Origin of the sequence: Vibrio alginolyticus NBRC 15630 = ATCC 17749 (assembly GCF_000354175.2) — a bacterium.
Lineage (GTDB): Bacteria > Pseudomonadota > Gammaproteobacteria > Enterobacterales > Vibrionaceae > Vibrio > Vibrio alginolyticus.
In genome coordinates, this window is sequence record NC_022349.1 from 1326447 (window position 1) to 1384117 (window position 57671).

Annotated in this window: 53 protein-coding genes and 1 tRNA gene (2 of these 54 cut by a window edge); 27 read left to right on the forward strand and 27 right to left on the reverse strand. The window is 44.3% G+C overall.

Annotated features, from left to right (window positions below):
* Positions 1-305, forward strand: partial view of an SDR family oxidoreductase gene (locus N646_RS05935; RefSeq protein ID WP_005380732.1) — the end only. It extends 439 nt beyond the left edge of the window; 305 of the gene's 744 nt are visible here — the last part of the coding sequence; its start codon lies beyond the left edge, outside the window; it ends in the stop codon at positions 303-305.
* Between the two features lie 143 nt (positions 306-448).
* Here the strand turns inward: N646_RS05935 and adhE are convergent, their stop codons facing one another.
* On the reverse strand, positions 449-3151 hold the full coding sequence (gene adhE, locus N646_RS05940; protein ID WP_005380731.1) for a bifunctional acetaldehyde-CoA/alcohol dehydrogenase: 2703 nt from the start codon (positions 3149-3151) through the stop codon (positions 449-451).
* A gap of 650 nt (positions 3152-3801) precedes the next feature.
* On the opposite strand from adhE, the gene N646_RS05945 reads away from it, so the two are divergent.
* Positions 3802-4440 carry a YchE family NAAT transporter gene (locus N646_RS05945; protein ID WP_005380729.1) on the forward strand — a complete coding sequence of 213 codons (639 nt, stop codon included), beginning with the start codon at positions 3802-3804 and terminating at the stop codon, positions 4438-4440.
* Positions 4441-4475: 35 nt separating this feature from the next.
* Positions 4476-5339 carry an ion transporter gene (locus N646_RS05950; protein ID WP_005380728.1) on the forward strand — a complete coding sequence of 288 codons (864 nt, stop codon included), beginning with the start codon at positions 4476-4478 and terminating at the stop codon, positions 5337-5339.
* A gap of 57 nt (positions 5340-5396) precedes the next feature.
* Here N646_RS05950 and asd read toward each other — a convergent pair whose 3' ends face one another.
* Entirely contained in the window at positions 5397-6512 is a 1116-nt protein-coding gene (gene asd / locus N646_RS05955) for an aspartate-semialdehyde dehydrogenase (RefSeq protein ID WP_005380727.1), read from the reverse strand.
* Positions 6513-6943: 431 nt separating this feature from the next.
* Between asd and nhaC the strand changes: the two genes are divergently transcribed.
* Entirely contained in the window at positions 6944-8377 is a 1434-nt protein-coding gene (gene nhaC, locus N646_RS05960) for a Na+/H+ antiporter NhaC (protein WP_005380726.1), read from the forward strand.
* Between the two features lie 90 nt (positions 8378-8467).
* Here the strand turns inward: nhaC and N646_RS05965 are convergent, their stop codons facing one another.
* From N646_RS05965 to yejK, 3 genes are all read right to left on the reverse strand, one after another.
* Positions 8468-9631, reverse strand: a complete 1164-nt coding sequence (locus N646_RS05965) for a hypothetical protein (protein ID WP_017821147.1) — start codon at positions 9629-9631, stop codon at positions 8468-8470.
* Between the two features lie 104 nt (positions 9632-9735).
* Positions 9736-11064 carry an Hpt domain-containing protein gene (locus tag N646_RS05970; protein WP_031777231.1) on the reverse strand — a complete coding sequence of 443 codons (1329 nt, stop codon included), beginning with the start codon at positions 11062-11064 and terminating at the stop codon, positions 9736-9738.
* A gap of 82 nt (positions 11065-11146) precedes the next feature.
* The gene (yejK, locus tag N646_RS05975; RefSeq protein ID WP_005380723.1) at positions 11147-12145 is read right to left on the reverse strand and encodes a nucleoid-associated protein YejK; all 999 of its coding nucleotides are present in this window, start codon (positions 12143-12145) and stop codon (positions 11147-11149) included.
* 85 nt (positions 12146-12230) lie between these two features.
* Between yejK and N646_RS05980 the strand changes: the two genes are divergently transcribed.
* The 3 genes from N646_RS05980 to N646_RS05990 all read left to right on the forward strand — a co-directional run bounded on the left by N646_RS05980 (position 12231) and on the right by N646_RS05990 (position 14535).
* Entirely contained in the window at positions 12231-12458 is a 228-nt protein-coding gene (locus N646_RS05980) for a YejL family protein (protein WP_005380722.1), read from the forward strand.
* A gap of 22 nt (positions 12459-12480) precedes the next feature.
* Positions 12481-14289, forward strand: a complete 1809-nt coding sequence (locus tag N646_RS05985) for a DUF3413 domain-containing protein (protein WP_005380721.1) — start codon at positions 12481-12483, stop codon at positions 14287-14289.
* 155 nt (positions 14290-14444) lie between these two features.
* A tRNA-Ser gene (locus N646_RS05990) sits at positions 14445-14535 on the forward strand.
* 193 nt (positions 14536-14728) lie between these two features.
* On the opposite strand, the gene N646_RS05995 is transcribed toward N646_RS05990, so the two are convergent.
* A complete protein-coding gene (locus N646_RS05995; protein ID WP_017821145.1) occupies positions 14729-15652 on the reverse strand; it encodes a histone deacetylase family protein in 924 nt (307 codons plus the stop codon).
* Positions 15653-15923: 271 nt separating this feature from the next.
* On the opposite strand from N646_RS05995, the gene N646_RS06000 reads away from it, so the two are divergent.
* Positions 15924-16613, forward strand: a complete 690-nt coding sequence (locus N646_RS06000; RefSeq protein ID WP_017821144.1) for an SDR family oxidoreductase — start codon at positions 15924-15926, stop codon at positions 16611-16613.
* A gap of 183 nt (positions 16614-16796) precedes the next feature.
* Positions 16797-17003 (forward strand): hypothetical protein, encoded by a 207-nt coding sequence (locus tag N646_RS06005; RefSeq protein WP_005380717.1) that lies wholly within the window; start codon positions 16797-16799, stop codon positions 17001-17003.
* 44 nt (positions 17004-17047) lie between these two features.
* On the opposite strand, the gene N646_RS06010 is transcribed toward N646_RS06005, so the two are convergent.
* Both N646_RS06010 and N646_RS06015 read right to left on the reverse strand, forming a co-directional pair.
* Positions 17048-19015 (reverse strand): DNA topoisomerase III, encoded by a 1968-nt coding sequence (locus N646_RS06010; protein WP_017821143.1) that lies wholly within the window; start codon positions 19013-19015, stop codon positions 17048-17050.
* A 103-nt stretch (positions 19016-19118) separates the two neighbouring features.
* The gene (locus tag N646_RS06015; RefSeq protein ID WP_005380711.1) at positions 19119-19667 is read right to left on the reverse strand and encodes an NAD(P)H nitroreductase; all 549 of its coding nucleotides are present in this window, start codon (positions 19665-19667) and stop codon (positions 19119-19121) included.
* A 173-nt stretch (positions 19668-19840) separates the two neighbouring features.
* Between N646_RS06015 and N646_RS06020 the strand changes: the two genes are divergently transcribed.
* On the forward strand, positions 19841-21157 hold the full coding sequence (locus N646_RS06020; RefSeq protein ID WP_017821142.1) for an MFS transporter: 1317 nt from the start codon (positions 19841-19843) through the stop codon (positions 21155-21157).
* Between the two features lie 60 nt (positions 21158-21217).
* On the opposite strand, the gene N646_RS06025 is transcribed toward N646_RS06020, so the two are convergent.
* The gene (locus N646_RS06025; protein WP_017821141.1) at positions 21218-23230 is read right to left on the reverse strand and encodes an NADPH-dependent 2,4-dienoyl-CoA reductase; all 2013 of its coding nucleotides are present in this window, start codon (positions 23228-23230) and stop codon (positions 21218-21220) included.
* Positions 23231-23454: 224 nt separating this feature from the next.
* On the opposite strand from N646_RS06025, the gene sppA reads away from it, so the two are divergent.
* Positions 23455-25305, forward strand: coding sequence for a signal peptide peptidase SppA (gene sppA / locus N646_RS06030; protein ID WP_017821140.1), 1851 nt, complete (start codon positions 23455-23457; stop codon positions 25303-25305).
* Between the two features lie 164 nt (positions 25306-25469).
* Positions 25470-26483: an asparaginase gene (gene ansA / locus N646_RS06035; protein WP_017635822.1), complete on the forward strand. Its 1014-nt coding sequence runs from the start codon at positions 25470-25472 to the stop codon at positions 26481-26483.
* 95 nt (positions 26484-26578) lie between these two features.
* On the opposite strand, the gene N646_RS06040 is transcribed toward ansA, so the two are convergent.
* Entirely contained in the window at positions 26579-26863 is a 285-nt protein-coding gene (locus N646_RS06040) for a YeaC family protein (RefSeq protein WP_005380700.1), read from the reverse strand.
* A 101-nt stretch (positions 26864-26964) separates the two neighbouring features.
* Between N646_RS06040 and N646_RS06045 the strand changes: the two genes are divergently transcribed.
* A complete protein-coding gene (locus N646_RS06045; RefSeq protein ID WP_017821139.1) occupies positions 26965-27786 on the forward strand; it encodes a DUF2989 domain-containing protein in 822 nt (273 codons plus the stop codon).
* 117 nt (positions 27787-27903) lie between these two features.
* Here the strand turns inward: N646_RS06045 and msrB are convergent, their stop codons facing one another.
* Positions 27904-28311 carry a peptide-methionine (R)-S-oxide reductase MsrB gene (gene msrB, locus N646_RS06050; RefSeq protein ID WP_005380698.1) on the reverse strand — a complete coding sequence of 136 codons (408 nt, stop codon included), beginning with the start codon at positions 28309-28311 and terminating at the stop codon, positions 27904-27906.
* A gap of 337 nt (positions 28312-28648) precedes the next feature.
* Here msrB and gap point away from each other — a divergent pair, with 337 nt between their 5' ends.
* The 10 genes from gap to N646_RS06100 all read left to right on the forward strand — a co-directional run bounded on the left by gap (position 28649) and on the right by N646_RS06100 (position 38754).
* On the forward strand, positions 28649-29644 hold the full coding sequence (gene gap, locus N646_RS06055) for a type I glyceraldehyde-3-phosphate dehydrogenase (RefSeq protein WP_005380697.1): 996 nt from the start codon (positions 28649-28651) through the stop codon (positions 29642-29644).
* A gap of 156 nt (positions 29645-29800) precedes the next feature.
* On the forward strand, positions 29801-30685 hold the full coding sequence (locus N646_RS06060; RefSeq protein ID WP_017820788.1) for a D-hexose-6-phosphate mutarotase: 885 nt from the start codon (positions 29801-29803) through the stop codon (positions 30683-30685).
* A 199-nt stretch (positions 30686-30884) separates the two neighbouring features.
* A complete protein-coding gene (locus N646_RS06065; protein ID WP_017820789.1) occupies positions 30885-32921 on the forward strand; it encodes a methyl-accepting chemotaxis protein in 2037 nt (678 codons plus the stop codon).
* 96 nt (positions 32922-33017) lie between these two features.
* The gene (gene rlmA / locus N646_RS06070) at positions 33018-33845 is read left to right on the forward strand and encodes a 23S rRNA (guanine(745)-N(1))-methyltransferase (RefSeq protein ID WP_005380691.1); all 828 of its coding nucleotides are present in this window, start codon (positions 33018-33020) and stop codon (positions 33843-33845) included.
* Positions 33846-33942: 97 nt separating this feature from the next.
* Positions 33943-34893, forward strand: a complete 951-nt coding sequence (locus tag N646_RS06075) for a ChaN family lipoprotein (RefSeq protein WP_017820790.1) — start codon at positions 33943-33945, stop codon at positions 34891-34893.
* 251 nt (positions 34894-35144) lie between these two features.
* A complete protein-coding gene (locus tag N646_RS06080) occupies positions 35145-35504 on the forward strand; it encodes a hypothetical protein (protein ID WP_005380688.1) in 360 nt (119 codons plus the stop codon).
* Positions 35505-35902: 398 nt separating this feature from the next.
* Positions 35903-37480, forward strand: coding sequence for an alkaline phosphatase (locus N646_RS06085; protein WP_017820791.1), 1578 nt, complete (start codon positions 35903-35905; stop codon positions 37478-37480).
* A 136-nt stretch (positions 37481-37616) separates the two neighbouring features.
* Positions 37617-37916, forward strand: coding sequence for a ribbon-helix-helix domain-containing protein (locus N646_RS06090; protein ID WP_005384938.1), 300 nt, complete (start codon positions 37617-37619; stop codon positions 37914-37916).
* 140 nt (positions 37917-38056) lie between these two features.
* Positions 38057-38452: a VOC family protein gene (locus N646_RS06095; RefSeq protein ID WP_005380685.1), complete on the forward strand. Its 396-nt coding sequence runs from the start codon at positions 38057-38059 to the stop codon at positions 38450-38452.
* 17 nt (positions 38453-38469) lie between these two features.
* Positions 38470-38754 carry a putative quinol monooxygenase gene (locus N646_RS06100; RefSeq protein ID WP_005384942.1) on the forward strand — a complete coding sequence of 95 codons (285 nt, stop codon included), beginning with the start codon at positions 38470-38472 and terminating at the stop codon, positions 38752-38754.
* Between the two features lie 69 nt (positions 38755-38823).
* On the opposite strand, the gene N646_RS06105 is transcribed toward N646_RS06100, so the two are convergent.
* Positions 38824-40503, reverse strand: a complete 1680-nt coding sequence (locus N646_RS06105) for a mechanosensitive ion channel family protein (protein WP_005380681.1) — start codon at positions 40501-40503, stop codon at positions 38824-38826.
* 191 nt (positions 40504-40694) lie between these two features.
* Entirely contained in the window at positions 40695-41135 is a 441-nt protein-coding gene (locus N646_RS06110) for a YcgN family cysteine cluster protein (RefSeq protein ID WP_005384948.1), read from the reverse strand.
* A 188-nt stretch (positions 41136-41323) separates the two neighbouring features.
* Here N646_RS06110 and N646_RS06115 point away from each other — a divergent pair, with 188 nt between their 5' ends.
* From N646_RS06115 to aqpZ, 3 genes are all read left to right on the forward strand, one after another.
* Complete coding sequence (locus N646_RS06115) at positions 41324-41572, forward strand: GlsB/YeaQ/YmgE family stress response membrane protein (RefSeq protein ID WP_005380625.1); 249 nt, start codon at positions 41324-41326, stop codon at positions 41570-41572.
* 136 nt (positions 41573-41708) lie between these two features.
* Positions 41709-41957 (forward strand): YkgJ family cysteine cluster protein, encoded by a 249-nt coding sequence (locus tag N646_RS06120; RefSeq protein WP_017820793.1) that lies wholly within the window; start codon positions 41709-41711, stop codon positions 41955-41957.
* A 229-nt stretch (positions 41958-42186) separates the two neighbouring features.
* The gene (gene aqpZ / locus N646_RS06125) at positions 42187-42885 is read left to right on the forward strand and encodes an aquaporin Z (RefSeq protein ID WP_017820794.1); all 699 of its coding nucleotides are present in this window, start codon (positions 42187-42189) and stop codon (positions 42883-42885) included.
* Positions 42886-42936: 51 nt separating this feature from the next.
* On the opposite strand, the gene recR is transcribed toward aqpZ, so the two are convergent.
* From recR to N646_RS06160, 7 genes are all read right to left on the reverse strand, one after another.
* Positions 42937-43536, reverse strand: coding sequence for a recombination mediator RecR (recR, locus tag N646_RS06130; RefSeq protein ID WP_017820795.1), 600 nt, complete (start codon positions 43534-43536; stop codon positions 42937-42939).
* Positions 43537-43566: 30 nt separating this feature from the next.
* Positions 43567-43896 carry a YbaB/EbfC family nucleoid-associated protein gene (locus N646_RS06135; RefSeq protein ID WP_005380618.1) on the reverse strand — a complete coding sequence of 110 codons (330 nt, stop codon included), beginning with the start codon at positions 43894-43896 and terminating at the stop codon, positions 43567-43569.
* An 82-nt stretch (positions 43897-43978) separates the two neighbouring features.
* A complete protein-coding gene (gene dnaX / locus N646_RS06140) occupies positions 43979-46084 on the reverse strand; it encodes a DNA polymerase III subunit gamma/tau (protein ID WP_017820796.1) in 2106 nt (701 codons plus the stop codon).
* 8 nt (positions 46085-46092) lie between these two features.
* Complete coding sequence (gene apt / locus N646_RS06145; RefSeq protein WP_005380615.1) at positions 46093-46638, reverse strand: adenine phosphoribosyltransferase; 546 nt, start codon at positions 46636-46638, stop codon at positions 46093-46095.
* Between the two features lie 162 nt (positions 46639-46800).
* Entirely contained in the window at positions 46801-47148 is a 348-nt protein-coding gene (locus tag N646_RS06150; RefSeq protein ID WP_025767186.1) for a YbaN family protein, read from the reverse strand.
* Positions 47149-47220: 72 nt separating this feature from the next.
* The gene (locus N646_RS25055) at positions 47221-47352 is read right to left on the reverse strand and encodes a hypothetical protein (RefSeq protein ID WP_005380608.1); all 132 of its coding nucleotides are present in this window, start codon (positions 47350-47352) and stop codon (positions 47221-47223) included.
* 223 nt (positions 47353-47575) lie between these two features.
* Positions 47576-48682, reverse strand: a complete 1107-nt coding sequence (locus tag N646_RS06160; RefSeq protein WP_005380606.1) for a response regulator — start codon at positions 48680-48682, stop codon at positions 47576-47578.
* A gap of 289 nt (positions 48683-48971) precedes the next feature.
* Between N646_RS06160 and N646_RS06165 the strand changes: the two genes are divergently transcribed.
* A complete protein-coding gene (locus N646_RS06165) occupies positions 48972-49847 on the forward strand; it encodes a LysR family transcriptional regulator (RefSeq protein ID WP_005384959.1) in 876 nt (291 codons plus the stop codon).
* 66 nt (positions 49848-49913) lie between these two features.
* Here the strand turns inward: N646_RS06165 and purF are convergent, their stop codons facing one another.
* The 7 genes from purF to N646_RS06200 all read right to left on the reverse strand — a co-directional run.
* The gene (gene purF / locus N646_RS06170) at positions 49914-51428 is read right to left on the reverse strand and encodes an amidophosphoribosyltransferase (RefSeq protein WP_005380592.1); all 1515 of its coding nucleotides are present in this window, start codon (positions 51426-51428) and stop codon (positions 49914-49916) included.
* Between the two features lie 36 nt (positions 51429-51464).
* Positions 51465-51956 (reverse strand): CvpA family protein, encoded by a 492-nt coding sequence (locus tag N646_RS06175; protein WP_005380590.1) that lies wholly within the window; start codon positions 51954-51956, stop codon positions 51465-51467.
* 61 nt (positions 51957-52017) lie between these two features.
* Positions 52018-52611: an SPOR domain-containing protein gene (locus tag N646_RS06180; protein WP_017820797.1), complete on the reverse strand. Its 594-nt coding sequence runs from the start codon at positions 52609-52611 to the stop codon at positions 52018-52020.
* A gap of 14 nt (positions 52612-52625) precedes the next feature.
* Positions 52626-53888 (reverse strand): bifunctional tetrahydrofolate synthase/dihydrofolate synthase, encoded by a 1263-nt coding sequence (folC, locus tag N646_RS06185; RefSeq protein ID WP_017820798.1) that lies wholly within the window; start codon positions 53886-53888, stop codon positions 52626-52628.
* Positions 53889-53934: 46 nt separating this feature from the next.
* On the reverse strand, positions 53935-54861 hold the full coding sequence (gene accD / locus N646_RS06190; RefSeq protein WP_005380583.1) for an acetyl-CoA carboxylase, carboxyltransferase subunit beta: 927 nt from the start codon (positions 54859-54861) through the stop codon (positions 53935-53937).
* Between the two features lie 197 nt (positions 54862-55058).
* Positions 55059-55853, reverse strand: a complete 795-nt coding sequence (gene truA, locus N646_RS06195; protein ID WP_017820799.1) for a tRNA pseudouridine(38-40) synthase TruA — start codon at positions 55851-55853, stop codon at positions 55059-55061.
* 142 nt (positions 55854-55995) lie between these two features.
* Positions 55996-57671, reverse strand: the final stretch of a protein-coding gene (locus N646_RS06200) for a FimV/HubP family polar landmark protein (RefSeq protein ID WP_017820800.1). Its footprint extends 2188 nt past the window's final position; only the last 1676 of its 3864 coding nucleotides appear in the window; its start codon lies off the right edge, out of view — the gene reads right to left on this strand; its stop codon occupies positions 55996-55998.

The following is a 57671-nucleotide window of genomic DNA, read 5'->3' on the forward strand; positions in this document are numbered from 1 at the left end:
CAGAGCGCTTTCGAGCCAGAAACAAGAAAGGCGTCATTGTTAACGTCATTTCTCATGACAACCATGAAGACTTTACGGGAGTTGAAAGCATGGCGGCGTTGGTGTCAGGTTTTACTCACAGCTGGGCAAAAGAACTCACACCATTCAACATTCGAGTGGGCGGCGTTATTCCCTCGGTAAATCATACAAAAGAAGAGCTCAACGAGAGGCACTGGGCTGAGATCCAAGACGAACTAGTCCGCAACACAGCATACATCGTCGCGAATGAATACTTCAGTGGCCGAGTAGTTGCGACCGAAGTGTAAGCATACACAGCAACTCTGTTTTCCCAAGCCAGATGTAACTCCTGCACCAAAATAAAAAAAGCCCCAGTCATTTGACTGGGGCTTTAACCTTTTCCCGATTAAGGTTCCGTGCTAGCGAAAACCTTGCTCACTCGATTTTTTAATTACGCGTCAGCTTTTTCTTTCTTTGCTTTAGGTGCTGCTTTTGCTGCTTCTTGGTCTGCTTTCTTCTTGATAACAGTTGTACCTTCGAAAGTTTCGCCTTCAACAAATGCTTTACCGTAGTAAGAAGCCATCAACACATCTTTAAGTTCGCTGATTAGAGGGTAACGTGGGTTCGCACCAGTACATTGGTCATCGAACGCTTCTACCGCTAGCTCATCCAGTTTCGCTACGAAATCTGATTCAGCAACACCTGCCGCTTGGATAGACATTGGGATGTCTAGGTTAACTTTTAGTTCATCCAACCATGCTAGTAGACGTTCAATCTTCTGAGCAGTACGGTCACCTTCTTGGCTTAGGCCTAGGTGGTCAGCAACTTCAGCGTAACGACGACGTGCTTGTGGACGGTCGTATTGAGAGAACGCAGTTTGTTTAGTTGGATTGTCGTTCGCGTTGTAACGTACCACGTTAGAGATAAGTAGTGCGTTAGCTAGGCCGTGTGGCAAGTGGAACTCAGCACCCAGTTTGTGAGCCATTGAGTGACAAACACCTAGGAATGCGTTCGCAAATGCAACACCAGCGATAGTAGCTGCGTTGTGTACTTTCTCACGAGCGATTGGGTCATTTGCACCGTTCGCATAGCTTGATGGTAGGTACTCTTTTAGCATCTTAAGTGCTTGAAGAGCTTGGCCATCTGAGTATTCGTTAGCAAGAACTGATACGTAAGCTTCTAGAGCGTGAGTTACTGCATCGTAACCACCAAATGCTGTTAGAGACTTAGGCATGTTCATTACTAGGTTAGCATCAACGATTGCCATGTTTGGCGTGATTTCGTAGTCAGCTAGTGGGTATTTAGCACCAGTCTTGTCGTCAGTAACAACCGCGAATGGAGTAACTTCTGAGCCAGTACCTGAAGTTGTAGTGATACATACAAGCTCAGCTTTTTTACCCATTTTAGGGAACTTGTAGATACGTTTACGGATGTCCATAAAGCGCATTGCTAGTTCTTCAAAGTGAGTTTCTGGGTGTTCGTACATTACCCACATGATTTTCGCTGCATCCATTGGTGAACCACCGCCTAGCGCTAGGATAACGTCAGGTTGGTAGCTAGCCATTTGAGCCGCACCTTTTTCTACTACAGACAGTGTTGGGTCAGCTTCAACATCGAAGAATGTTTGAACTTCCATGCCTTGAGCTTTTAGTAGGCTTACTACGTCATCTGCGTAACCGTTGTTGAATAGGAAACGGTCAGTTACTAGGAATGCACGTTTCTTACCTTCTAGGTCGCCCAGTGCGATTGGAAGGCTACCACGACGGAAGTAGATTGACTTAGGTAGTTTATGCCACAACATGTTTTCAGCTCGCTTCGCTACAGTTTTCTTGTTGATTAGGTGTTTAGGACCTACGTTCTCAGAGATAGAGTTACCACCCCAAGAACCACAACCTAGCGTTAGAGATGGCGCAACGTTGAAGTTGTACAAGTCACCGATACCGCCGTGAGTAGTCGGGATGTTGATTAGGATACGAGCTGTCTTCATCTTGTCACCGAAGTAACGGATACGGTCAGCGTTAGTATCTTGGTTAGTGTAAAGACCAGATGTGTGGCCGATACCACCAATCTCAACCATAGTTACCGCTTGAGCAACCGCGTCTTCGAAGTTGTCAGCACGGAATAGACCTAGAGTTGGAGATAGTTTCTCGTGAGCGAATGCGTCATCGTGAGATACTTTGCCCAGACCTTCACCAACAAGAACTTTAGTGTCTGCTGGAACTTTAACGCCTGCCATTTCAGCGATTGCTGCTGCTGGCTGACCTACGATTTTCGCGTTTAGCGCGCCATCGATAAGAAGCACTTTACGAACTTTATCAGCTTCTGCTTTGCTTAGGACATAAGCTTTGTGAGAAGCAAAACGCTCTTTCACTTCGTCGTATACTTCATCAACTACGATTGCAGCTTGCTCAGAAGCACATACTACACCGTTGTCGAAAGTCTTAGACATAAGGATAGAAGCAACAGCACGTTTGATGTCTGCTGTTTCATCGATAACAACCGGAACGTTACCTGCACCTACACCGATTGCTGGCTTACCAGAAGAGTAAGCGGCTTTAACCATGCCTGGACCACCAGTTGCAAGGATAAGAGCGATGTCATCGTGTTTCATTAGAGCGTTTGAAAGCTCAACAGAAGGCTGGTCGATCCAACCGATGATGTCTTTTGGTGCGCCTGCTGCTACTGCTGCATCTAGAACGAGTTTAGCTGCATCGTTAGTTGAGTTTTTCGCACGTGGGTGTGGTGAGAAGATGATACCGTTACGAGTCTTCAAAGAGATTAGAGATTTGAAGATCGCTGTAGAAGTTGGGTTAGTCGTTGGTACGATACCGCAGATGATGCCTACAGGCTCAGCGATAGTCATAGTACCTAGGTTGTCATCCTCTTCTAAGATGCCACACGTTTGTTCGTCTTTGTATTTGTTGTAGATAAACTCAGAAGCGAAGTGGTTCTTGATTACTTTATCTTCAACAATACCCATACCAGATTCTTCTACCGCTTGTTGAGCTAGCGGGATACGGGCCTGGTTAGCTGCAAGCGATGCTGCACGAAAGATTTTATCTACTTGCTCTTGAGAGTAAGTAGCGAACTCTTCTTGCGCTTTCTTAACGCGAGCAACCATTGCATCTAGTTCAGCCATATTAGTTACAGGCATAGGGAATCTCCTAAAATTAACAAATATTAAAAACTTTTTACTAAGGCTATTACTTATCGTTTTTACTGTTTATCAGTCACTTAGAAAACAAACGTCTTAGTAAATTGCTTTCAGGACTGAGTATAATATTTCAGAGTGTGAAAAAAATTGACTTGGATCAGTTCTCACCACCTAAATACTACCAAAGTGGTGCCTCATCACACCAAAATGACATAAATCACTGATAAACAAATAAATTAACTTTCATTTTTTATTGAGTAAAAAAGAAGCAAATGGACAAATAAATAAAAGAAACTACAACAACCTGTAAAAAAGTTTCATTTTTGACCAACAAAATTACATGTAGGCCCAATTCTTTGTGCTACTGAGAGTATATCGAACCGAATACATCTCTCTACAAACCACCTTGGTTTTTATCAAAAATGTGCGAATGTTAACGTTTATGTAAAACAGTGCAATTTATCAGCAACCTTATGCGTAACATTTCCTTTCCAGATTAGATACAGTTTATTAAAGAATTAGTTTTTCTCACTTAAATGGCAGGGAATGCGTTAGTTTTTTTCATTTCTTACAACCTAACTTTTGCCTTACATTACGCCCAAATTACCCCTTCTCCTTTTCACTAATGTGAACTTTGATGAGTACGCAACATGCAAACTTTTGAACTTGCTATCTTCTTGCAGTTTTTTCTCGGTTTGGTAGCCGCAGTAAACCCTGTTGGTATCATGCCTGTGTTTGTGTCACTAACCGGGCATATGACACCAGACGAAAAGCGCAATACGGCAACAACAGCAAATGTGGCTGTTGCGATCATCCTGATCATTTCGCTTTTTGCTGGTCAGTTACTGTTAGACATGTTCAGTATTTCTCTGGATTCGTTTCGTGTCGCTGGCGGGTTGCTATTACTTAGCATCGCATTCTCGATGATGAGCGGTAAACTGGGGGAAGATAAGCAGAACAAACAAGAGAAAACGGAATACGTCAGTCGTGAACAGATTGGTGTGGTCCCTCTTGCAATGCCTTTAATGGCAGGTCCTGGTGCAATCAGTTCGACTATTGTTTATGGTGCACGCTACCCAAGCATGTTCGATACCGTGGGCATTAGTATTACGATTGGTTTGTTCTGCCTTTGTTCATGGCTATTATTCCGTTCTGCCCCATTGATCGTACGATTTTTAGGTCAAACTGGAATCAACGTCATTACTCGTATCATGGGTTTGATATTGGGCGCGCTTGGCATAGAGTTCATTGCGAATGGCTTACGCAACTTATTTCCAGGATTAGCCTGAGTTTCTATAAAATTGTATGATAGAGCGATTCAACAATGGATCGCTTTGTCATGACGACTGACTCTCTTAAACATACTCTATATGTCACCATTTTTGGTACTCATACCAAAGCTGGTAAAACGTTCGATATTGCTCTCATTATCGCGATCATCAGTTCGTTAATCGTACTGGTGTTAGATTCGATACCCTCCGTTCGGGCCGAGTGGGAAAAAGAGCTGAAGTTTATTGAATACACATTTACTGGCCTATTCACGATTGAATACCTTCTAAGGCTTTATTGCTCTCCTAAACCTGCCGCCTACGCAAAGAGTTTTTATGGTGTCGTCGATTTACTTGCGATTTTGCCCACTTATTTAGCACTCTTCTTCCCATCCGCTTCGTTTATGGGTGTGATCAGGGCGCTGCGAGTGATGCGAATATTCCGCATACTCAAGTTAGTCCGATACCTCCAAGAGTCCAATATCCTCTTACGTTCACTGCTTATGGCGCGCAGAAAGATTTTTATCTTCTTTAGTTCCGTCGCCATTATGGTAACGATTTTCGGCTCGTTGATTTTTATCATTGAAGGACCTGAAAACGGATTTACTAGCATTCCTAAAAGTATTTATTGGGCGATCGTGACCATCACAACGGTTGGGTATGGTGACTTGGTCCCTCAAACAGACCTGGGTAAAGGGCTTGCATCACTCACCATGTTACTGGGTTATTCCATTTTGGCGGTACCTACAGGTATTTTCACTGCCGAATTACACCAAGAGATGCAATCGCACAAAGTATTGGTGAAATGCCCAAACTGCTCCCACGCAGGGCACGACTCTGACGCAATTTACTGTAAACATTGTGGTAGTGAACTGGCCGATCCAGACAAAAGAGTCGTTCGAACAGAAGACGACGCATGAAAAAAGAGCTCCCTAAGGAGCTCTTTTATTTTGTCATCAAATAAAGGATTGATGTGATTATGCTTTCTCAGACAGAATAATTCGCAGAGTACGACGCAATGGCTCCGCAGCACCCCAAAGCAGTTGGTCACCAACAGTGAAAGCATTTAGGAAATCATCACCCATTGCCATCTTACGTAGACGACCCACTGGTACAGACATTGTGCCCGTAACTTTTGCCGGCGTTAGCTCTTGAGCAGTGATGTCACGGTCGTTAGGAATCACTTTCACCCAATCGTTATGAGTGGCGATGATTTCTTCGATTTCGTCCATTGGTACATTTTGTTTAAGCTTGATAGTAAGTGCTTGAGAGTGACAACGCATCGCGCCAATACGCACGCAAGTACCGTCAATTGGAACAGGTGAACTTTGAGAACCCAAAATTTTATTCGCCTCAGCGCCCGCTTTCCACTCTTCTTTACTCTGACCATTATCGCGCTTCACATCGATCCATGGGATCAACGAACCAGCTAGTGGCACACCGAATTTATCGGTAGGGAAAGAGCCGCTGCGCATTGTATCCGCGACTTTCTTATCAATATCTAGGATAGAGCTTGATGGGTTTGCAAGTTCAGAGCTAACAGAGTCATTGATAACGCCCATTTGCGAGATCAATTCACGCATATTTTGCGCACCAGCGCCAGATGCGGCTTGGTAAGTCATTGCGCTTGTCCACTCAACAAGGCCTTTCTCAAATAGACCACCTAGCCCCATTAGCATTAAACTAACCGTACAGTTACCACCGACAAATGTGTTCGTGCCACCGTGGATGCCTTGTTGGATTTGCTTTAAGTTCACTGGATCAAGTGTGATGATCGAATCTTCAGCCATACGTAGCGTAGAGGCCGCATCAATCCAGTAGCCTTTCCAACCAGCCTGACGAAGTGCAGGGAAAACTTTTTCTGTGTAGCTACCACCTTGACAGGTGATTACCGCATCAAGCTGTTTTAAGCTTTCAATATCATACGCGTCTTGCAGTAAGCCTGCGTCTTTTCCTAAGTTAGGAGCAGGAATACCAACTTGAGAAGTACTGTAGAATACTGGTTCGATTAGGTCGAAGTCTTTCTCTTCAACCATACGCTGCATAAGGACTGAACCAACCATACCGCGCCAACCAACTAAACCAACTCTCATCGTATTAACTCTCCATGTATTAAAAAACCTACCCCATAGTTAATTTTTCACAGCAAAATCTCAACCCCTATTTTGTAAATAAGCGCGTTTTTTAACCTTTTCCTCTGAAAAACCGGGTTACACGAGATTTTTTAGTGTTTGGTTTGCGGTTTTAACCATTTTTCAAGTAGGGAAAGCACTTTAGCCCCCTAATTGGTCTTACCACTCAATGAGAAAATAACACATGAAGCACAATAATTTCACATTACACAACATTTAAAACCAAAAAAGTTAAAACAAACTAACAGTTAATTTCACAAGCAAACGTTTTTACCGACGAACATCAAGATAAAACACCAAATGTTCGAAATATAATTTTTGTTAATGTATGTTATGCGCGATTACAACAAGGAGCGCCTTCCTCTATTGCTCCAAGATTGACAGAGGCACATATGAAGCAAGTTACACCACGCCTACCAAGCTTGATACAGGTATTTATCTCGCTCGGTTTATTTCTCCTGCTGGCATTTTCGTTCACAGCCAAGCTAGACCTACCGATTCAGCTAGCGCTATACATCGGTTGGTTCATTGTCATGATATTGGGCATAAAGCTTGGCCATCAGTATAAAGATCTGGAAAAAGCAGCACTAAATGGCATTTCCAATGGACTTGGAGCCGTTTTAATCCTTTTGGCCGTTGGCGCGCTTGTAGGTACTTGGATCTCTGGTGGTATTGTTCCAACCATTATTTACTACGGCCTTAAAGCAATCCACCCTTCCATCTTTTTGCTGGCGACCATGATCATCTGTTCATTGACTGCGCTAGCGACTGGCACATCTTGGGGTGCGGCTGGCACGGCAGGTATTGCAATGATGGGTATCGGTCAAGGTCTTGGTGTTCCTGCGCCAATCACTGCAGGTGCCGTACTTTCAGGCTGTTACTTTGGTGACAAAATGTCGCCTCTATCGGATTCAGTAATCCTTGCTTCATCTATGTCTAACGTTGAAGTGATGGAACATATTAAAGGTATGTTGCCGATAGCACTCATTAGCTACATTATTACAGGCATTATGTTTACTGCATTTGGCTTCCACTACGCAGGTCAAGTTGACATGAGCCAGGTAGACTCTGTCATTAAAGCGATGGAACAGCAGTTCTACATCACCCCTTACTCATTTGTTCCTGTGATCATCGTATTGTCACTTCTAGCGATGCGTATGCCTTCATTCCCAGTGATCAGTTTTGGTTCTCTGCTAGGTATTATTTGGGCAGTGATGATCCAAGATGTCGATTTCCTAACCGCGTTCAACACGGCTTGGGCTCCGTTTGCAATCTCATCTGGCGTAGATTTCATTGACTCAATCCTTAACCGTGGCGGCATGTCTTCAATGCTTGGGTCGGTAGCGGTTATCGTATTCGGCCTTGGTTTTGGCGGTCTACTAGATAAAGTAGGCGTGCTAGAGACTATCGCGAAGCTGTTTGAAAAACGCGTTCAAAGTGCAGGTTCATTGGCAACAAGCACAATTGGTACGGCCTTTATGGGCAACGTATTTGGTTCAGCGATGTACGTTTCACTTATTCTGACCCCAAAAATCTGTGCGAAGAACTATGACCGTCTAGGCTACAAACGTAAGAATTTGTCTCGTAACGCAGAATTTGGCGGCACGCTAACCTCAGGTATGGTCCCTTGGAGTGACAACGGTATCTACATGGCCAGTATTTTGGGTGTTGCTACACTGTCTTATGCCCCGTTCATGTGGCTGAGTTTTGTATGTATCATCGTAACGATCTTCACTTCTTACATGGGTTGGTTTGTTGATAAGTGCGAACCAACAGCAGAAGCAGTTGAAGAAGCTGAAGGCGAATTAAAGCAGCAAACCGCTTAACTTCGCAGAGATAGGAAGAACCTCCCTTCCGAATTCAATACTAAAAAAGAGCACTTTAAAGCGCTCTTTTTTTATTTCCAAAACAAATCGTTAGCTTTGTTTGACTGGCGTTTTCACGGCTGCACGCTTCCCAAACCAATAGCCCAAGCCAAGCGGTGCAAAGAATATAACGGCAATGAACAGAATAAAGTAGATGATGGTACTTTTGACAAGTTCAATCAGCTTAGTCATGGCGAGATTCACAACCTCTTGCGACACTCGATCCATATCTTGAGCAAACTTCTCGCGCTCATGGGTAATGATCTGTGCGATTTCTTGGCGCTCTCTGGCAACCATCAGCTCTATAGCTTGGCGTTCTTCACCCAACTGAGATAAACGCGCCTCCGTCCTTTGATCGATATCGTCAACCAAAGGTTGTAACTCCAGCGCCATTTGTTCTGCCAAATAGCGCATGTACTCTGGGTTGTTATCGATAAAATCCCTCATCGAATCAGCGGTAACTTGCAAACTATTGAGCGCCGCATTGACTTTTTCGATACTGGCAGAGCTATTCAAGGCCAACAACTGCGCTTTCCACGTCATAATTTTTGGTGTCTGCTCTGATACCAGACTTAGACGATCAGAGACATCCCCGAGTGCTTCTGGCATCGTGCCTAGCGTTGTAACGGCTTCCTCTTCGCTAATTTGGTTTGCATCTAACCACCTACGGTAAGCCGGAGTCCTAATCATGCTTAAATCAGCGAATGGATGCTGCTTGGCGAACTCTGCAACAAACGTTTTTGTCTTGATGTATGCTTCTTTCTTCAATAAAGATTGAGCCAGTTTATCTACCTCTTTCGCTAAATAAACGGAAACTAACTTGGCCTCATCAGACGCAAAGAGCTCATTACCAGAAGCGGTAATAAAAAACTGTTCCATTTGTAGCGTGAAAGTCCATGTATCAATCAGTGCAGCCATTGGGGACACTTGGTATGCAGAAGCTTGGATGCCTTCTTCAGCATTTATCTTCCAAAGTAAAATATAAGATTGATGAACTTTATCATGAGGCTCATATTGTTCGTGTAGTGCATCTGCTGCTTGCTCAACCTGAGCAAAAAACTGCTGCGCATACTCACGAGTCAAAAGACGCATATTGAGCTCTTGTTTGGTAAGAGGGACGGTTTGACTCTCGATCTTGACTTCGAGCAGGGAGCACCCTGAAAGCATCATAACCAGCCCTATCAACATCATTGAAGACATTCGGCGAACGGACATGAAAACACCTTTAACAAATTGTATAGAACAGGAATAAAGCGAACTAAGTCATATAGTTCGAGCCTTTATTACCTCAACTCTTATGACATTAAGTCAGAGCAATATCAATCTGTTAGCGCTTCTGTTATCTTTTCACTATTGAGAGCATTATTAGCAAAAAGTATGGTTTGTTTTAGGACATCATCTAAACATGCCAACTTCTCTTCCGGCACTTTTTGCCCTTGTTTAATCAACAGTTCAATATCACCCGAAATACAGTGCAATGGCATTGCACCTAAACTCCCTGAGACCCCTTTAAGACTGTGTGCGGCTCTTTGCGCTTTCTCTTTATCCTCTTCTAACAGCTGATACATTTTAGTGCCATCGCCAGAGTGGTCCTGAATAAAGACCTCCAGTAACATCCGCACAGCGCCCTCGTCACCAGACAGAGAATCTAACATTTTATTGATATCTATGTACGGCTCACGTTCCACTACTTCCACTTGTGATGAATTCACCTCATTACAACTTTTTTCGTTCATTTGGACGTTTTGAAAATTTTCTGACTGAGCTGAGGGAACAGTGTTAGCTCCATTTTCATCATCGCCAACTTGCTCTGACTTTTTATCATCGGTTCTGGGTAGTGGTATCGGTTGAATCGTTTTTGGGGAGAAGGCTCCCCATGAAATGAGGAAAAGGAGCAAACCACTGATTACAGACAGCCAAACAATAAAAGTCATTAGCTTCTGTTCCAACTGCTCATTTATCGAAGTTAACTGGTTCGGGAAATCTGGATTAAGCAGTTGATTAGATAAATAACTGCCCTGTGCCTGAGCAGATAGTGCGCTTGAGGTTTGAGCAAGCTGGCGCTGAAGAGCGCTTCGCTCTTCGGGAGAGAGCGTCTCTGATTCAATAAAAAGTCGGTCTAAGTCACGGTAAGTATCGCTATTCGTTGCAGAGTCACTAAAGACAGACTCAAAAACAAGCGCACCTAAGCGATAGTACATTGCCTGAATTTGCTCAGAGTTTTCTGTTCGAGCACGGCTGCTTCGTAACTGTTCTGCTAACGAAACCAATTCACTGTCACTTCTTACAAAAGCTCGAGCACTTTCTAAAAATCGGTCGGTCGTATAAAGTAATTGAGTGATGTCTGGTGTGATTTTCCCTTCAGAAAACTCACTTTCAAGCTGTAAGCGAACTGCATAAGCCAACTGAAGTTTCAGTGAAATTTGGTCGACGTGTTTAACACGGTAAGGCAGATCGAAGTTAAAAAAGTGCCTGACTTCTTCAACTTTACTTCCTAACTCATTTACAGTCGAAATCGTTTGAATCGTTTGTTTGGCTTGCAGCCAAATGCCAAGTGCTAAAACACACCACAAAACGAACCAGAACCAAACAAACCGCCGTATTCCTTCTTTTAGCTTCAGCAACACTTGCCCCTCGCATATCTCCATTAATTACAAGCATATACTATGGATGTTTCTTATTCACATAAAAAAAGAGAGCCGTTTGCTCTCTTTATTTAACGATATGATTTTAATTGCGACTTAACTGATCTTTTAGATTTGGAGGCGTCCCTTTAATCGTTAAGGTATCCGTCTCTGGATCATAAAAAATACGCTCGCCAAGTAAGAGACTATCGAAGCTAATATTCAAACCACCACCAGCTCCAACAAATTTAGTCAGTTTGCGAACCGTCGCACGATCACCTGGGAAAGACTCTTCAAGTTCGTACCCTTGCTCTTTGGTGAAATCCATAAAGCTCGTGCCATCTTGGCTTTGAGGAAGCTCTCCGGAAAGCTCTGAGATTTGAACTTCATCACCGGATTTAATTTGCTCATTGCAGTAGTCGTAAACTTGTTTCTTGTACTCGTTCACTTCTTGCTTTTCTAGCTTCGAGTCAGCACAAAAATCATCCACCGCCTGCATCAACACTAAGTTTTGTTGTTTAGTATCTAAGCCAATATCCGCTTGCAGAAAATCTAGGAAGAAGTCCGCCACTTTACGGCCAACGCGTCCTTTAATGTATTGCAGATAACGATTGGATTCCTTGTCGGTCTCGTAGCTCGACAGGTCGATGCGTGCGGCAATATCCATTTTGGTGATATCTAAGTAATCTGTCGCACTGATGTCCAAACCTTCGGTCACTTTTAAACTTTGATTCATTGGTAGGATACCGATGAACAAGTAGTCCGTTGCTAAACTCTGATACTCTGCGAAAACCAAGATACCTTCATCCGCAAATGGGTACTTAATCAACTCTTCTTTCAAGCGATTTGCACTAATTTGTGAGAAGTCGTAAAAATCTCGCTCTCCTTTGCGCATTTCTTGAAGCCAAAATTGAAATTCGCTGTCTGACTGGAAAGCGCCAAAACCTTTACCAGCTTTAGAATGGAATACTCGGTGAAGCTCAGCGACTAAGTTTTCTGTAGATGCATCGTTCTCTAATGATGCTGGACGAAAGTTTACAACCAGCTCGTCCTGATCGTTTTTGCACAGTTGATGCAGAATAACGTTTGAAAGATGAAGACTCATAGTGATTTTATCTTGCTACAAGGTTTTAGTTGATGGGCATTGTAGGTTATCATAAGCCGCTTTTACTATCATTATTAGAGTCTTTATGCCGATTACATCTAAATATACTGACGAGCAAGTAGAAAAAATTCTTGCTGAAGTAGCAACAGTTCTTGAAAAACACGCTGCTTCTCCTGAGTTGACGCTAATGATTGCCGGAAATATCGCAACCAATGTCTTAAATCAACGTGTTGCTGCTTCACAACGCAAAGCGATTGCTGAAAAATTTGCTCAGGCGCTGATGTCTTCTTTAGAAACACCAAAAACACACTAATCACGGACAATAGAACACATACATGGTAGACAGCGGAAACTCATACGGCGAACGTGTATCTCGACTAGTTGGTTGGGGTCACTGGTTTGCATTCTTCAATATCGTTGCGTCGATGTTGATAGGCACACGCTACATTGTTCAGTCTCCTTGGCCCGAGACGTTACTTGGTCAGTTTTATCTGGCGGTTTCTTGGGTTGGTCACTTTGGCTTTCTAGTTTTCGCACTTTACTTGCTTGTTCTATTCCCGTTGACGTTTATCCTGCCATCGCGGAAATTGTTCCGTTTGGTGGCAGTGATTTTCGCAACCGTTGGGCAAACCATATTATTAATTGATACCCAAGCGTATCAGTCGATCAATTTGCACTTAACTCCCGTTGTCTGGGAGTTACTATTCAGCGAAGACAAAAGTGCACTCAGCACTGACCTACAACATTTATTTGTTGTGATGCCGCTGATCTTCCTTATTCAACTCGCACTATCCGAATGGGTATGGCGAAAACAGCGCAAACTATCTCATAAGCACGTAGGACGCCCTCTCGCGGCCGTCTTTTTCCTCAGCTTTATGACCAGCCATTTGGTTTACATTTGGGCAGATGCGTATTTTTACAACCCAATTACTAGCCAGCGTTCAAACTTCCCGTTGTCTTACCCGATGACGGCGAAGAGTTTTATGGAAAAACATGGTCTACTTGACCGTGAGGAATACCTAAAACGTTTAGCAGAAAACGAAGGCAACGTAGAGTTAGTCAACTACCCTCTTGAAAAGCTTGAGTTTAACCGCCGAGTTAATAAGCTCAATGTGTTGATGATCAGCATAAACAATTTACGAGCGGATGCGCTTAACCAAGAAGAGATGCCTAACCTCTATGAGTTTGCTGAAAACAATCAGAACTTCCGTAATCATTACAGCTCAAGTAATGATACATACGGGGCCTTTGGTTTGTTCTATGGCTTACCGACCAGTTATGCATCAAGCATCAAGGCGCAAGGTGCGTCCCCAGTATTGCTCGATGTACTGAAAGATCAGGGCTACAACTTTGGTTTATTCAGTGGTAGTGGGTTTGAAGATGATCTCTACTCAGAAATTATTTTCCGCGACTTGAACTTAGCGGAAGACCTAGATGGCACGCAAGCTCATACCGATAAACAATCTATCGCAAACTGGAATACATGGTTAGCAGAGAAAGCAAGTCAGCCATGGTTTAGTTACATCGAAGTCACCACCGTTGATAATTTTGAATCGATTCCTTCAAATAATGACGAAGAAATGCCCGCAAGTGAGCGATTCAAAAAAGCTTATGAATATGCAGTGAAGTCGGCGGATAGAACTATCGCCGGTATTATTGATGAACTAGAAACGACGGGACAACTGACAAACACCATCGTAATCATCACTTCTAATCACGGTAGTGAATTTAACGAAACCAATACGAACAGCTGGGGAGCAAACAGCAACTACAGCCGTTATCAATTACAAGTTCCGATGGTGATCCATTGGCCTGGAATGCTGGCTGGCGAATTTAATCACAGCACAAGTCACTTGGACCTCTCAGTTACACTGTTGCAAGATATGCTCGGCGTATCTTCCAACCCATATGATTACAGTAGTGGTCGCAACCTATTCGATGAAAGCCGTCGTCGCTGGATCTTGGCGGGCGATACTCGCGAGCTTGCCTTAATTACTAGCTCACAAACCACAGTGATCGATAAGTTTGGCAACTACAAGCTGTATGACAAAAACTACAAACGACTTCGAGATGATGCACCGAAGTTGCCAGTTTTGATGCAAGGTTTAACTGAGTTACAGCGTTTTTATTCTAAAAACGATTAATACCTAGCAATCCATATACTATTCAAACTCCCCTTTTTGGGGGAGTTTTTGTTTATTTAAACAACACAAACCACAAATTTGCGCAGTAAACATCCAATCAGTTCAACTAGGGGTTTACAACATTTTCAAAGCCTTATATTATGCGCCTCAACAACGGAGAGATGGCTGAGTGGTTGAAAGCACCGGTCTTGAAAACCGGCATACGTTAATAGCGTATCTAGGGTTCAAATCCCTATCTCTCCGCCACTTTTAGAAAAAGCCCGCTAAGAAATTAGCGGGCTTTTTCGCATCTCCAGACTTAAAAGATTTGTACAAATCACTTATCACTTCTTGAACGCAACTAAGCACTCCGCCACACTCCGAAAGAACCCACAAAAAATTAATGCCCTTTTCGTTCGTTCCAGTGTTGAATCAATTTGATATTTACATCTAGTTGTATCTACTCATCAATAAAGACTTCTTTAGCGGCATTGATAAGCTGCAAATGGATTGGGACGAGGTCAGCATGATTCGTTCGATATCCACCTCCAACGACAGCTGCGACAGGGATACCTCGAGATTTCACTGTTTGCATTAAAAATCTATCACGTTCTAAAATCCCTTGAGTCGACACATCAAAATATCCAAGCTCATCGTCTTGATGTATATCGACACCAGCATCGTAGATAACTAAATCAGGGCGATGAAGATTAAGTGCCATATCGACCACTTCTTTAAACGCCATTAAAAAATCCTCATCACCTGTCCCTCGCACCAAAGGTACATCGAGGTCAGACTGAGGCTTCCTCGCTGGGAAGTTTTTATCACAGTGGAAAGAAAGCGTGATGATATATGGCTCATCGTCACATAAAGTTGCTGTTCCATCCCCATGATGAACATCACTGTCAATGATCAATACTTTATCGACATGCTCAACTTCGAGTGCTTGCCTGGCCGCGATCACTAAGTCATTAAATAAACAAAAACCACTACCAAACTCTTTGTGTGCGTGATGATACCCACCACTCAAATGAATGGCCACTCCGTACTCAAGTGCCTTTTTTGCGGTCAGAGCCGTGCCCGCAGCTGAAGTTAGCGTTCTGGTAATGAGAGACTCACTCCAAGGAAAACCTATTCGGCGCATCTTCGCAGCTGGCATGTTTCCACTAACAAGTAACTCGACGTATTCCTCGTCATGAACACGTTTTACTTCCCCAACAGTTAATGCTTCGGGCTGGAAAAACTGCGTGTGCTCTTTCCAGTTATCTTTCTCCATATGCACCAATACCGATTCATAGAGGTACTGGTATTTCATAATTGGGTAACGATGCCCCTCTGGCAACTCAAGTTGAGAATAAATCGGGTGGTAGATAAGTGGCAGCATGAGAAATTCTTAATAACAATGGTAACGAAATAGTATCAACTTCAAGGGTTGAATAAAACGCAATTTAATTGATAATGATTTTCAATATCAATTAAATTTAATATACATATGAATTCTACTTTCTTTGCTATTCTCGGCGCACTGTTTGGCTCTCTTTGTGCTCTGTCCCTATTTTCATCTCTTGTTGTTGGTGCGTGGTGGTTGGTTGATTTTATTGTGCTTAGCTAACACAATGACTTTCAACTGAAATCAAAAAAACATAGGTGTTTGTATGAGTCAAACCGTCTTTATTACCGGAGCAAATCGCGGCATTGGCCTTAGCTTAACTGAGCTGTACCTGAAGCAAGGCCACCAAGTACATGCTACTAGCCGTTCCTTAGAGAACAGTTCAGAACTACAAACTCTAGCCTCACAATTCAGCAATCTAGTTTTGCACGAACTGGATGTCACGCACTACGAACAAGTCGCTAAGCTTGCCGATAAACTCCCTGCCATCGACTTACTCATCAATAATGCAGGATATTACGGGCCCAAGGGATATGGCTTTGGAAATACTGACGTAGAAGAATGGCGTAAAGTCTTCGAAGTAAACACCATTGCTCCATTAAAACTGGTTGAGTACTGTTACCCTCGCTTACAACAAGGCAAGATGAAAAAGATTGCTTGTATCTCATCAAAAGTCGGCAGTATGACCGAAAATACGTCCGGCGGCGGCTATATTTATCGCTCATCGAAAGCGGCGCTTAACTCGGTTGTGAAAAGCTTAAGTAATGATTTAACACCTGAAGGATTTACCGTTTTAGCGCTTCACCCTGGTTGGGTAAAAACGGCGATGGGCGGGCCAAATGCTTTGATAGATACGCAAACCTCCGCGCTAGGCCTAGCGAACGTGATAGAACTGAGCACACCGCAGCTTTCAGGTCGATTTATTAACTACGATGGTACTGAGTTACCTTGGTAGCAGCATTAAGACACAACCATCACTAAACCAAATACCATCAAAGCCAGGCTTCATAATCGTGACTTGGTTGGCAAACATAATGTTCATCAGTGATCCACCAGCATAATTCGCGCAATCTAACTTGAATTTATCTACATCCAATCCAGACTTAGGAAAAAGTAGAACAAATAAGGAGAAAGCACGATGGCAGCAGATAGGGATTTGGTTAATTTTAGCGAAGAGCACGAACTAAATTACTGCTTGAGAAGTGCTGGTAAACGCCAAACTCAAGCGAATCGAGATACATTAGTTGACTTGGGCAACCAGGTGAAAGAGGTACTGGACAAACGCGTGTTAACTCAAGGTGAAGTAAGAGGCGCGATCCAAAACCACGGTGATCTGTTCGAGTAATCTATTTTCAAGCATGCGCGGTGTTTAATTACACCGCGCTTGTCCTATGCCTGCTTACCTTTGGTTGCACGAGATTTAGTCGCGCCACCATTCTTTGAATAACTGCGCTTTTTACGTTTAAACGCAGGACGTTCCACCTTGGGTAAATGACGTAATGAATCAGGGATAGGGCCTGCTTTTACTTGTGCCATCAAGCTATCAATGCGTTGTTCCAGTGCTTGCATGAACGGCTGATATGCTTGATTTCTCTCTGCCATACCTTGTAACTGGTGCTCCCAATGAGCCGTCATATCAGGGTATGTTGAATCTTCTGGCAAGGCATGAATGAGACCTCTTCCCGCAGGAGAACTGAGAATTGACTTACCTTGACGCGTAAGCAGTTGGCGTTTGAACAGCGTGTCCAAAATACCAGCGCGAGTCGCTTCCGTGCCTAGCCCATCAGTGTCACGAAGGATTTTTTTCAGTTCTTTATCCGCAACATAACGGGCGATCCCGGTCATCGCTTGCAACAGCGATGCCTCGGTAAAATGCTTTGGTGGCTCGGTTTTTCGGTCTTTTATTTCCCCTTCACGACAAGTTAACACGGTGCCTTCGGGTAGCGGTGGCACGGCATCAATACCTTCATCTTCCTTGTCAGTTTTGCCCATTAGCGCTTTCCAACCCGGCGAAACTAACTGACGACCTTTCGCGACAAACGTACCACCAGCGATATCGAAAACCAATTTCGCTTCTGCGTAAACCGCCGCCGGATAGAACTGCATGAGGTACTGGCGCGCAATCAATTGATACACTTTCATCTCATTGCCTGAAAGCGCATTCACATTAGCTTGCTTCGGTGTAGGGATAATCGCATGGTGTGCATCCACTTTTTTATCGTTCCAGGCTTTGGACTTTAATGTTAAGTCTGCTCCCTGAACGGCAACTTGCAACTCTTTTGCGTTATTCGCAATAGCAGTTGTCACCGTCCCTGCTTGTGAGTAGTGTTCCATCGGCAAATAGCGACAATCTGAACGCGGGTAAGTGATCAGCTTGTGCTTTTCATACAATGCCTGACAAGTATCTAGTACTTGTTGCGCACTCATACCATAGCGCTTCGCGGCATCGATCTGTAAAGCAGATAACGAATAAGGTAATGGTGCTGATTGCTTGGTTTGCTTTTGTTCCGACTCTGTCACTTTTGCGGGTTGATTTGCAATACGGTTTGCAACATTTTCTACCAACTTACGGTTTAATACTCGACCTTCTTCGTCCTGCCAAGGCTTGCATGCCTCACTTGGCTTCCAACGAGCACGAATATCAAAAGTACCATTGGCATCTTGATATGGGATCAGAGCATGTAGGGTAAAATAGTCCTTCGGGACAAAGTTTTCGATTTCTTCATCACGACGCACCACTAAGCCAAGAACTGGCGTTTGCACTCGCCCTACCGAGAGAACACCTTGATACCCTGCTTTTTGACCAAGCAAGGTATAAGCACGAGACATGTTCATACCATACAGCCAATCAGCCCGAGAGCGGGCCAATGCAGAAACTGAAAGTGGGATAAACTCGCGATTACTGCGCATAGAACTGAGTGCGCGTTTAACCGCAGGTAAGTTCAAGTCGGAAATCAGCAAACGCTGTGTGGATTCCTTCTTGGTTTTAGATAACTTGCAATAGTCCAGAACTTCATCAACTAACAGCTGACCCTCTCGATCTGGGTCTCCTGCATGAATGACTTCGTTAGCTTCTTTGAGCAATTTACGAATCACTGTTAATTGCTTACTTGCGCTTTTCCTCGGTCTGAGCTGCCATTGCTGCGGAACAATTGGTAAATCTGCCATATTCCACTTTTTATAACGCTCATCGTAAGCGTCAGGTTCGACTTGTTCGAGCAAATGGCCGATACACCAAGTAACGATATCCCCGTTCCCACAGCGGATGAATCCTTGATCTTTCTTTTGAGGGTTTGGCAGTGCAGCGGCAATCGCACGGCCTAAGCTTGGTTTTTCAGCAATAAACAGACGAGACATAACGTTTTGGAAATAAATATAATTAGGGCCACATTAACGAATGTAGCCCTAATAAATCAAGAAAAACTGTATAAATAAACAGTCAGTTTATTTAAGTTTTTAGTTATAGGAATTCAACAAACTGAGAAAGGTCACGCTCAGGAACTTTCATCGGTGTACAACCAGGCGTGCCTAAGTACAAGAAACCAACAATCTCATCGTCACCCTCTAAACCAAATGCTTGATGAACTTCTGGATGGAACATCCACTTACCTGAGCGCCAAAACCCTTGAAAGCCTTGCGCTACAGCTGCCATTTGCATCGCTTGTACAGCGCATCCCGCAGATAAGTGTTGCTCTAGTGCTGGTACTTTCTCATGTTCTGTTACTTTAGCAATCACCGTGATCACCATTGGTGCGCGAAATGGGGCATTCTTTACCTTTTCGACCACCGCTTCATCACTATTTTCAGCTTCTGCCGCTTTTACCAATATATCTGACAGTTTTTTCAAACCATCGCCCTGTGCGATAACGAAACGCCAAGGGGTTAATCCCGCATGGTCAGGCGCACGAAGGCCAGCACGAATGATGTTCTCAAGTGCTTTACCTTCTGGAGCAGGCGCGGATAACTTCGCGATAGATCGGCGATTGAGCAAAAGATCGAGAGCGTCCATGAAAGAATCCTTATTGAATATCGTTGTTATTTTGTTTACGCCACTTTAGCACAATCTGCTCCTGCGAATAACAACCGGTTTTCTGTGGGCTTGATAACGTGCTTCACTTAACATCAATCTGGGTTTAATGTTAATTTATTCGCGAAATGAATAAGTTGAACATAGGCAGGTTGATGAACAAGGACAAACAAAACAGCATTTACGAAAAGATCGTTAATGACGAAGATGCCCGTGCCTGTAAGGCGATTCCTGAATCAGCTTGTCATCAAGTTCCCGGCAACTTTCTTAAAATAATTCTCGCTCAGTTTTTAACGAAAGTCGGCGATGCGTTAATCAATCCTAAAGTCACGTTGCCGTGGATACTACAAAGTCTCGGGGCACCGGTTTACTTAATTGGTTGGCTCGTTCCTATTCGTGAATCAGGTTCCCTTATCCCACAACTTAGCATCGCGCACTACATCCGACGCATTCCAGTAAGAAAATGGGTCTGGGTAATTGGCAGCATCTTGCAGGCTCTTTCCATATTTGCAATCGGAGTGGTCGCATTAACTCTGACAGGAGCAGCTGCGGGTTATGGTGTGATTGCATGCCTTGTGATCTTCAGCCTCTCACGCGGTTTAAATTCCGTCGCATCAAAAGATGTATTGGGCAAAACCATCCCTAAAAACCAACGAGGTCAAGTCAACGGCTGGTCTTCAAGCGCTGCTGGCCTAGTTACGCTGCTTTTCGCTAGCCTTCTGGCACTAGCCTGGTTATGGGACGTAGAGCCGACAGAGCGCTTTTACGGTCTGAGTTTAGGCTTAGCGGGCGTCATATGGCTCATCGCTGCATTCGTCTATGCGCGAATTAATGAGTATGCCGGTGAGGTAGATGGTGGTAGAAATGGCGTCCTTGAGGCATTTAAACAACTCGCGTTACTTAAAACAGACGTGACCTTTCGTCGATTCGTTATCACGCGGACACTATTTTTATGTTCTGCGCTGAGTGCACCGTACTACGTTGTGCTGGCACAGCAATCTCTCGGTGGACAACTCTGGGTGCTAGCTCTCTTTATGTTTGCGAGTGGCTTGGCCTCCTTTGTGTCAGGTCCTTTCTGGGGAAGAATGTCCGATCGCTCTAGCCGCAGTGTGATGGTCATCGGCGCAACGATGAGCGCGCTACTTGGCGTTGTTTTATTTGTTTACGATACGTGGGTCACCGCTAGCCAAAGCTTCCTATTCGTGATTCCTCTGCTCTACTTTTGTGTGTGTATTGCCCACGACGGAATACGAGTCGGACGAAAAACCTACTTAGTTGATATCGCAGAAGGTGACAAGCGGACAAGCTATGTAGCCGTGAGTAACACGGTGGTTGGAATAATGCTGCTTCTAATGAGTTCTCTTGGTGTTATGTCGAACTTTTTGAGCCTTTCAGCAGTGGTGTTAGTGTTCTCTTTTATTACTCTTGCTGGCGTAGTAATGGCCAAACAACTGCCAGATATCAGTGACTAGTTCTATACAAAAAAAGCTGCGCTCAAAGCGCAGCTTTCATGGTAAACACACATTAAAAAGCTAGAGTTTTACCGCCAATTTAACACCTTGACGAATCGCACGCACAGCATCAAGTTCACCCGCATGGTCAGCTCCGCCAATGATATGAATCTTCTCTCCGAGTTCAGACCATTTATCTTCAAATGGACGAACAGACTCTTGCCCCGCACAAATGACGACTTTGTCCGCGTTCAATAATTGTTCTTTTCCATCTACATGAATGTGCAAACCTTGATCATCAATTTTATCGTAAGACACGCCACCGACTAAATGTACGCCCCGTTTTTCAAGGGTACGTTTATGGATCCAACCTGTCGTTTTACCCGGACCTTTACCTACACGACCTTTACGACGCTGAAGTACCCAGACTTCTTTATCGCTGACCGCATCAGGGTAAGGATATAAACCACCCGGCTGAGACATCTCCTTGTCGATTCCCCATTCATGCAACCAGTCATCCAACGTTTGTCCAACTGGCTCTGTGAGCATGGTCGCGACATCTACGCCAATGCCACCAGCACCAACGATAGCCACTTTCTCACCGACTGGCGTTTTGTCTCGAATGAGAGTTTGATAGTCGACGACTTTCTCTGGGTTATCAATTCCATCAATATTGACTTTACGTGGCTCAACACCCGATGCCATCACTATCTCATCGTATTCTGTGAGTAAGTCATAGTTCGCTTCCGTCGATAAGTGCAGATTCACGCCTGTTTCATCAATACGGTTAGCGAAATATCGTATCGTCTCTCGAAACTCTTCCTTACCAGGGATCTGCATCGCAAGACGGAACTGACCACCGATGCGGTCGTTCTTTTCGAACAAATCAACCTTATGGCCACGTTCAGCCAGTGTGGTCGCACAAGCCAAGCCCGCAGGTCCAGCACCAACAACTGCAATGTTTTTCTTTTTAAAGGCTGGTTCAACAACAATTTCGGTTTCATAGCACGCTAGAGGGTTCACTAAGCAACTGGCGCGTTTACCTTTAAACACGTTATCTAGACACGCCTGATTACAACCAATACACGTATTAATAAGCTGCGCTTTTTCCTGTTCGGCTTTAGCAACAAAGTAAGGATCGGCCAAGAATGGGCGCGCCATCGAAACCATGTCGGCATGACCTGAAGATAAAATACGTTCTGCTTCATCTGGCGTATTTATACGGTTGCAAGTGATAATAGGAACCGAAACGTGAGGTTTAACTTTTTCCGTAACCCATGTAAACGCACCGCGTGGTACTTGAGTCGCAATGGTCGGAATTCGAGCCTCATGCCAACCGATACCCGTATTAATAATCGTGACGCCAGCCTCTTCAAGTGCTTTCGCCAATTCGATAACGTCTTCAAAAGTGCTGCCCTGCTCGACAAGATCCAGCATAGAAAGACGGAAGATGATGATGAACTTGTCACCTACCGCCTTGCGTACCGCTTTAACAATTTCTAGCGGAAAACGCATACGTTTTTTATAGCTGCCACCCCATTCGTCGTAACGCATATTAGTACGTTTACATAAGAATTGGTTTATCAAGTAACCTTCCGAGCCCATTAACTCGACGCCATCATAACCAGCAAGCTGTGCTAACTCCGCACTATTAGCAAACGCGTCGATGGTTTTCTTTATCTGGCGGTCGCTCATTTCACTCGGAGCAAACTTTGCAATTGGCGCTTTAATGCCAGATGCACTTTGCGAGAATGGATGCATTGCATAACGCCCAGCATGGAGAATTTGCAACGCAATTTTACCACCGTGCTTGTGCACCGCTTCTGTCACAACTTTATGGGCTTTAGCATGTTTTGGCTTGCTGAATTCAGCACTCAACGGGTGTAAACGACCGCGTAAGTTAGGAGAAAAACCTCCGGTTACAATCAGTCCGACACCGCCTTTCGTGCGTTCTTCATAAAAAGCAGCGAGCTTGTGTAATCCTTCTTTGTGCTCTTCTAAGCCCGTGTGCATTGATCCCATCAGAACTCGGTTTCGTAATTGTGTGAAACCGAGGTCCAGTGGCTTTAATAGGTTTGGGTACATGGCAGACATCACTTAACATCCATTGTTATTATCATGGTCTGACCAGATTAAGCCTGCTCAACCAAAAAATCAAACAAGCGTTTACATTTTTGTAACACCGATCAATCTCGTGTGAAAATATGCCAATTGTTGAGTGGTCGTGATAAGCTAAAAAAATGTTATCTTTTGAGATCTTAGAGATAAGAACCCATACTTTGTTAGACTCGGCGTAACTATCTCGTTATGGAGACAAGATGAAAAAACTCTTCAAATTTATTGGTTTGATATTTAAAGGGATATGGAAAAGTATCACTTTCATCAGACTCGCACTGGCAAACCTAATTTTCTTGCTGATGATTGCCGTTTTCTACTTTGCCTTTACTTATACCGGAGACGGTCAACCTGTCGTCGAAAAAGAATCGGCATTGGTGATGAACCTTTCAGGCCCAATTGTCGAACAAAGACGTTATGTAAACCCAATGGACTCTTTTGCTGGTTCCCTTTTGGGTAATGAGTTACCGAAAGAAAACGTCCTTTTCGATATCGTTGATACTATTCGCTACGCGAAAGACGATCCTAAAGTATCTGGATTAGTGCTAGCACTGCGAGACATGCCAGAAACAAATCTCACGAAACTACGTTACATCGCGAAAGCGTTGAACGAATTTAAAGCGTCAGGCAAACCCGTTTACGCCGTAGGTGATTTCTACAACCAAAGCCAATATTACTTGGCAAGTTACGCCGATAAAGTTTATCTGGCACCTGATGGTGGTGTATTGATTAAAGGTTACAGCGCTTACTCAATGTACTACAAAACGTTACTTGAAAAGCTTGACGTTTCTACTCATGTTTTTCGCGTAGGTACTTATAAATCCGCTATCGAACCGTTTATTCGTGATGACATGTCCGATGCGGCGAAAGAGTCAGCAACACGTTGGGTTACTCAATTATGGAGTGCTTTTGTTGATGACGTAACAACAAACCGAAACATTGATGCGAAAGTGCTTAATCCAACCATGGATGAGCTGATTAACGAGATGAAGTCTGTAAATGGCGATATTGCTCAGCTCGCAGTCAAATTGGGGCTAGTGGATGAACTTGCGACACGCCAAGACATTCGCACTCTATTCGCAAAACAGTTTGGTAGCGACGGCAAAGACAGCTACAACGCGATTGGTTACTACGACTACCTTGCAACGATTCGTCCCGATTACACACTACCTCAGCACGACATCGCCGTTGTTCTAGCCAGTGGCGCGATTATGGACGGTCAACAACCTCGCGGAACTGTTGGTGGTGACACAGTCGCAAGCTTGCTGCGTCAAGCACGCAATGATGAAAAAGTGAAAGCGGTCGTATTACGAGTAGATAGTCCAGGAGGCAGTGCCTTTGCTTCTGAAGTGATTCGTAACGAAGTAGAAGCTCTGAAGCAAGCAGGTAAGCCGGTTGTTGTATCCATGTCGAGTTTGGCTGCTTCTGGTGGTTATTGGATTTCAATGAGCGCAGACAAAATCGTTGCTCAGCCAACAACCCTGACGGGCTCCATTGGTATATTTAGTGTCATCACCACGTTTGAAAAAGGCTTTAGCAAGTTAGGTATTAACACTGATGGCGTTGGCACATCGCCGTTCTCAGGTGACGGTATTACCACTGGCCTTTCTGAGGGCGCGTCTCAAGTGTTCCAATTAGGTATCGAACACGGTTACAAGCGCTTTATTTCTCTAGTTGGCGAGAATCGCGATATGTCTCTAGAGGAAGTTGACAAAGTTGCTCAAGGTCGAGTTTGGACTGGCCAAGATGCACTATCCTTTGGTCTTGTCGATCAAATGGGTGACTTTGATGATGCTGTAGAGCTAGCGGCGAAACTAGCGAACGTGACCGATTATGGCATTTACTGGGTAGAAGAGCCTCTTTCACCTACTGAACTATTTCTACAAGAGTTTATGAAACAGGTGAAAGTCTCTCTAGGTATTGATGCAACAAGCTTGCTACCAAAAAGTCTTCAACCCCTAGCTCAACAATTCGAACAAGACGCAAGCTTGCTCCAAAGCTTCAACGATCCTAAAGGTCAATACGCATTTTGTTTGAACTGCCAAGTGCAGTAGTTTTTCCATCAATATTACAAAGGGCACTTCTACTTGAAGTGCCCTTTTTATTAGGCTTTGCATCTCCTCAGATGACTTTCTGATGCTGTGCGTATAGCCTCGCATCTCAAGGTTATTTAGGTATATAATCCCCGCCTCTGTTCCCCTACACGAAAGAAAAAACGATGACTAGAAAACACATCTACATCGCTTACACCGGTGGTACCATCGGAATGCAAAAATCCGACCACGGCTATGTGCCTGTTGCTGGCTTTATGGAAAAGCAATTAGCAAGCATGCCAGAATTCCATCGTCCTGAAATGCCGGATTACACCATCCACGAATACGACCCTCTGATTGACTCATCAGATATGACACCTGCTGACTGGCAGCAGATTGCGAATGATATTCGTGACAACTATGACAAATACGATGGTTTCGTTATCCTACATGGTACTGACACCATGGCGTACACAGCGTCCGCATTGTCTTTCATGCTTGAAAACCTTGGTAAGCCAGTGATTGTAACGGGTTCACAAATCCCTCTCGCAGAGCTGCGTTCTGACGGCCAAGCAAACCTATTAAACGCGCTACATATTGCGGCAAACTACCCGATCAACGAAGTAACTTTGTTCTTCAATAATCAATTGATGCGTGGTAACCGCAGCACAAAATCTCATGCAGACGGTTTTAATGCCTTTACTTCACCAAACCTTCCTCCACTATTGGAAGCTGGGATCAATATTCAAGTTAGCAACAGCGTAACCGTTGGTGCACAACCAGAAGGTGAGTTTAAGGTTCACAACATCACGCCACAACCAATCGGTGTGATCACCATGTACCCTGGTATTTCACACGAAGTTATCCGCAACACGCTTCGTCAGCCCGTGAATGCGATGATTCTTCTGACTTTTGGTGTCGGTAATGCTCCTCAGAACCCTGAGCTGCTTGGTCACCTGAAAGAAGCCTCTGAGCGCGGCGTTATTGTCGTAAACCTAACTCAGTGTTTGGCAGGTAAAGTGAATATGGGCGGATATGCCACAGGTTGTGCGCTCGCAGACTCTGGTGTTATCAGTGGCTTTGACATGACGCCCGAAGCGGCGCTGGCAAAACTACACTACCTTCTAAGCCAAAACCTTTCTTACGAAGAAGTAAAAGAGAGAATGCAACAAGTACTGCGTGGTGAAATGAGCCTGTAAGTTCAAGCTTTCTACGATCTAAAAAGCCCAATACAATTTGGGCTTTTTTCTTTCAAAATCAAAATAATAAAATTTTGAGAAATAAGGCGTAAGGATTAATCAATGTTCGGATTGACACGAACAATATCGCTCTCTTCTCCGCTGAATTGTTTTTTAAGCTCTTGTTTTGATTTAAAACTGATTTCACCACCGGCTGCAACCGTCATATGCTGCGCATCAGTATTATGTTTTGATTGATACAACATCACAGCTTGCATACACGAATCTCGCTGCTCTTTAGAAAGTGTTGTACCCTCAGGCCATCTTCCCGTTTCTACTGCATACACTAAGCGATCATAAACTTCTGGAGTCATCGCTTGTAATAGTTGTTCTGCGTCCATAGTGTACCTTCTTATTACATTCTATTTACAGAACATAACGGGTTAAGAAACTGAGTCAAGAATACGAAAATGAATTGGTGTAACGGATCACAAGCAAAGCCATGAAAAGAACAAACTGGTTACTTCTCAGCCTCGCATGTTTTGCGCTATCGGGCTGTTTTGAAGGTAACGTGACAACCGAAGAGTTGTGCCAAAAAACACCAGAGCTGCGTTGCGAGCAGCTCAATATGGATGACGGCCAATGTCGAATTCCAAGAACAAATTTGGTTTGGCATCGGTTTGAGCAATTGAAAAACCCATCAGAGGCCAACCAAATCATCGAATACGGTCTGGTCGCTGAATATAGGAAATGCTTAGAACTCGCCTCCCAGATCACCCCTATTGATCAAAGTGCTCTCAAAAGACAACGCTTTAATGCATTGGTACACAGTATTGATGAGCTAGAGCGCATTGTAAACGAGTTAAAAGGCTCAGAAGACCCGGCTACTTTGTATTTCTTATGGTCTCAAACGGGAGATACTCAAGCTCGGCGCGCATTTTTACAAATGGAAGGGTCTCCCCAATTAAATAATGCTGAGATGCAATATGCATTAGCCACTTTTTATACCAACCGAGATACCAAGAAAACCCTGGAGCTTCTTAATAACGCGTTGTCTTTATCTGATGAAGACAACATCAATCCGGTCATTCTCAAGTCAATGGCAAGTATTCATCAAGGGCTTGGAGACAAAGAGCAAGCGTATCTATGGGCAATGGTCGCGAAGAGATTCGACGTACCGCTTGCTGATGAAAAGCAGCTCCAACGTATGTTCAATTTCAGTCATCCAGAGCGATATAAGCAGTTGGATGAATTAGCCGAATCGGTGGCGAAAGCCATAGAGAAAGGTATCTATTCCCCAGCAATGATACCCAGTGAGATATAAACGAAAAACTCCCGCAATGAGCGGGAGTTTTTATTTAAGTCGAGCGACACTCAGATCACCGTTGAGCATGAATCATCCTGAAAGGATAAAACAATCTCGAGCACAATTTTGTCGTTATTATTCTGATTTGTTGAAAATTAACGACACAGAATTAACACAAAAACGCTCTCCTGTGGTCTGTGGGCCATCTTCAAAAACGTGCCCTAGATGGCTATCACACGTTGCACAACGAATCTCTGTACGTACCATTCCGTGACTTAGATCTTCTAAATAGCGCACCGCTTGATCGTTGATAGGCGCATCAAAACTTGGCCATCCGCAGCCAGAGTCATACTTGTTATCAGAGACAAAGAGAGGGGCATTACAACAAGTACAAGCATAAACACCAGTTTCCTTATTATGCAGTAGCTTACCGCTGAAAGGAGGTTCTGTACCTTGCTCTCGGCAAACACGGAACTCTTCATCAGACAGTTGCTCACGCCACTGTTCATCTGACTTCGTCACTTTTTTCCCGCTTTGTTCCACGACTTTCGGCTCCTTATTTACTGTTCTTGGTATTGACTTTTTTAGCAAAAAACTTGCTTCTCTTAACAGTTGTAGCACATACTTTCTCACCAGGACACCATGCGTAATTAATTTGATAAGAGCACTTATCTCACCAGTTATATTACGCCAACTGGGCTACAGAAGAATCAGTTAAAAGTTTAAAAAACGTACATTTGCAAAGAATTGTTAAAAAAAGCGTCGCTTTTTTTTGACTTTAAACAAGTTAAGTCCGATTATCACTTGCAGATGTTTACTGGATTCTGTAATTTTACTACCAGTTATCTTTAATCAGAAATTAAGTTGTGGAGCAACTATAATGACTATCAAAGTAGGTATTAACGGTTTTGGCCGTATCGGTCGTTTCGTATTCCGTGCAGCGCAAGAGCGCAACGACATCGAAGTAGTAGGTATTAACGACCTTATCGATGTAGATTACATGGCATACATGCTTAAGTATGACTCAACTCACGGCCGTTTCAACGGTACTGTTGAAGTTGAAGGCGGTAACCTAATCGTTAACGGTAAAACTGTACGTGTTACTGCAGAGCGCAACCCTGAAGACCTAAAATGGGACGAAATCGGTGTTGACGTTGTAGCTGAAGCAACTGGTCTTTTCCTAACTGACGAGACTGCACGTAAGCACATCACTGCTGGCGCGAAAAAAGTTGTACTAACTGGTCCTTCTAAAGACGCTACTCCAATGTTCGTTAACGGCGTAAACTTCGACACTTACGCTGGTCAAGACATCGTTTCTAACGCTTCTTGTACTACTAACTGTCTAGCGCCTATCGCTAAAGTTCTTAACGACAAGTTCGGTATCGAATCTGGTCTTATGACTACAGTTCACGCAACTACAGCAACTCAAAAAACTGTAGATGGTCCTTCTGCTAAAGACTGGCGCGGTGGTCGTGGTGCTTCTCAAAACATCATCCCATCTTCAACTGGTGCTGCTAAAGCTGTAGGCGTTGTACTTCCAGAAGTAAACGGCAAACTAACTGGTATGGCTTTCCGCGTACCAACTGCTAACGTTTCTGTAGTTGACCTAACTGTTAACCTAGTTAACGGTGCTTCTTACGAAGACATCTGTAAAGCGATGAAAGAAGCTTCTGAAGGCGAACTAAAAGGCGTTCTAGGCTACACTGAAGATGCAGTTGTATCTCAAGACTTCATCGGCGAAGTTTGCACTTCAGTATTCGATGCTAAAGCTGGTATCGCGCTAACTGACAAATTCGTTAAAGTTGTATCTTGGTACGACAACGAAATCGGTTACTCAAACAAAGTTCTAGACCTAATCGCTCACATCTCTAAGTAATTAGAAAGTTAGCAATTAGCGAATAACTTCGTTAAAGAAAAGGCGGCTCTAGAGTCGCCTTTTTTGTATCTGGAATTTGAGAGAATGCAGGCTCGATGTTGCATTTAATGTGCGAAGCGCGTCTAAAAGCTCTCCCCCAGCGATAGGAAACTACACATGGATTTAAAAACTCTCCCAGCCCTAACGGTGCTATCTGATAACGTCACTATCGTTGAAGTTGATCAGATAAAAATCGTCCGCGTGATTCATGACAAAGCAACGGCAGGCATCTCGCTACACGGTGGTCATGTCGTGTCGTTCACGCCTAAAGGTCAAGAAGATCTGATCTGGATGAGCGAAAAAGCTGTCTTCGATGGTAAAGCTGCTCTTCGCGGTGGTATTCCGGTTTGTTGGCCTTGGTTTGGGCGTATCGCTGCTCCAGCTCACGGCTTTGCCCGCACCGCAGAATGGGAGTTGGTTGAACATCGTGAGAACCATAACGGTGTGATTGTTGAACTTGCTCTGTTCCCGACAGAAGAAATCCACGATATTTGGCCCCATATGTTTGACGCTCGTTTGGTGATTGAAGTGGGCGATGAGCTAAAAGTGACGCTCAAAGTCATGAACATTGATGACGAGGCTTGGACCTTCTCTGGCGCATTACATACTTACCTAAACGTTGGAGACATTAAGCAAGCACAAACGACAGGCATGGGTGCCGAGTACATTGATAGCTTGAAAGCTGATGCGGTATGCCAAGGTGGTAATGTTCTACAACTAACTGACACGATTGATCGCGTTTACACGCAACCAGAAGCGAAAATTTTGGTAAAAGACCCGGTATTGGATCGTACGCTAAGCGTACACAACCAAGGCCACAACTCAGCAGTATTATGGAACCCTTGGGCAGAAGGTGCGCAAAGCATGGGTGACATGGCTGACGATGGTTATCAAACCATGTTGTGTGTAGAGTCTGCTGTTCATGCACCAAGTATTGAGCAAGGTCAAACGCTCCAACCAGGTGAGACACATGAACTTGTCACTGTCATTTCAGCGCAGTAAGAATCACCATATAAAGGCCGGGGATACCCGGCTTTTTTTTGTAATAAAAGCTCTGCTTAGATGGTCCTATCTTTACTAACTTATTGGTTACTGGTCACTTTTGACGGTTTCATTAATAAATATCAAAAAAATTGATCATATAAACCGATAGCATACCGATACAAAACTCATAAATAATAAAAATATCAGGAATTAGTCTATGTTAGAGAGATACCGAAATCAAAGTGTCGGATTCCAGTTGAAACTGGTGATCACTTTGTGTCTATTCATTGCTTTCAGCAGTATTGCAGCGCTTGTTTACCGCAACGCTTCCGATGTTCTATTGGAAAGCACACTGAAAGAACACCAATCTAAAGTAGAATCAATGGCAAAAACCATTGCTGGCCAATTCGATGCTTACCTGCACACCGCTAAAGTCCTCGAATCTACTTTTCGCAATGGCTACCTTGCCGGTGTCTATGTCGAAAATTACACGGTTGACTTCATGGGACATGAAGTACCAAACATCACTCAATACAGTGAAAGCTTAATTAATGACACCAAGTTGGTCGACAGTTTCACACGTGATACCGGCGCTATAGCAACGCTATTCGCACCATTGGGTGACGACTTTATTCGGGTGTCCACCTCCCTAAAAGATCCACAAGGTCAACGAGCGGTCGGAACCACGCTAGGCATCAACCATCCTGGTTATCAGCAACTTAAAGCAGGACAACCGTATTACGCTCAAATTAAATTGTATGGCGAGCGCTACATTACCTACTATGCCCCAATCAAAGATGCGACAGGAAAGGTAGCAGGCCTATCGTTTATTGGCTTACCAGTAGACCAAGCGACACAAGCCTTGTTCGATGCACTCGAAGAGATAAAATGGGGCGACACTGGTTACACCATTATCGTTGATAACGACGACAACAATCTTGGTAAATACCTACTTCATCCAGCAAAAAGCGGCTCAGATTCGTCAATACTAGAAGTCGCCGACTACAATGGTCACAAGCCTTTTGGTCAGATTTTCGAACAATCTAGTGGATTAATTCGCTACCCTTTCGAGTACCAAGGTAACGTAGGCGAAAAGTATCTTGTCTACACAGAGGTTCCAGGTTGGAATTGGAAACTGCTAGGCGGTACGTTTATCAAAGAAGTTACAAAAGGTAGCGACACGCTTCTCACACTCATTGCCATCATTTCTTCGGTAGCGGCAATCATTACTTTTGTTGTACTGACACTTTTCTTGAATCGCAGCTTACAACCTCTCACGACTCTAAACTCATACATGACTCGCTTAGCGGGCGGCGAAGTCAGCTTGAACATTCCAGCGTCTCGTAAAGCATCAAAGAATGAAATTACGAACCTGAGCTCGGGTGTCGCCAGTATGGCAAGTCAGCTCAATGAACTTGTTGGTAAGATCCGTTCAACAAGCGACTTAGTGGAGAGCAACTCCACCAGCGTTGCCAACGATGCACATAGCAATTTGACCCAAGCCGACCGACAACAACAAGAAGTCGAGCAAGTTGTGACAGCGATTGAAGAAATGGCCTCTTCCGCTCAATCTGTCGCACAACAAGTCGAAAGCATTGCGGAAAACGTACGCTCAGCAAATACTGATAGTCAGTCTGGTCTCGCGATTGTTGAAGGCGTATGTATCGACGTTGCTCAACTTAACGATCAATTGGATCAATCAGCAACGGCTATCGAGCAAGTAAATCGCGATAGCGAGAGTATTCAAACCGTCACTAAAATGATTGATGAAATTGCTGAGCAAACCAATTTACTTGCCTTGAATGCCGCCATTGAAGCAGCACGAGCAGGTGAGCAAGGCCGTGGCTTCGCTGTTGTAGCAGATGAAGTGCGCACACTTGCGCACCGAACCCAAAGCTCAGTTCAAGATGTCGTGGAAATTATCGAGAAACTAAAAGGGTCGACTCATAATGCAGTTAATATGATGACAGACAGCCAACGCAGTGCAAACCAGGTCTTGGACAAAGCACAAGACGCGGGCACAGCATTAGAAGCCATCGCAGTACAAGTGCAGTCGATAGCCTCTCAAGCCGACGCCATTGCAGCGACTTCAGAAGAACAAGCTCAAGTTTCACAAGAAATTGCAGCAAATGCCCACTCTATCAGTGAACTTAACCGAGAAAGCCGCAACACGAGCGCAAAAACCTCGCAAAGTGCCATTGAACTTCAACAACAAGCACGAAACTTGAAAGAGCAAGTCGACTTCTTCCACTAATACTTAATAAGAGCCGACCCAGTCGGCTCTTTTTGTTTCACTTGAGACCATGCTTTTTGATAGAATTTGCCGCCCTACTTTCTGTTCGAGATCGTCATGAACTATCAATGCCCTCTATGCCACCAAGCTCTAGCGTTAAATGAAAAAACGTTTAAGTGCGAAAACAATCATCAGTTTGACTTAGCAAAAGAAGGCTACGTTAACTTGATGCCAGCGCACCACAAACGTTCTAAAGATCCTGGTGACAACAAAGAGATGATGCAAGCTCGTCGTCGATTCCTTGAAGGAGATTACTACAACCCAATGCGCCAAGAAGTGGCGCAGCTGTGTGCAACATACACTGAGGGGAGCACCCATCAATTATTAGATATTGGTTGTGGTGAAGGTTACTACACAGATCAAGTACAAAAGACGATAGAAACACAAGCGAACCATGCCACGATTTATGGCTTAGACATTTCCAAAGTTGCCATTCGTTACGCGGCGAAGCGTTACACGCACTGCAACTTTAGTGTGGCTTCTAGTCACCGACTTCCCTTCGCAAATGAATCCTTAGATGCCATTTTGCGCATTTATGCCCCGTGTAAAGCTGAGGAGCTGCAGCGCGTTGTAAAAAACGACGGCGTTGTTGTCACGGTTACTCCTGCTAGCCGCCACTTATACCAACTGCGTGAGCGCATTTATCAAGAAGTTCGTCTTCACAATGAAGAACCAGAACATATTGAAGGGTTTGAATTAGAGCACCAGCAGCATCTTAACTATGTTATGGACTTGAAAAACGGAGCCGCAATCGATTTATTGCAAATGACGCCATTCGCATGGAAAGCAACCGATGCTCTTCGTGAAGAGTTGAAATCCGCTACACTTTTCCAATGTGAGGCTGATTTTATGTTGCGTGTATATCGCAAAAAAACACTCAATTAATAAGTCAAAAAAACAACAAACGCAAATAGTTATCATTTATATTGATTCATTGCTCAGCCTCCATTAATATCATCCGGACATTTTTGGAGGCTTTTCAATGCGCTTTTCTACTACTTTGAGCTTGCTCTTTGCAGGCTTACTTACTGGTTGCTCTTCATATACGCACACCGACTCTCACGCAACCTCAGCGGAAGTCACTAGTTTTTACGACTACCAACTATACACCCCTTCTGGCGAGCACATCGCTCTAAGCAAACTGCCAATTGAGCTGCAACAAGCAGATGTCATTCTTATTGGTGAATGGCACACACACGCCGGCGTTCATCGCTTTCAAACCGATATGCTCAAACAACTTACGTCCTACGACCGCTCACTCGCGTTATCTATGGAACAATTTACCCGCGACAAACAACCTGTTGTTGACGCTTACCTACGTGGGGAGATCGGCGAACAGTACTTAATGAAACAAGCCAACGCTTGGCCCAATTATGAAAGCGACTATCGCCCTCTCGTGGAGTTTGCTAAGCAGAAAAATCTCCCGGTCATTGCAGCAAATGCACCAAAGAGCATTGTCCGATGCATTGGTCGACAAGGGCTAGATTACATTAACAAGCTCGATGATGATCAGCGGATGTTCATTGCACAAGCCATCAACACTGGTAGTAGTCCGTACAAAGAAAAGTTCATGGCATCCATGCATCACGGTAAGCCAGAGCAGACGGAAAAACAGTTTGCAGCTCAAGTTACTTGGGATGAAACTATGGCGGAATCTATCGTTAGCTACCTAGACGACAACCCAGGCGCTCAGGTTGTCCATGTTGCAGGCAAGTTTCACACCGAGCAAGGGTTGGGTACGGCAGCATCAATCTTAAGCCGCAACCCGAGCTTAAAAGTGGTTGTAATTAGCCCAACAGATAACGTGCTTTCTGATAATACTGACTATCAGTTAGAGGTTCTCGCACCACCAGTACGGTATGTACAAGATGCTCACCGCATGGCGGCATATCAACATCTAACTAAACGCAATAACGATCTTCAATGTAAGTAGCTGCTCTTCAATTTAAGTTACTACCTTGCCGTTGCGTTGCATCATCACACCGCTCCGAGTTCATCGAGTGACAAGGGTCTGCTTCCTGCTGGTCTATTTTTTGCTAATGATCACCAATAGAAACTAGAAGCGGCAAAAGCAGACCTGTTTTTATCCAAATAGCTTCAGAAATAAACTTTGCCGCCGATAAAAATATAACTGCTTTTTACCCGCACTCAGTGACCGAGTGTCGATGTTCCAAGGAGTATTCGATGAATCCAGTAGGAAGCACTTCTGTTAATAGCTATGCCAAACAATCTGTCGCCTCTAAACAAGCAAGTATTGCACAAGAAGAAACTAGTGCTTCGCCGCTGAAAGTCGAACACAATAAGGTGACGCTTTCGACCGAAGGCAAAGCGCTACTTGCCGCTCTGCAACAAATCGAGCACGACAGCAAGAAAATAGAAGCAGAAGATAAATCTGTTGGTGAAAAGGTCGAATCTTTCACGCATGGTGCGCTTGGCATGGATCACCCCGATAAAATCGAGAAAGAAGAGGATGGCTCATATTCTGCGGGTCAATACCTTTCTGCGGCACTTACCGTTGGTGGCATCATACTGGCATTAGTCTGATAACCAGTCTGATAATCGTCACGACAACAAATCCTATTTGAACCAAACACTTACTGCAGCCCATAATTTAATAGGCCAAAGAACGATATGATGCAAACGTAAGTGAATTCGACCGCTCTTGTGGCCCGATAATACATGCTCGTTTATTGCTCCCTAAACTAGGTTTCTTGTGAAGGCACTGAATGGATAACTTTAGTCCATGCTTTCAACTCCTAAGCGTAATCCAAGCCCACGTTTGTGGGCTTTCTTCTTTCCAAACTAACGAACGTTACAGAGCGACTCATTTTTTCTGCAAAACCAAACAAAAACGACAATTTGGTTAAACTTTTATTACCGACACAAAACCTTCATAAATCATTGCTTTAATGCCTGCGCTTTCAATAAACAAGGAAAATATAATGAAGCGCTTAGTATCTCCAATCGTTACGGCAGTGGCTGCATCTACCCTCTCTTTCAACGCACTCTCAGCTGAAATCAAAAACGTCATTTTGATGATCGGCGACGGCATGGGTCCTCAACAAGTTGGTTTACTCGAGACCTACGCAAAACACGCACCTAACTCGGTTTACAAAGGCGAAAGCACAGCGTTATACAAACTCGCTCAAGAAGGTGTGATTGGATCATCACTGACCAATCCAGAAGACGCAATTGTCGTCGACTCTGCGTGCTCAGCTACGATGCTAGCGACAGGAATCCCTACCGCTTCTGAAGTCATTGGCATTGATAGCCAAGGCAACCATGTCGAAACTATTTTGGAAAAAGCCAAAAGTAAAGGTAAAGCAACAGGGCTCGTCTCTGATACGCGTATGACCCACGCAACGCCAGCAGCATTTGCCGCTCATCAACCACATCGCTCCCTAGAAAACAGTATTGCGGCGGATATGCTCGAAACAGGCGTAGACGTGATGATGTCTGGGGGACTTCGTCATTGGATTCCAAAGTCGACAAACGACAAGGGAGAGACATACGAGCAACTTGAAAAGCTCACTGAAGGTAATGTCTACCTAAAGTCGAAACGTAAAGATGAGCGCAACTTGCTTACTGAGGCGCAAGACCAAGGTTACAACCTGGCTTTCAGCCGCGATATGCTCACACAAGCTAAAGGTGACAAATTACTTGGACTTTTTGCTTACTCGGGCATGAACGATGGTATTGCCTACAGTCAAAGCAAAAACGATCCAAAACGCACGCAGCCATCGCTGAAAGAAATGACCACCAAAGCAATCGACATTCTTTCAAAAGACAAAGACGGTTTTTTCTTGATGGTTGAAGGCGGCCAAATTGACTGGGCTGGCCACAGTAACGATGCAGGTACGATGCTGCATGAAATGCTTAAATTCGATGAAGCGGTAAACTCAGTTTATGAGTGGGCAAAAGGCCGTGATGACACCCTGATCATTGTTACTGCTGACCACGAAACCGGCTCTTTTGGCTTTAGCTACTCATCAGCAAACTTGCCTAAACCACAAAAACGCGACGGCGAAGCATTCAAAAATCAGGATTACGCGCCAAACTTCAACTTTGGTCAGTTCGAGATCCTCGATGGTTTATACAACCAAAAGAAAAGTTACTACGGCATGATCAGTGAGTTCCAAGCGCTTGATAAGAAAGAGCAAACTCCAGAGAAGTTTGCGGAAGTCGTGAACGCAAATAGCGATTTTTCGATTACGCCTGAGCAAGCAGAACGCGTATTAGCAAGTAAACCAAATCCATACCGACTCGCTGGACACAAATACTTAAGCGAAGAGAACGTACCGGCAATCAATGACTTTGATGCTTTCTTTCCTTACAACGACCGTGGCAACTTGCTAGCGCGTGAGCATGCAACAAAGCAAAACACAGTATGGGGGACGGGTACTCATACGCATACTCCTGTCAACGTATTTGCTTGGGGACCTGCAGAAACTATCCTTCCAGTATCAAAAATCATGCACCACTCGCAACTAGGCGAGTACTTGAAGCAACAAATTAAATAATCAACTTGCACTTACTTCACAACTCGTGATGTTTCAACGCTCTCGCAAGGGAGCGTTTTTTTATGCATGAAAACAGTTGACGTTTTAAATCGTACACCACAATAATTATGGGTCTTTCATTATATGAATAAAGAAAATGTGCGAAATCTTTGCTAAGCAACCCCAAGACAACTATCAGTTCATCACCCGCTCTATCCGTATTGATGGTCACGCGACCAGTGTAAAACTTGAAGCGAGCTTTTGGACAATTCTTGAGGAAATCGCTAGTGCTCAAAACATGACGGTTCCTAAATTCATAAGCACTGTTTATCAAGAAGCACTCGAATACAATGGTGAAGTGAACAACTTTGCCTCCTTACTTCGATGCGCTTGCCTCACTTACGCCCGCCAACCTCAAGAGACCACTCGTCAAGCACTTGCGCAACTTAACAGTTAATAGCAACCAACCGACCAATAACCATCCTAGGCTATGCATCCGTATTATAAACCCTTGAGCATCTTCTAATTTGTCGTACTAGAGTACTACCCAGACTCCTTTTGAAATCGCTAACCTGTGCGGACTATCAAGGAGTACCTATGACAAAAATGATTCACACCATGATCCGAGTAAGTGATCTGGACCGCTCTCTACAATTTTACTGTGACGTACTTGAACTAGAAGTCGCTGATCAATACATCTTTGATGGCTTTTCTCTAACCTATCTAGCCAACCAAGAAACTGGCTTTGAATTGGAACTGACGCACAATCACGACCAAAGTGAGCCCTACACTCACGGCTCAGGTTACGGCCACCTTGCCGTCAGCGTGGAGGACATTGAACAAGCCCACAAACGCATTAAATCTCTCGGCATTGAAACTGGTGACATCAAAGCCTTTGACCATCAACAAAAGCATTTAGCAACGTTCTTTTTTGTAACCGACCCTGATGGTTACAAAATTGAGTTCCTGCAACGCCAAGGGCGTTACCTATAACAAAAAGAGTAAACATTATGATTCACTTGACGGCTACCTTTCATGCACAACCGGGAAAAGAACAAGAGTTGAAAGAGGTACTTACCCGAGCGCTTGAACCTACTCGCAATGAAGAAGGTTGCGTTCGTTATCAATTGTTCCAAGATAAAGACAATACATGCCACTTCGTTTTTCAGGAGCAATTTAAAAACCAACAAGCATTTGAGCTTCATGGTAAAACAGAACACTTTGCTCTTTTGATTAGCCAGATCGACAACTTGTTAGAATGCGAGCCGAAACTGGTGTTCTTTAACGAACTGTAACTATGGCGCTAACCGAAGATCAAAAAGGGCACTCTACCTAGAGTGCCTTTCACTTGTTGGGACCTGTGATTAGGCGTCTTGCTTCTCCACCATATGCAAATGCACATCTTGTTGTGGGAAAGGAATCGAAATACCTTCTCGGTCGAAGCGTAGTTTCACCTCTTTTGTCACATCCCAGTATACATCCCAGTAATCATCCGTTTTTACCCAAGGACGCACAATAAAATCTACAGAAGACGTATTTAATGTATGAACTTTGATCATTGGCTCTGGAGTGCGAAGTACCGAAGGGTGAGAGGTAATGATATCAGACAATACTGACTCCGCTTTTAAGAGGTCATCCGCATAGCCAATGCCAAACACCATATCCACGCGGCGAATGCGTTCATGCGTGACGTTCTTAATAACATCTCCCCAGATTTTGCTGTTAGGAACAATAATAATTTGGTTATCAAACGTACGGATTGTGGTGTTCACCAAACTCATATGGCTTACCTTGCCATCCACACCGCCAGCATACACAAAATCACCAACATCAAATGGGCGATAAATAAGCAGCATCATACCCGCCGCGAAGTTGGATAACGTGTCTTGCAACGCGAAACCAATAATCACACCAGCAATACCGAAACCGGTTAGGATTGGCGCTAGGTTCAAACCAAGCTGAGATAAGCCCACCATGATACCGATCACCCACACGAATTTGCCGGACATCGAGATAAAGAAGTCCTGCATCAAGTGGGAAAGTTTTAAGTTTTTCGATGCAACTGCTTTACGGACGACTTTGCGAGTTAACTTAGCCAGTCCGCGAGCGATCAATAAAATCAGCGCAAAAACAAACAACTGGAAGATATGCTGCGGTGCATTCTCGGCAAACCAATCCAGTGCCGAGTTGGACCAGTGACTCAGTATTGACCACACAACTTTGGTATTCAGTAAATCATGGGTGATATTACCCGTCACTTCAAAAATTTGGCGTTTGTATTCAGACGTTTCTAAACCGACTTTATCACCAATTGAAATCAGGTTGCGTAAGCTTTCTGTCGCAATATTTAGCCTTTGTTTAGTAATGAGCTGACTAAGTTGCAACGACGCTTTTTCCGACTCTGGGCTAGACGAAAGTTGGGAGCCAATGATCTCACTTTGCTGACTCAAGTACTCAATTGAAGCAGACAGTAAGCGCATACGTTTATCAATTTTATCTTTTAGTTCCGCTTCTGCGCGCTCGTTTTGGGCCCCTAGCTCCTTCAACCAAGCGAGATTTTGCCAGCTCGAATCGAAGCTAACATCAAGATAACGCTGTAGCTCTCGATAATCATTAACAAGAGCAAGCTTCTCTTCATCCTTAGCCTTATTTAAATCCTCGACGACTTTCTTTATTTTTTCCGATAGATAGTTCGTCGCATCCTCAGAGTATTGTTCTTGTTTTTTAACTAGCAAGATCAGCTTGTCGCGAGAGATAGTTTCACGTTCAATCGCTGACGCTAACTGGCTTCTTAATTCTTCATTCTTTTGGAATAGTTGCAGTTGAAGGGCATCACGCTCGTCGCCACTCGCTTGCGAGAGGCTTTGGGATAAATCCACAATCTCTCGGTTCAAGTTGTCAATCGAGATTTCGGCAGCAGAAGGCTCTTGGATATCGTCAGTAGCAGTCGCATGAACAGCCATTGGGGAGAACATAATGACGGCAAGTGCGAATAATGTCACCCAAGATGTCAGGCGCAGTTTCTGGGGGAAATGAAACGTCATGTTTACCTCATAGGGAACAATCCTGATCAAAACAATCAGGAATAGAAGTGTAAAGCGTTGAAATCATACTCCTAAGTTTACAACACTAAATAATAAACTGAGCAGCATTTCGTTAGCGAGACGTCAAAGTTGGGAGCCCCAATAGCAAACAAGCCTTTCATTTAATCAATGAAAGGCTTGTTTGTATTCGACTAAGGACGGTTGGGATGATTTAAAATATGGTCTTCCCAATCCACCACATCAATCTCGTAAACAACTTTGTTACGGACACTTTCCCCTGCCGCATGCATTGCGGACTTAGAGCCGGTAATCAACGGATGCCATTCTGGTAAAGGCTGCTTTTCAGCCAACAGACGGTAAGCGCACGTGTGTGGCAGCCAAGTAAAATCGTCGATGTCTTCTCGGGTCAGCTTGGTGCACTCTTCACCCGAAGTGAAACGGTTTGGGTAATCCTTACATGAACACGTTTTACTGTTCAGCCAGCTACAAGCCACATTGGTATAGTAGATTTCATCGGTATCTTCATCCATAAGCTTATGCAAACAACATTTGCCACAACCATCACAGAGAGATTCCCATTCCTCTTCTGTCATCTGCTCTAACGATTTACTTTGCCAAAATGGAGTGCTCATACTTCAGGTCTCACCAAGGGAATTTAGGGGGCGATTTATACTCTTCTCAACGCAAAAGTTCAAGTTTTGAGAAGATCTTGCATCCTTCCCACATAACGGTGGAGATATTCAACTACTTTCGTTTTACTGTTCTATCCTTAAACAAGTTTCCATTACTCAATTGATCAAGAAGGCATTAAGGAGTTTTCATGGGTATTATTTCTTGGATTATTTTGGGCTTAATCGCCGGCGCACTTGCTAAATGGCTCATGCCAGGAAAAGATGGGGGCGGTTGGATTGCAACAATGTTACTTGGTATTGCAGGGGCATTTGTAGGTGGCTTCCTTGGCGGCATTCTCGGTTTCGGCGGAGCAACTGGCGTCAACATTGGTAGTATCATTACCGCAACACTAGGCGCATTTATTCTGTTGTTTGTTTATAACCGTTTCTTAAAATAATCACGATGATTTAAAAGCAAAAAACCAAAAAGGGAGCGTAATGTTAAGCGCGCCCTTTTATTTTTTCTTTCTTCACTCTTCCAATCCACGTCAAAATGACCATAATTGCCCCCTTAATTTTTAAGAGGTTTACATTATGGATTGTCGATTAGGATGTGGAGCGTGCTGTATTGCGCCAAGTATCTCTTCACCAATACCTGGAATGCCAAAGGGCAAACCTGCAGGTGTTCGTTGTGTGCAACTCAACGACGACAATTTGTGCAAGCTATTTGGTAAGCCTGAACGCCCCAAAGTCTGTCACGATTTTAAACCGTGTCCGATTGTATGCGGTAACACCAATCAAGAAGCACTCGACAACATCACTGAATTAGAACAATTGACGTAATGCGACTCTAGACCACACGTTTAAAGTTAGTACCTCGGTTGTTTCTCTCCGAGGCAGTAATCAAAGCAAACTCGAGATTTAGCACTTCCCCCCTCTGCTTTTTATCTCACCTTTGAGAACTCTTGCCACATAGCGTTCCATTTGCGGTTTTTGCGCGATCTCCCTCACAATTTATTGACAATTCTCGACTATGTTCAGCGGGTCATTTAATTAAAGATCAGGAAAGAACATGAATAAGTATTTGGCTGAGGCTTTTGGCACGTTCTGGCTAGTGTTAGGCGGCTGTGGTAGCGCGGTGTTGGCTGCGGGTTTCCCTGAAGTGGGTATTGGTCTGTTGGGCGTTTCTTTGGCATTCGGTTTAACCGTTCTGACGATGGCATTTGCTATCGGTCATATTTCAGGTTGTCACTTGAACCCTGCAGTGACAGTTGGCCTTTGGGCTGGCGGTCGTTTTGAGACAAAAGACGTTACGCCTTACATCATCTCACAAGTGATCGGCGGGCTTATCGCAGGTGGCGTGCTTTACGTTATTGCATCTGGACAAGCAGGATTCGATGTTGTGGGTTCTGGCTTTGCCGCCAATGGTTATGGTGAACACTCTCCAGGCCAATACTCGATGATCGCTGCACTTGTGACTGAAGTTGTCATGACGATGATGTTCCTGATTGTCATTATGGGTGCAACAGACAAACGTGCGCCACAAGGCTTTGCACCTATCGCAATTGGCCTGTGTTTGACTCTCATTCACCTGATCAGCATTCCTGTCACCAATACGTCAGTAAACCCTGCTCGTAGCACGGCAGTCGCAGTATATGTGGGTGAATGGGCGGTTTCTCAGCTATGGCTGTTCTGGATTGCTCCTATTGTGGGTGGCGTGCTTGGTGCGGTTATCTACAAAAACCTTCTTGGTAAAGAATCGAACGATTAATCGTTCCTAACTCCCAAAATCAAAAAAGCCGCTGAATTCAGCGGCTTTTTATTAAATTCTGTGTCGACCTAATAGCGAATGTGACAACGTCGTGCCATCAACAAGCTCTAGCTCCCCACCGACAGGCACACCATGCGCGATGCGGCTGGCATCAACTTGGTGCTCTTTACATAGCTCTGCGATGTAGTGGGCAGTGGCTTCACCTTCAACTGTTGGGTTTGTCGCCAAAATCACTTCGGTAATATCACCGCGACGTAAGCGGTAATCAAGGACATCCAATCCAATATCACTTGGACCAATACCATCTAATGGCGACAAATGCCCCATAAGAACAAAATACCGACCAGAATATTGGCCTGTTGCTTCAACGGCTGCGATGTCTGCCGGGCTTTCTACCACACAAATTTGACCATTTTCTTGGCGTTTTAGGTTGGTACAAATGTGACAGACTTCTTCTTCGGTGAAGGTTCGACACTCAGTACAATGACCTATTTCTGTCATTGCCTGACTAAGCGCATCTGCAAGCTGCAAACCGCCTTTTCTATCGCGCTGTAACAAATGAAAGGCCATACGCTGCGCTGACTTGGGGCCAACCCCAGGTAGACAACGTAAGGCCTCCATCAATTGCTCCAGCATATGACTGGTACGCATTAAAAGTCCGCTTAATTAAATATCAGCAGATTAGAATGGCATTTTCATGCCTGGTGGTAGTTGCATACCGCCAGTTACAGAAGCCATTTTCTCTTTTTGAGTTTCTTCAACACGACGGGCTGCATCGTTGAACGCCGCAGCGATCAGATCTTCAAGCATTTCTTTGTCGTCTTCCATCAAACTTTCATCGATGTCAACACGACGTACGCTGTGACTACCAGTGATAGTAACTTTAACTAGGCCAGCACCAGACTCGCCAGTTACTTCCATATTCGCGATTTCTTCTTGAAGCTTTTGCATGCGATCTTGCATTTGCTGGGCTTGCTTCATTAGGTTGCCCATACCGCCTTTACCAAACATGTTTATCTCTCTGGTTTAATGAGGTGTTGCATCAATTAATGGGGTTATACCTTTGGGTTTTCAACCCCATTCCATTCGATTATTAGATAGGGCGCACACTATCTTTATCAAGCTCTGCAGCAAAACGGCGTTCAATAAATTGAACATTTGGATCGTTTTCTAAACTGTTCAGCGCTTGCTGTAATTTCTCTTGGTAGAGCCTATCTCTCAGTTCAAGTGGTGTTTCTCCACTCTCCCCTATTTCGATGCTCATGTGGCACTCTTCACCCAACACGGTATTAAGTGCTTTAAGCAATTCGGCTTGAGCTCTATCAGTATTCAAATGAGCTTGGCTGCTTCTCAATAGTAACGAAACGGTTGTTCCTTCCTTACTATAATGAGAGTTTAGCGCAAGTTGCTCTACCAGCTTAGGGATCTCCATTAAGCTGATTAGCTTCGCCCATTCATTATGTTCTAATGACTCATCGATGAGCTTTTGTGCCATTTCAGGCGTTTTCTCATGCTCAAGTGCCTGCTTGAGCTGCGTAGGTGTCAGTTTTGTATTTACTTTTGTCTCAACAGGCTTGCTTGGACGCCAGCGATACGCTTCCTCAACTTGTGGCTCCGTCGACTTCGGAGCTGAGTTTGGCGACACCTGCGCGGAATTGCCATGCAATTGCGCTACTCGGTCGATAACCGATTCTGGTTGTGCAGATGCCGCTTTAGGCTTTTTTGAGCCACCATTTTGAGGAGTGTTCTGTTGTAGGCCTTGACGCTGAGAACGTAATTGGTGACGCAAACCGCTTAGACCGCCGCGCGCTGGTGTTGAAACGCTCTCTTGCACTTGTTGAGGTGGCGTTTCATGTTGCGGCGCTGGGTTTTCGCTCATCGGCGGCGCCATATCATACTGTGGTGGAACCGTCTCATATCCACTCGCTTGATACTCAGGTTGCGAACTGGATGAAGGTTGAGGCGCCGCTTGTGGTGTGCTTTGTGCTGGACTCGGCTGCTGAGCTCGAGGAGCCGCGGCTGTCTGAGCTGGCGCAGCCTTTGGTTGACTGGTACTTTGAGCCGGAGATGACGCTGGCTCGCAGTTACTAGAAACAACATTTGCCCCACTGTTATTTGATGGGCGGAACGCCATCATACGCAGCACAATCATTTCCAAACCGACTCGCCCATTTGGCGAGAGGGTCAAATCTTCACGACCTTTCAATGCAATTTGATAGTAAAGCTGAACGTCTTGCGGGCTTAGAGCTTTACTCAACAGCTCAATTTTCTCTGCATCTGGTTGGGCTCGGTCTAACGATGCGGGCAACGCTTGATACATCGCAATTCGGTGTAACTGTGTTGCGACTTGCTGCAACAAACCATCCCACTCGACACCATTTGCTGCTAATTGCTGGATTTTATCCATGGCTTGTTGAGGTTGCTTGCTGCTGATTGACTCTAGTAAGTGAATCGCTTGGTCGGTATCAATCGTCCCCAACATGTGGCTGACAATATCGGTTTGCACCGCACCGTTACCTAAAGCAATTGCTTGATCAGTCAAGCTAAGAGCATCACGCATACTGCCATCTGCAGCATGTGAGATCATACCCAACGCTTTTGGCTCTGCTGAAACTTGCTCTTGACCTAGGATGTAATCAAGTTGCTGGTGAATATCATCAACGCTGATTGGTTTCAGATGAAACTGAAGACAACGCGACAATATAGTGACAGGCAGCTTTTGTGGATCAGTTGTTGCGAGTAAGAACTTCACATACTCTGGCGGCTCTTCCAGGGTTTTCAACAACGCATTGAAAGAGTGACGCGATAGCATGTGCACCTCATCGATGAGGTACACTTTAAAACGTCCACGAGCAGGTTTGTATTGAACGTTGTCTAACAGTTCACGAGTGTCTTCAACTTTAGTACGTGATGCTGCGTCGATTTCAAGAAGATCGACAAAGCGACCTTCATCAATTTCACGACAAGTATCACACTTACCACAAGGTGTCGCGGTAATGCCGGTTTCGCAGTTCAAGCCTTTGGCAAACAGCCTACCGATACTCGTTTTACCCACACCACGAGTCCCGCTGAACAGATAAGCATGGTGTAAACGGTTTTGCGCCAGTGCGTTTTCCAACGCCGTCAGGACATGTTTTTGTCCGACAACTTGGTCAAACTGATTAGGACGCCATTTTCGCGCTAAAGCTAAATAACTCATTGAATGTATTAATGTCCTTCAAAATCGCAGATGCTGTACACGTTTAGACCTAGTGCTTCTAAACGTTTATCGCCACCGATTTCTGGTAGGTTGATAACGAAGGCAGCGTGCTCAACTTCACCACCCAGTTGGCGAATCAGCTTAGTCGTCGCTTCAATAGTACCGCCCGTTGCCAATAAATCGTCGACAACCAGTACTTTGTCGCCTTCAACGATGGCATCTGTATGGATTTCTAGTGTATCAACGCCGTATTCAAGCTCATAAGATTGAGCAACAGTAGGGCGTGGTAGCTTGCCTGGTTTACGCACTGGTACAAAACCAACACCTAGCTCAAGCGCTAAAGGCGCGCCAAATAGAAAGCCACGAGCTTCCGTACCCACAACCTTGGTAAAGCCCATATCTTTGTAACGTTCAACAAGTAAGTTGATCGTCGCTTGGTATGCTTTCGCGTCTTCAAGAAGGCTCGTCACATCACGAAATAGAATGCCTGGCTTTGGGTAGTCTTGGATGCTTTTGATGCTAGATTTGATCAGTGAAATTGTTTCTGTAGTCATAATACCGATTTACTTAGATTGGCTCATCGCCCTCTCTAATCGCAGTATCACGAGGGCAACGAACAATAGGTTTTCACCACTATGTGCTTATTTTCGTAAAAGTCACAGGCGCTGAAAATACAAACGCCCACTCGAAGAGCGGGCACACTATTCTCTACAATCTTAGTGATTTTCTTCTCGGTCAGCAACCAACTCAATCACAGGCAGACGCATAAACCAGCTGAGTAAAACGATTAGCATCACTAAAAGACCAATTTTTACCCAAACGAGGGGGACAACAACGATTGAAACCATGAAACTAAGCGCAATAAAAATCGCACCACGCTTTTTTACTTTTGAAGTAACAGCCCGATGCTTATGCCAATTGTCGAGAATGGGTCCAAACGTTTTGTGGTTATGTAACCATTGATGAAATGCGGGGCTACCACGCATAAAACATGCGCTAGCAAGCAAAATAAAAGGTGTGGTGGGTAAAAGTGGAAGGGCTATGCCGGCTATGCCGAGCACAATACAGAGTCCACCAACAGTATTGAAAAAGTAACGCTTAATACGAATGGTGAACTCCGGTACAAAATAGCTAGATTAAAAGCCTGCGTAACCATTCATTACACGAAGCCAGGTTAGCGTTGCAGGAAGTGTTGGGATCAAAAGAACTGCAATAAAACCTAAAAAGTAAAAAATATTATAAGGCTCTTTAAAATCTTTGTCTGCCATGATGTGTCTTCTCACTAGTTGACTTTGCTTCTCCCAAGGCACAGCGTTAAATTATCGTTGCACAAATGGGTCATTATTGTTTTAAGCGCTGACTATACATTAAACAGCCAAATCTAAACACCAGTAAAAAGTAAGGTTATTGAACTAAACGTATGTTGTTTTGGTGGTTCTAAAAAGATAATAAGCAGCGTCAGGACGCTGCTTATTGGTTTGCAAGTCATAATTATACTAGTCGGGATTTCCGGGTAATACTTAAACTAAAACTTGAAGAACCTAAACACCCGATGGACAACTGTCCTGCAACACTAAGCGGTAAATCGCGGGTGATGAAGTTTTTCATACTTCCTCCCCCTAAACGGTTACCTGCTGCGATGTGTTGATTCGTATTTCCGTCAGACCAATGGCTATCTAAACCCGCAGGCAATATAGAGACCGAGGATGAAGCGAGGTCGGCGACACCAAACACAGCATTGACTGCACCCGCACACTCCGAACACTCAATTCCTTTTTCAATGATCCCTACCATGTCCTTGAGATCAGCACTGAAACTTTTCAAGTTACGGAGATAATCGTCAAACAATGCCCTAACGAGCAATGTCGTCGCAACTCCATCATTAGCTTGGGAAGCAGAATCAACGAGATAAAACGCAAATTGACCATTCATTAACCAACGATAATCGAAAACCAAGGGCATCACATCCGTCGATTGCAATAAACGGTATGAGCAGCGCCAATCTCCCTGAGCAGCATCCTTCTCTGGCAATAGAGCTTGCAGTAAATCTCTTGCCGCACTCGGATTCTGTTGTAAATATTCCAGATGCCAATACAGCTCTTGTTCATCTGGGATTTCACCACCATCATCAACCCTGAACCACTGACTTGAAAAGTCACGTTGTTCTGAGAAGTGGCTATCGGTATCTTCTAGCGTATTCTCTATCGCCTGAGATAGGTGCTCATAATTACCTATCGGTTTAGGAAGAAAATCTTTAATACCAAATCGCAACGCTTTCGCGACATCGGACATTTCATCCGTGCCTGATACCACGATAAGCGGCATATATGGATATTCGAGACTAACTTCTTCGACGAACTCGATACCATCTAAGACCGGCATCGATAAATCACATAAGATAAGATCGGGTTGGCATTCCCTGAGTTGTTGAAGCGCTTCTAGGCCGTTTTCTGCTTCTACTACTTTAAAACCCTGACTTTCTAAATAGGCATTGGTTACTTTACGAAATATTGGATCATCGTCCACCAACATTATTAGTTTTTGATTAATCACTTCCTGTGCCGAGACCATTGCCGTTTGACTGTGAGTCTTAAACATACCTTTATCCCTCACAAAGCTCAGTCAAAAAAACAGATTTATTATTAAGTCATTATTTTTGTTGTGTTTACTTCCAGCAAAACGTGTCACAGCAAGACCTGAGGCCGCTTCGCCTTGTTATAAAACTTAGCTCGGAAACTGCATTAATACAAATATTACGGCGTATAACAGTATTTACTCAAACAGGGTTGCTGTGTTCAAATGATGCAACATGTTGACTTAAAGCAAGCTTTGATCACAAAGTTAATTATAAATTAACCGTAATCGGTAATTTAATGTGTCTGGAAATATGAAATTAGATGACTTAAACCTGTTTCGACTGGTTGTCGAAAATGGGAGCTACACCGCAACTTCGCGAAAAACCATGATCCCGGTTGCGACCATCACCCGACGCATTCAAGCGCTAGAAGACTCTGTCAATCTTCGACTATTGAACCGTCATGCTCGCAAACTCTCGCTCACTGAAGCAGGGGAACGTTTTTACCATGAGTGCTCTCCTTTACTACAAAGGCTAACAACCGCAGCAGAGGAAATCACTGACGACTGCCGAGGAGCATCCGGCAAGATTAAGATATCCGCGCCTTACAACTTAACTAAACGAATGATGATGCCGATGTTCAACAGCTTTATGAAGCAGTACCCGGACATCAACATTGAGCTAACGACAGAGAATAATGCGGACAAGCTTGACCCTACTGAATGGGATGTAATTTTTCGAGTGGGACCGCAACGCGACTCTAGCCTCATCGCGCGTAAGATTGGCGAAGTGAAGGATATTCTCGTTGCAAGCCCTGACTATCTAACCTCGAATCCTGCGCCACACCATGCAGAAGAGCTATCTAACCATTCATTGCTAAAAGGGTACCCACTTATTAAGTGGACCTTGATTAATAGCAAAGGCGAGTCTGTGGTGAATGTTGATCGTGGTCGTTTTCAAGCAAACGCGCTCAATGTGGTGCGCAGCGCTTGTTCCGAAGGTTTAGGCATCACACTAATGCCAGATGTAATGATCAAAGAGTACATCGAGAGCGGCGATTTGGTACGCGTACTGCCAGATTGGAGTGCAAACCCGCGCGACATTTATATGCTTTACAACCACAAAGACCACCTGCCAGAGAAAGTTCGCCTCTTTATTGACTTTGTGATCGCTTATAACATTCACTAACTAGATAGCGAAAACAAAAAACCAGAGCCGAAGCTCTGGTTTTTTTACGACTTAAGAAAGCGCATCCTATGCGCCTTCGTTATGAAGCTCTAGGTTTGCTAAATCCTGTTGGATTTCAAGTTGTGTTTTCGCATCATCATTACGAAGACCATCTAAGAAATCTAGGTATTGTTGGTCGATATCACCCGTTACGTATTCGCCGTTAAACACGGAAGTATCGAACTGAGTAATGTCTTGGTTTCCAAGACCTACAGCCTCTACCAAATCTTCTAGACGTTGATAAATAAGCGCATCGGCACCAATCTGCTTACAAATTGTATCGTTGTCACGGCCATGGGCAATAAGCTCTGTAGCACTTGGCATATCAATGCCGTATACGTTCGGGAAACGAACTTCAGGAGCCGCTGAGACCATGTACACTTTCTTGGCACCAGAATCACGAGCCATCTCAATAATCTGCTCTGACGTTGTACCTCGAACAATAGAGTCATCCACCAGCAACACATTCTTACCTTTGAATTCCGAACGAATAGCATTCAACTTGCGACGTACTGATTTCTTACGTTGTTGCTGGCCAGGCATGATAAACGTACGTCCAACATAACGGTTTTTCACGAAACCCTGGCGATAAGGGATATCGATCGCTTGAGCGATTTGCAGTGCAATGTCGCAAGACGTTTCAGGGATAGGAATGACAACATCGATATCAAGGTTTGCGTAATCTTCACGAATACGTTCGCCCAGCTTTTTACCCATTTCAACGCGAGCGCTGTATACCGAAATTTTATCGATGAACGAATCCGGACGAGCAAAGTACACGAACTCGAAAATACAAGGGTTAAGCTTAGGATTATCTGCACACTGCTTCGTGTAAAGCTCACCGTCAAACGTTGCGTAAATCGCTTCACCAGGTGCAACATCACGGACGAAATCAAAACCGACCGCATCCAATGCCACCGATTCAGACGCAACCATGTACTCTGCTCTGCCGTTAACTTCACGCTTACCTAAACACAGCGGGCGAATACCGTGTGGGTCACGAAATGCAATCATACCATGACCAATGATCATGGCGGTCACAGCATAAGCACCGCGAATTGTGCGATGAACATTGGTGACTGCGCGGAATACGTCTTCGGTCGTGACATTTCCTTTTACTGAGTCAATTTCGTGCGCCAGTACATTTAGTAATACTTCAGAGTCTGAAGTGGTATTGATATGACGGCGATCTTTTTCAAACAGCTTCTGACGAACTTCGTTAGCGTTGGTCAAGTTACCGTTGTGGGCAAGTGTAATACCGAAAGGAGAGTTTACGTAGAAAGGTTGAGCTTCTGAAGCACTTGAACTGCCTGCTGTAGGGTAACGAACATGACCAATTCCGACCTCGCCTTGCAGGCGCTGCATGTGTCTTGCTTCAAATACATCCTTGACTAAACCGTTCGCCTTACGCAGACGAAAACGATTGCTTTCTATGGTACAAATACCAGCGGCATCTTGGCCACGATGCTGTAACACCGTTAACGCGTCATAAATAGACTGGTTTACAGGCGTTGTGCCCACGATTCCAACAATACCACACATGTCCTAATCCTCGATTTGCGACAGTAGCTGGCACTACTAGATAGTGCCAGACAGAAAACTTGATGTTGCTTGTAAATGCTCGAAGAATGGGGCGATGATACGGCTGAACTCAGGGATCAACTGTGAATCTTTCCACCAATCCGAGCTTGGGAATGCAGTAAACGCATCCATAAAAAACAGCACCGCAGAAACAATTAAGACTCCGCGTAGACCACCAAATACAATCCCGAGAATTCGGTCCGTACCTGATAGCCCTGTTTTTTGTACCAGTTGACCAATGACGTAATTCACCACTGCACCAACTACCAAGGTTGCGACAAATAACGCCGCAATCGCCGCTCCGTTACGAAACATATCATCTTCGATGTTGGTGAAGTACACCGCCAATTTGGCATAGTAATTACTGGAGATAAAAAACGCTCCGAACCAAATCACCAAAGACAAAGCTTCTTTAGCAAAACCGCGAACTAAACTGATCAGAGCTGAAAATCCGATCACACCTAAAATGATAAAATCTATCCAATTCATCTTTTCTTCATCTTAAGTTGGCGCGCATTTTAACAGAAAAAATGCTGACGCAAACGTTTTCTTATGGATTTAATGGCTTAAATTTAAGCAATTGACCTTTTGAACCTGTAATTTTTTGTAATTCTTGAACTTGTCGTTCAAGTTTACTTTTTGACACATCAGGGCCAACAATCACTCTCGTAAACTCGTTTTCTTTCTTTGTGTGAGCTTGATAACCACGCTTTTGCAAATCCGCGACAAGCGCGACAGCATTTTCGTGATTCTTAAGTGCCATCAACTGAATGATCCAAGCTGAATCTTCATATTGATTTTTCTCTTGAACAGGACGAGTGACGACCTCAACTTGCTCTGGTTGTTTGATGACCTCAGGTTTAGATGTTGGCGCTGGCTCGGGCTCAGAAACGGCTACTTGAGCATCCTCACGTTCTTGCACTACAGCTTCAACCGGAGAATCCGGTAACGTAATGTCGTCTTCCACTGGCTCTAATATTTCGAAGTTTTCCACATCACTATCAAGTTCTGGTTTGATAGGAATACTGGCAAATTCTTCTTTGTAGTGCAGTTTCTTACCATCTAGCACATCGGGAAGAACAATGACTCCGACTGCGACTAGAATGATGGTGCCGACTAAACGACTTTGGAATTTACTTGCCATCAAAATACCTTTACTTATTTATTATTTGATTGCCAATGTTCCAATACCTCTCCGACGGTATGGAATGAGCCAACCACCAGAATAACGTCTCCTGTCTTTGCGTGGCTTCTCGCACTCTCGAAGGCGTCAACAGGGTTTTCAAAATGAACTTGCCCATCAGGTAAGTATTGGCACAATTCATCAGCGGTCGCCGCTCTCGGTCCAGTAAGCGACGCTGGATACCATTGTGTTGCAACTGGAGTTAGAGCTTCAATGGTTGCTTTAATGTCCTTGTCATGCAGCATTGCAACCACAATATGGATATTCTTACCCAGATATTGTTGCTTCACTCTCTCTACCAAATACTCAGCAGAGTGCGGGTTATGAGCGACATCAAGGACTATTTCAGGTTCGTGATGCAGTACCTGCATACGCCCCGCCAAACGAGCATTATTCAAGCCATTGACAATATTTATGTCAGTGATTTGCAATTCCGAAGCCCCTAGTGCCATCAGTGCAGTGGCTGCATTTTGTAATGGTAGCGATGGGATTGGTAAATCCTCTAACTCAAATGCCCCACTGCTCCATTTCCAACCATTATCAGTTAGTTGGTAATCGTACTGAATACCTACTTGGAAGAACTCAGAACCAATATCGTCAGCATGAGCCGCCACGGTCGCTGGTGGCGTCGGTTGACCACAAATTGCTGGCTTCCCTGAACGGTAAATGCCCGCTTTTTCAAAACCAATAACATTGATGTCATCACCAAGCCAATCCACATGATCGATCGCTAAGCTCGTAATAACAGAAACATCATGGTCAACAACGTTAGTGGCGTCTAGACGGCCGCCAAGTCCTACTTCAAGTAAGACAACGTCAACTTTCTCTACTTGGAAAATACGTAGCGCAGCAAGCGTACCGAATTCAAAGAGGCTAAGGCTAACATCACCACGCTGCTTTTCTACATAATCGAATGCTTCACAGTGCTTGGCATCTACAACGTCAACGCCATTAATGCGTACACGCTCGTTGTAACGAATCAGGTGCGGAGAACTATAAACACCGACTGAATAGCCAGCATCAAGTAAAATGGCTTCCATTAACGCACACGTTGAGCCTTTGCCATTGGTTCCGGCAACGGTGATTACGGTTGGAGCTGGTTTGGTAAGATTGGCTTTGTTTGCTACCGCTTGGACACGGTCTAAGCCTAGATCAATTGCTGAGGAATGAATATTTGCTAAATAATCAAGCCACATCTCTAATGAAGATGTGGCTTGAGGAATTGGGTTTTGGGTCATCTAACTTTAACCATTAAATTCTTTGGTTTTTATGTTAGTTGATACTTTACCCTTTTTCGTCCGCTTCTGGTACAGAATATGGCTCTTCATTTGGAGATTCGTTAACCGAAACCACCAAAGGAGACTTGTGGTTAGTCATCTTAGCGATAAGACCACCCACACGCTGACGCATTTCACGACGGTCAACGATCATATCAATAGCACCGTGATCAAGTAGGAACTCACTACGCTGGAAACCTTCAGGAAGATCTTCACGTACAGTTTGCTCGATTACACGACGACCAGCAAAGCCAATGAGGGCCTTAGGTTCACCGATGTTGATATCACCTAACATAGCCAAACTTGCTGATACACCACCCATTGTAGGGTCAGTTAGAACAGAAATAAACGGCAGACCTTTTTCTGATAAACGCTCAAGCGCAGCACTGGTTTTTGCCATTTGCATAAGAGACATTAAAGCCTCTTGCATACGAGCACCACCACTTGCTGAGAAACAAACAAGCGCACAGTTATTTTCAATGGCTGCATCCACTGCTTTCACAAAGCGAGCACCAACGACTGAACCCATTGAACCACCCATAAAGGAGAATTCAAACGCACACGCCACAAGCGGCAGACCAAGCAATTCACCCTGCATCACAACTAGCGCATCTTTCTCACCGCTATTTTTTTGTGCAGCAGAGATACGCTCTTTGTATCGCTTAGAATCTTTAAATTTCAGTTTATCCTGTGGCTCAAGTTCGGAACCTAATTCAACTCGATTACCTTCATCTAAAAATGTTTCCAAACGACGACGCGCTTTCATACGCATGTGATGGTTACACTTTGGACAAACTTCTAAGTTACGCTCTAGTTCAGCATGGTATAAAACCTGTTCACAAGAGGTACATTTAGTCCACACACCTTCTGGGATAGAAGCTTTGCGTGAACTTACTAGATTGCTTTTCTCTAAAATCTTTTCAAGCCAACTCATGGAAGACCTTTTCTCTCAACTCTTCCGCTTCATTGCGAAAGATATAAATTCGACATAATACCGACGGATTAAACCATATCTTGCAGCTACTGTAGATAAAAAACTGGTTGTACCTATTTTTGATATCGTAAATAGCGTATGTTTTCCGTTCACATTCAATATAAACACTACCGATATTTTGAAATAAGTTTGTAAAATTAGTTCAAATTATCTGGTAAAAACAGTGGACCGATCGGCACTTCAGGTAACCCAAACTCTTCTGGGTAGTCTACATCTACCAGGTACAGACCTTCCGCTTTCGCTGTCGCACCCGCTACTTTGCGATCTTTGGCGTCTAATAACCACTTGATCCATTCAGGACTCTCTTCGCCACGTCCAACTTTTATCAAGCTACCCGTGATATTACGAACCATATGATGCACGAACGCATTGGCTTTAATATCAATAACCACATAGTTTCCATGGCGCGTAACGTTCAGATGCATCAAGTTTCGAAATGGACTGCGAGACTGACAATGCGCCGCGCGAAACGACGTAAAATCATTTTCGCCGAGTAGGAACTGCCCTGCTTCATGCATTTTTTTCTCGTCGAGCTCACCATGATAGTGACTAACCCCCGAGTTTAAGATGCCTGGACGTAAAGCATGATTGAAAATAATGTAACGATAACGGCGCGCTGTCGCTGAGAATCTTGCATGGAAATCATCTGAAACTTCTTGAGCCCAACGAACCGCTATATCGCTCGGCATGTTCGCGTTTGCGCCCATGGTCCAAGCTACCATTTTTCGAGTAACGTTGGTATCAAAGTGCACAACTTGTCCCGTGCCATGCACGCCTGCGTCTGTCCGACCAGCACACTGAACTTCAACTGGGTGATTAGCGACGACGGACAATGCTTTCTCTAGCTCTTCTTGGACACTTTTCACTTCTCTTTGGCGCTGCCAACCAAAGTAGTTTGTACCGTTGTACTCGATACCTAATGCGATTCTCATCTTAACCTTCGAACTCTAAAATGGGGCGGGAAGTATATACTCAAGTCACCTCAAGTTGCCAGTTTCACCAAGGGTGACATAAAGGTAGCATCCTACTAACGGGACACAAAAAGGGTAGCAAACGCTACCCTTTTGTTTCGGTTTATCGGCCATTAATGGCGTCAATCAGGCTTTTTGCTTCGCGGCGAATATCATCCTCACCGTAAACAATCGCCTCTTCTAGTAGTTTAATCGCCCCTTGAGAATCGTTCATCTCGAGATAGATTTTAGCCAAATCCAGTTTCCCAGCCGCTTCAGCATTGCTATCTACGTCAATATCGCCGATCTCACCGATAACATCTGGAAACTCGTTCAATCCGACATCGAGCTTAAGGTCTTCTTCTTCGAACTCACCACCTTCTCTGTCGACCTGAGCCATCAATTCATCAATCGTCATAAATTGATTTTTCTTCGGGTCGAAGTCATCCAAGTCGCTTTGCTCTGCCCAGTTTTCTTGCGCGATCTCTGGCTGACTTAGTGCATCACTCGAATTCCAAACATCACGCTGGTCCTCAGGCACTTCTTCAGTAGAACTTACGTTATCAGCTGCGGGTTTAAAGCCATCCCAATCATCTCCAACATCAAGCATGGTTTCAAAATCCATACCTGCACTTGCGATGGTGTCACTGTCTAGTTTACCTTCAAATACTTCTGAGTTTGCGTCTTCCGCAAGAAGGTTAGCCATTGATGATTCATCATCCAAATTACTGAGCGGCTCACCCTCTGTCGCTGTTGGCTGCACTTCTGGGTCAGTATCAAAGCCGTTTTGCTGCGCAAATACTTCAAACAAAGCATCATGATCGTTATCGGCTTGAATAGCTGGTCTCGATGTCTCTGCTTCAACCTTAGGGCTCCCTGAAGCACCCTCGTTCATTGACGCGAGAACATCTTCCTCATTGAACTCTGGAAGATCTTGGTCGTCAAAACTTAACTCTTCATCCTCACCGGAGATTGGTTCTATATCTGCAGTCTCAGAGCTCGGTAATTCTGGCTCTTCTTCCATCGACGCCAAGGCATCTTCTTCGCTGAACTCTGGCAAATCGAGCTCATCAAAATTGAACTCTTCTTCGGACTCAGTTGGCAAGTCGGCTTCAACTTGTTCTAGTTCAATGGACTCGGACGTTTCTAACTCCGGCTCATCCACCATAGACGCCAATGCGTCTTCTTCACTAAACTCAGGAAGATCCAGCTCATCAAAATTGAATTCATCTTCTGATTCAGCTGGCAAGTCGGCTTCAACTTGTTCTGGTTCAACGGACTCGGACGTTTCTAACGCAGGTTCGCCAGCCATAGATGCTAGAGCATCTTCTTCGCTGAATTCTGGAAGATCTAGCTCATCAAAATTGAATTCTTCTTCTGAATCGTTGGTCGACTCAGTTTCCGGCTCCAATTCAGGCTCATCCAGTAGCCAATCTTCTTCTTGTGGAACACCGAATTCATTTTCTATTGTATTTGGTGTCGGCGTGAAGGCTGGAATGTCTTCCTCTTGCTCAACGTGAGGCTGTACCTCAGCATCGGACTCCACGGATGGTTCTTGTGTTGAATCAGTATCGGTAGCCTCTTGTTGTAGTGATGAAGCTTCCTCTATCTCCGTTTGTGTTTTTTCAACTTGCTGCGGTAAATCGTCTTCACTATCAAATAGAGCGTCAAGTTCAGCAGAAAAATCCGCTTTTTCTTGTTCTGTTGGCAGAAGTTCTTCACTGTCTGACTCAAATAGGTCGTCTAGCTCGCTCATTAAAGGATCATTCTCTGGTGAGAGGTCCTCTAAATCACCAAGAA

Bases quoted from the DNA above. Each gene is read 5' to 3' on its own strand.
- dnaX (WP_017820796.1), bottom strand. From the start codon at position 46,084: ATGAGTTATTTAGCTTTAGCGCGAAAATGGCGTCCTAATCAGTTTGAC.
- folC (WP_017820798.1), bottom strand. From the start codon at position 53,888: ATGACCCAAAACCCAATTCCTCAAGCCACATCTTCATTAGAGATGTGG.
- N646_RS06160 (WP_005380606.1), bottom strand. From the start codon at position 48,682: ATGTTTAAGACTCACAGTCAAACGGCAATGGTCTCGGCACAGGAAGTG.
- nhaC (WP_005380726.1), top strand. From the start codon at position 6,944: ATGAAGCAAGTTACACCACGCCTACCAAGCTTGATACAGGTATTTATC.
- N646_RS05965 (WP_017821147.1), bottom strand. From the start codon at position 9,631: ATGTCCGTTCGCCGAATGTCTTCAATGATGTTGATAGGGCTGGTTATG.
- N646_RS06015 (WP_005380711.1), bottom strand. From the start codon at position 19,667: ATGGACGCTCTCGATCTTTTGCTCAATCGCCGATCTATCGCGAAGTTA.
- gap (WP_005380697.1), top strand. From the start codon at position 28,649: ATGACTATCAAAGTAGGTATTAACGGTTTTGGCCGTATCGGTCGTTTC.
- sppA (WP_017821140.1), top strand. From the start codon at position 23,455: ATGAAAAAACTCTTCAAATTTATTGGTTTGATATTTAAAGGGATATGG.
- N646_RS06020 (WP_017821142.1), top strand. From the start codon at position 19,841: ATGAACAAGGACAAACAAAACAGCATTTACGAAAAGATCGTTAATGAC.
- N646_RS06005 (WP_005380717.1), top strand. From the start codon at position 16,797: ATGGCAGCAGATAGGGATTTGGTTAATTTTAGCGAAGAGCACGAACTA.
- N646_RS06040 (WP_005380700.1), bottom strand. From the start codon at position 26,863: ATGGACGCAGAACAACTATTACAAGCGATGACTCCAGAAGTTTATGAT.
- apt (WP_005380615.1), bottom strand. From the start codon at position 46,638: ATGACTACAGAAACAATTTCACTGATCAAATCTAGCATCAAAAGCATC.
- N646_RS06165 (WP_005384959.1), top strand. From the start codon at position 48,972: ATGAAATTAGATGACTTAAACCTGTTTCGACTGGTTGTCGAAAATGGG.
- N646_RS05970 (WP_031777231.1), bottom strand. From the start codon at position 11,064: ATGGAGATATGCGAGGGGCAAGTGTTGCTGAAGCTAAAAGAAGGAATA.
- yejK (WP_005380723.1), bottom strand. From the start codon at position 12,145: ATGAGTCTTCATCTTTCAAACGTTATTCTGCATCAACTGTGCAAAAAC.
- N646_RS06000 (WP_017821144.1), top strand. From the start codon at position 15,924: ATGAGTCAAACCGTCTTTATTACCGGAGCAAATCGCGGCATTGGCCTT.
- N646_RS06175 (WP_005380590.1), bottom strand. From the start codon at position 51,956: ATGAATTGGATAGATTTTATCATTTTAGGTGTGATCGGATTTTCAGCT.
- truA (WP_017820799.1), bottom strand. From the start codon at position 55,853: ATGAGAATCGCATTAGGTATCGAGTACAACGGTACAAACTACTTTGGT.
- N646_RS06080 (WP_005380688.1), top strand. From the start codon at position 35,145: ATGAATCCAGTAGGAAGCACTTCTGTTAATAGCTATGCCAAACAATCT.
- asd (WP_005380727.1), bottom strand. From the start codon at position 6,512: ATGAGAGTTGGTTTAGTTGGTTGGCGCGGTATGGTTGGTTCAGTCCTT.
- adhE (WP_005380731.1), bottom strand. From the start codon at position 3,151: ATGCCTGTAACTAATATGGCTGAACTAGATGCAATGGTTGCTCGCGTT.
- N646_RS05980 (WP_005380722.1), top strand. From the start codon at position 12,231: ATGCCGATTACATCTAAATATACTGACGAGCAAGTAGAAAAAATTCTT.
- N646_RS05950 (WP_005380728.1), top strand. From the start codon at position 4,476: ATGGATCGCTTTGTCATGACGACTGACTCTCTTAAACATACTCTATAT.
- accD (WP_005380583.1), bottom strand. From the start codon at position 54,861: ATGAGTTGGCTTGAAAAGATTTTAGAGAAAAGCAATCTAGTAAGTTCA.
- N646_RS06180 (WP_017820797.1), bottom strand. From the start codon at position 52,611: ATGGCAAGTAAATTCCAAAGTCGTTTAGTCGGCACCATCATTCTAGTC.
- N646_RS25055 (WP_005380608.1), bottom strand. From the start codon at position 47,352: ATGGCAGACAAAGATTTTAAAGAGCCTTATAATATTTTTTACTTTTTA.
- N646_RS06065 (WP_017820789.1), top strand. From the start codon at position 30,885: ATGTTAGAGAGATACCGAAATCAAAGTGTCGGATTCCAGTTGAAACTG.
- N646_RS06105 (WP_005380681.1), bottom strand. From the start codon at position 40,503: ATGACGTTTCATTTCCCCCAGAAACTGCGCCTGACATCTTGGGTGACA.
- N646_RS05985 (WP_005380721.1), top strand. From the start codon at position 12,481: ATGGTAGACAGCGGAAACTCATACGGCGAACGTGTATCTCGACTAGTT.
- ansA (WP_017635822.1), top strand. From the start codon at position 25,470: ATGACTAGAAAACACATCTACATCGCTTACACCGGTGGTACCATCGGA.
- N646_RS06095 (WP_005380685.1), top strand. From the start codon at position 38,057: ATGACAAAAATGATTCACACCATGATCCGAGTAAGTGATCTGGACCGC.
- purF (WP_005380592.1), bottom strand. From the start codon at position 51,428: ATGTGTGGTATTGTTGGAATCGTGGGCACAACGCCTGTAAACCAGTCT.
- N646_RS06025 (WP_017821141.1), bottom strand. From the start codon at position 23,230: ATGTCTGCCATGTACCCAAACCTATTAAAGCCACTGGACCTCGGTTTC.
- recR (WP_017820795.1), bottom strand. From the start codon at position 43,536: ATGCGTACCAGTCATATGCTGGAGCAATTGATGGAGGCCTTACGTTGT.
- N646_RS06045 (WP_017821139.1), top strand. From the start codon at position 26,965: ATGAAAAGAACAAACTGGTTACTTCTCAGCCTCGCATGTTTTGCGCTA.
- N646_RS06085 (WP_017820791.1), top strand. From the start codon at position 35,903: ATGAAGCGCTTAGTATCTCCAATCGTTACGGCAGTGGCTGCATCTACC.
- N646_RS05995 (WP_017821145.1), bottom strand. From the start codon at position 15,652: ATGCTGCCACTTATCTACCACCCGATTTATTCTCAACTTGAGTTGCCA.
- rlmA (WP_005380691.1), top strand. From the start codon at position 33,018: ATGAACTATCAATGCCCTCTATGCCACCAAGCTCTAGCGTTAAATGAA.
- N646_RS06135 (WP_005380618.1), bottom strand. From the start codon at position 43,896: ATGTTTGGTAAAGGCGGTATGGGCAACCTAATGAAGCAAGCCCAGCAA.
- N646_RS06100 (WP_005384942.1), top strand. From the start codon at position 38,470: ATGATTCACTTGACGGCTACCTTTCATGCACAACCGGGAAAAGAACAA.
- N646_RS06060 (WP_017820788.1), top strand. From the start codon at position 29,801: ATGGATTTAAAAACTCTCCCAGCCCTAACGGTGCTATCTGATAACGTC.
- N646_RS06110 (WP_005384948.1), bottom strand. From the start codon at position 41,135: ATGAGCACTCCATTTTGGCAAAGTAAATCGTTAGAGCAGATGACAGAA.
- N646_RS06010 (WP_017821143.1), bottom strand. From the start codon at position 19,015: ATGTCTCGTCTGTTTATTGCTGAAAAACCAAGCTTAGGCCGTGCGATT.
- N646_RS06120 (WP_017820793.1), top strand. From the start codon at position 41,709: ATGGATTGTCGATTAGGATGTGGAGCGTGCTGTATTGCGCCAAGTATC.
- aqpZ (WP_017820794.1), top strand. From the start codon at position 42,187: ATGAATAAGTATTTGGCTGAGGCTTTTGGCACGTTCTGGCTAGTGTTA.
- N646_RS06090 (WP_005384938.1), top strand. From the start codon at position 37,617: ATGTGCGAAATCTTTGCTAAGCAACCCCAAGACAACTATCAGTTCATC.
- N646_RS06115 (WP_005380625.1), top strand. From the start codon at position 41,324: ATGGGTATTATTTCTTGGATTATTTTGGGCTTAATCGCCGGCGCACTT.
- N646_RS06075 (WP_017820790.1), top strand. From the start codon at position 33,943: ATGCGCTTTTCTACTACTTTGAGCTTGCTCTTTGCAGGCTTACTTACT.
- N646_RS05945 (WP_005380729.1), top strand. From the start codon at position 3,802: ATGCAAACTTTTGAACTTGCTATCTTCTTGCAGTTTTTTCTCGGTTTG.